The sequence below is a fragment of the Paenibacillus sp. Z3-2 genome (genome assembly GCF_054161325.1).
This window is the reverse complement of the sequence record NZ_CP096397.1, coordinates 2,709,512-2,767,182: the sequence shown is the minus strand read 5'-3', so window position 1 is coordinate 2,767,182 and position 57,671 is coordinate 2,709,512. Positions and strand designations below refer to the sequence as shown.

Annotated in this window: 41 protein-coding genes, 1 pseudogene, 1 riboswitch and 1 other annotated feature (2 of these 44 running past the window's edge); of the genes and pseudogenes, 7 read left to right on the top strand and 35 right to left on the bottom strand. The window is 45.5% G+C overall.

Annotation, left to right across the window (positions count from 1 at the left end):
- A protein-coding gene (locus M1D71_RS12495; protein ID WP_458126702.1) for an ABC transporter substrate-binding protein crosses the window boundary here: on the top strand, positions 1 to 366 show its 3' end. 1,401 nt of this gene lie to the left of the window's left edge; the window shows 366 of its 1,767 coding nt (coding positions 1,402-1,767); the start codon falls outside the window, past its left edge; its stop codon occupies positions 364 to 366.
- Positions 367 to 458: 92 nt separating this feature from the next.
- Here M1D71_RS12495 and M1D71_RS12490 read toward each other — a convergent pair whose 3' ends face one another.
- The 5 genes from M1D71_RS12490 to M1D71_RS12470 all read right to left on the bottom strand — a co-directional run bounded on the left by M1D71_RS12490 (position 459) and on the right by M1D71_RS12470 (position 8,625).
- Positions 459 to 3,086, bottom strand: a complete 2,628-nt coding sequence (locus M1D71_RS12490) for a PAS domain S-box protein (RefSeq protein WP_458126701.1) — start codon at positions 3,084 to 3,086, stop codon at positions 459 to 461.
- Between the two features lie 267 nt (positions 3,087 to 3,353).
- On the bottom strand, positions 3,354 to 5,735 hold the full coding sequence (locus M1D71_RS12485; RefSeq protein ID WP_458126700.1) for a polyprenyl synthetase family protein: 2,382 nt from the start codon (positions 5,733 to 5,735) through the stop codon (positions 3,354 to 3,356).
- A gap of 189 nt (positions 5,736 to 5,924) precedes the next feature.
- Positions 5,925 to 6,722: a sulfite exporter TauE/SafE family protein gene (locus M1D71_RS12480; protein WP_458126699.1), complete on the bottom strand. Its 798-nt coding sequence runs from the start codon at positions 6,720 to 6,722 to the stop codon at positions 5,925 to 5,927.
- A gap of 482 nt (positions 6,723 to 7,204) precedes the next feature.
- Complete coding sequence (locus tag M1D71_RS12475; protein WP_458126698.1) at positions 7,205 to 7,960, bottom strand: SDR family NAD(P)-dependent oxidoreductase; 756 nt, start codon at positions 7,958 to 7,960, stop codon at positions 7,205 to 7,207.
- A gap of 194 nt (positions 7,961 to 8,154) precedes the next feature.
- Positions 8,155 to 8,625 carry a DUF6376 family protein gene (locus M1D71_RS12470; protein ID WP_458126697.1) on the bottom strand — a complete coding sequence of 157 codons (471 nt, stop codon included), beginning with the start codon at positions 8,623 to 8,625 and terminating at the stop codon, positions 8,155 to 8,157.
- Between the two features lie 142 nt (positions 8,626 to 8,767).
- Between M1D71_RS12470 and M1D71_RS12465 the strand changes: the two genes are divergently transcribed.
- Positions 8,768 to 9,736 carry a bile acid:sodium symporter family protein gene (locus M1D71_RS12465; RefSeq protein ID WP_074094894.1) on the top strand — a complete coding sequence of 323 codons (969 nt, stop codon included), beginning with the start codon at positions 8,768 to 8,770 and terminating at the stop codon, positions 9,734 to 9,736.
- Between the two features lie 122 nt (positions 9,737 to 9,858).
- Here M1D71_RS12465 and M1D71_RS12460 read toward each other — a convergent pair whose 3' ends face one another.
- On the bottom strand, positions 9,859 to 10,710 hold the full coding sequence (locus M1D71_RS12460) for an aldo/keto reductase (protein ID WP_458126696.1): 852 nt from the start codon (positions 10,708 to 10,710) through the stop codon (positions 9,859 to 9,861).
- A gap of 171 nt (positions 10,711 to 10,881) precedes the next feature.
- Between M1D71_RS12460 and M1D71_RS12455 the strand changes: the two genes are divergently transcribed.
- The gene (locus tag M1D71_RS12455; protein WP_458126695.1) at positions 10,882 to 11,391 is read left to right on the top strand and encodes a MerR family transcriptional regulator; all 510 of its coding nucleotides are present in this window, start codon (positions 10,882 to 10,884) and stop codon (positions 11,389 to 11,391) included.
- 280 nt (positions 11,392 to 11,671) lie between these two features.
- Here the strand turns inward: M1D71_RS12455 and asd are convergent, their stop codons facing one another.
- The 4 genes and pseudogenes from asd to M1D71_RS12435 all read right to left on the bottom strand — a co-directional run bounded on the left by asd (position 11,672) and on the right by M1D71_RS12435 (position 15,428).
- The gene (asd, locus tag M1D71_RS12450; RefSeq protein ID WP_458126694.1) at positions 11,672 to 12,757 is read right to left on the bottom strand and encodes an aspartate-semialdehyde dehydrogenase; all 1,086 of its coding nucleotides are present in this window, start codon (positions 12,755 to 12,757) and stop codon (positions 11,672 to 11,674) included.
- 170 nt (positions 12,758 to 12,927) lie between these two features.
- Positions 12,928 to 13,204, bottom strand: a binding site (T-box leader).
- A 295-nt stretch (positions 13,205 to 13,499) separates the two neighbouring features.
- The gene (locus M1D71_RS12445; RefSeq protein WP_458126693.1) at positions 13,500 to 14,243 is read right to left on the bottom strand and encodes a class I SAM-dependent methyltransferase; all 744 of its coding nucleotides are present in this window, start codon (positions 14,241 to 14,243) and stop codon (positions 13,500 to 13,502) included.
- A gap of 231 nt (positions 14,244 to 14,474) precedes the next feature.
- Positions 14,475 to 14,588: pseudogene (locus M1D71_RS12440) on the bottom strand (UTP--glucose-1-phosphate uridylyltransferase); the annotation flags it as partial.
- 129 nt (positions 14,589 to 14,717) lie between these two features.
- Complete coding sequence (locus tag M1D71_RS12435; RefSeq protein WP_458126692.1) at positions 14,718 to 15,428, bottom strand: SDR family NAD(P)-dependent oxidoreductase; 711 nt, start codon at positions 15,426 to 15,428, stop codon at positions 14,718 to 14,720.
- Positions 15,429 to 15,531: 103 nt separating this feature from the next.
- Here M1D71_RS12435 and M1D71_RS12430 point away from each other — a divergent pair, with 103 nt between their 5' ends.
- Entirely contained in the window at positions 15,532 to 15,891 is a 360-nt protein-coding gene (locus M1D71_RS12430) for a MerR family transcriptional regulator (protein WP_076249478.1), read from the top strand.
- 128 nt (positions 15,892 to 16,019) lie between these two features.
- On the opposite strand, the gene M1D71_RS12425 is transcribed toward M1D71_RS12430, so the two are convergent.
- The 6 genes from M1D71_RS12425 to M1D71_RS12400 all read right to left on the bottom strand — a co-directional run bounded on the left by M1D71_RS12425 (position 16,020) and on the right by M1D71_RS12400 (position 21,994).
- Positions 16,020 to 16,589 (bottom strand): GNAT family N-acetyltransferase, encoded by a 570-nt coding sequence (locus tag M1D71_RS12425; protein WP_458126691.1) that lies wholly within the window; start codon positions 16,587 to 16,589, stop codon positions 16,020 to 16,022.
- Positions 16,590 to 16,624: 35 nt separating this feature from the next.
- The gene (locus tag M1D71_RS12420; RefSeq protein ID WP_458126690.1) at positions 16,625 to 18,082 is read right to left on the bottom strand and encodes a S8 family serine peptidase; all 1,458 of its coding nucleotides are present in this window, start codon (positions 18,080 to 18,082) and stop codon (positions 16,625 to 16,627) included.
- 121 nt (positions 18,083 to 18,203) lie between these two features.
- Positions 18,204 to 18,779 carry a GNAT family N-acetyltransferase gene (locus M1D71_RS12415; RefSeq protein WP_458126689.1) on the bottom strand — a complete coding sequence of 192 codons (576 nt, stop codon included), beginning with the start codon at positions 18,777 to 18,779 and terminating at the stop codon, positions 18,204 to 18,206.
- A 166-nt stretch (positions 18,780 to 18,945) separates the two neighbouring features.
- Positions 18,946 to 19,245, bottom strand: coding sequence for a hypothetical protein (locus tag M1D71_RS12410; RefSeq protein ID WP_458126688.1), 300 nt, complete (start codon positions 19,243 to 19,245; stop codon positions 18,946 to 18,948).
- Between the two features lie 140 nt (positions 19,246 to 19,385).
- Positions 19,386 to 21,155 carry an ATP-binding cassette domain-containing protein gene (locus M1D71_RS12405; protein WP_458126687.1) on the bottom strand — a complete coding sequence of 590 codons (1,770 nt, stop codon included), beginning with the start codon at positions 21,153 to 21,155 and terminating at the stop codon, positions 19,386 to 19,388.
- Positions 21,140 to 21,994: an ATP-binding cassette domain-containing protein gene (locus tag M1D71_RS12400; RefSeq protein ID WP_458126686.1), complete on the bottom strand. Its 855-nt coding sequence runs from the start codon at positions 21,992 to 21,994 to the stop codon at positions 21,140 to 21,142. Before M1D71_RS12400 ends, M1D71_RS12405 begins: the two co-directional genes overlap by 16 nt.
- A gap of 112 nt (positions 21,995 to 22,106) precedes the next feature.
- Between M1D71_RS12400 and M1D71_RS12395 the strand changes: the two genes are divergently transcribed.
- Positions 22,107 to 22,697, top strand: coding sequence for a biotin transporter BioY (locus M1D71_RS12395; RefSeq protein WP_458126685.1), 591 nt, complete (start codon positions 22,107 to 22,109; stop codon positions 22,695 to 22,697).
- Positions 22,698 to 22,799: 102 nt separating this feature from the next.
- On the opposite strand, the gene M1D71_RS12390 is transcribed toward M1D71_RS12395, so the two are convergent.
- From M1D71_RS12390 to M1D71_RS12375, 4 genes are all read right to left on the bottom strand, one after another.
- Positions 22,800 to 24,269, bottom strand: a complete 1,470-nt coding sequence (locus M1D71_RS12390) for an Msr family ABC-F type ribosomal protection protein (protein ID WP_458126684.1) — start codon at positions 24,267 to 24,269, stop codon at positions 22,800 to 22,802.
- Positions 24,270 to 24,642: 373 nt separating this feature from the next.
- Positions 24,643 to 26,532 carry a beta-glucoside-specific PTS transporter subunit IIABC gene (locus tag M1D71_RS12385; RefSeq protein WP_458126683.1) on the bottom strand — a complete coding sequence of 630 codons (1,890 nt, stop codon included), beginning with the start codon at positions 26,530 to 26,532 and terminating at the stop codon, positions 24,643 to 24,645.
- 211 nt (positions 26,533 to 26,743) lie between these two features.
- A complete protein-coding gene (gene licT, locus M1D71_RS12380) occupies positions 26,744 to 27,574 on the bottom strand; it encodes a BglG family transcription antiterminator LicT (RefSeq protein ID WP_458126682.1) in 831 nt (276 codons plus the stop codon).
- Between the two features lie 291 nt (positions 27,575 to 27,865).
- Positions 27,866 to 29,308: a 6-phospho-beta-glucosidase gene (locus tag M1D71_RS12375; protein ID WP_458126681.1), complete on the bottom strand. Its 1,443-nt coding sequence runs from the start codon at positions 29,306 to 29,308 to the stop codon at positions 27,866 to 27,868.
- Between the two features lie 982 nt (positions 29,309 to 30,290).
- On the opposite strand from M1D71_RS12375, the gene M1D71_RS12370 reads away from it, so the two are divergent.
- On the top strand, positions 30,291 to 32,021 hold the full coding sequence (locus M1D71_RS12370; protein ID WP_458126680.1) for a cellulase family glycosylhydrolase: 1,731 nt from the start codon (positions 30,291 to 30,293) through the stop codon (positions 32,019 to 32,021).
- 125 nt (positions 32,022 to 32,146) lie between these two features.
- On the top strand, positions 32,147 to 33,046 hold the full coding sequence (locus M1D71_RS12365) for a manganese catalase family protein (protein ID WP_458126679.1): 900 nt from the start codon (positions 32,147 to 32,149) through the stop codon (positions 33,044 to 33,046).
- Positions 33,047 to 33,173: 127 nt separating this feature from the next.
- On the opposite strand, the gene M1D71_RS12360 is transcribed toward M1D71_RS12365, so the two are convergent.
- The 15 genes from M1D71_RS12360 to M1D71_RS12290 form a co-directional block, all read right to left on the bottom strand.
- Complete coding sequence (locus tag M1D71_RS12360; RefSeq protein ID WP_458126678.1) at positions 33,174 to 35,156, bottom strand: sucrose-specific PTS transporter subunit IIBC; 1,983 nt, start codon at positions 35,154 to 35,156, stop codon at positions 33,174 to 33,176.
- A gap of 26 nt (positions 35,157 to 35,182) precedes the next feature.
- Entirely contained in the window at positions 35,183 to 36,658 is a 1,476-nt protein-coding gene (locus tag M1D71_RS12355) for a glycoside hydrolase family 32 protein (protein ID WP_458126677.1), read from the bottom strand.
- Between the two features lie 148 nt (positions 36,659 to 36,806).
- Positions 36,807 to 37,790, bottom strand: coding sequence for a LacI family DNA-binding transcriptional regulator (locus M1D71_RS12350; RefSeq protein WP_458126676.1), 984 nt, complete (start codon positions 37,788 to 37,790; stop codon positions 36,807 to 36,809).
- A gap of 184 nt (positions 37,791 to 37,974) precedes the next feature.
- Positions 37,975 to 39,675: a ribonuclease J gene (locus M1D71_RS12345; RefSeq protein ID WP_458126675.1), complete on the bottom strand. Its 1,701-nt coding sequence runs from the start codon at positions 39,673 to 39,675 to the stop codon at positions 37,975 to 37,977.
- A gap of 124 nt (positions 39,676 to 39,799) precedes the next feature.
- Positions 39,800 to 41,071: an L-rhamnose isomerase gene (gene rhaA / locus M1D71_RS12340; RefSeq protein WP_458126674.1), complete on the bottom strand. Its 1,272-nt coding sequence runs from the start codon at positions 41,069 to 41,071 to the stop codon at positions 39,800 to 39,802.
- A 17-nt stretch (positions 41,072 to 41,088) separates the two neighbouring features.
- Positions 41,089 to 43,158: a bifunctional aldolase/short-chain dehydrogenase gene (locus M1D71_RS12335; RefSeq protein ID WP_458126673.1), complete on the bottom strand. Its 2,070-nt coding sequence runs from the start codon at positions 43,156 to 43,158 to the stop codon at positions 41,089 to 41,091.
- A gap of 179 nt (positions 43,159 to 43,337) precedes the next feature.
- On the bottom strand, positions 43,338 to 44,270 hold the full coding sequence (locus M1D71_RS12330; RefSeq protein ID WP_458127227.1) for a glycoside hydrolase family 5 protein: 933 nt from the start codon (positions 44,268 to 44,270) through the stop codon (positions 43,338 to 43,340).
- Positions 44,271 to 44,657: 387 nt separating this feature from the next.
- Positions 44,658 to 46,979: a beta-galactosidase gene (locus M1D71_RS12325; RefSeq protein WP_458126672.1), complete on the bottom strand. Its 2,322-nt coding sequence runs from the start codon at positions 46,977 to 46,979 to the stop codon at positions 44,658 to 44,660.
- Positions 46,980 to 47,021: 42 nt separating this feature from the next.
- Entirely contained in the window at positions 47,022 to 50,360 is a 3,339-nt protein-coding gene (locus M1D71_RS12320) for a DUF5107 domain-containing protein (protein ID WP_458126671.1), read from the bottom strand.
- 173 nt (positions 50,361 to 50,533) lie between these two features.
- Positions 50,534 to 51,244 (bottom strand): trehalose operon repressor, encoded by a 711-nt coding sequence (treR, locus tag M1D71_RS12315; protein ID WP_413409215.1) that lies wholly within the window; start codon positions 51,242 to 51,244, stop codon positions 50,534 to 50,536.
- 171 nt (positions 51,245 to 51,415) lie between these two features.
- A complete protein-coding gene (locus tag M1D71_RS12310; protein WP_458126670.1) occupies positions 51,416 to 52,438 on the bottom strand; it encodes an SDR family oxidoreductase in 1,023 nt (340 codons plus the stop codon).
- 96 nt (positions 52,439 to 52,534) lie between these two features.
- Positions 52,535 to 52,960, bottom strand: coding sequence for a cupredoxin domain-containing protein (locus M1D71_RS12305; RefSeq protein WP_458126669.1), 426 nt, complete (start codon positions 52,958 to 52,960; stop codon positions 52,535 to 52,537).
- Between the two features lie 205 nt (positions 52,961 to 53,165).
- Entirely contained in the window at positions 53,166 to 54,119 is a 954-nt protein-coding gene (locus tag M1D71_RS12300; RefSeq protein ID WP_458126668.1) for an EamA family transporter, read from the bottom strand.
- 107 nt (positions 54,120 to 54,226) lie between these two features.
- A riboswitch (purine riboswitch) is annotated at positions 54,227 to 54,337 on the bottom strand.
- A gap of 73 nt (positions 54,338 to 54,410) precedes the next feature.
- Positions 54,411 to 56,633, bottom strand: a complete 2,223-nt coding sequence (locus M1D71_RS12295) for a DEAD/DEAH box helicase (RefSeq protein ID WP_458126667.1) — start codon at positions 56,631 to 56,633, stop codon at positions 54,411 to 54,413.
- Positions 56,630 to 57,671 carry the 3' portion of an ATP-binding protein gene (locus M1D71_RS12290; protein ID WP_458126666.1) on the bottom strand. It continues 299 nt past the right edge of the window, so the window shows 1,042 of its 1,341 coding nt (coding positions 300-1,341); the start codon falls outside the window, past its right edge — the gene reads right to left on this strand; the stop codon is at positions 56,630 to 56,632. The genes M1D71_RS12295 and M1D71_RS12290 overlap by 4 nt, the downstream gene beginning before the upstream one ends.

Sequence of the window (57,671 nt, the reverse complement as noted above, 5' to 3'; positions counted from 1 at the left end):
GTGGATTATTTCAACTCAGAGGAAACTACCAACGCGCAATTGATCCTGACTGAAGAGATCCTGGAGGAAGACTGGCAGTACGGCATGATTCATTTTTTCAAAAACCTGTCCAATCATTTTCATATGTGCATGTCTCCTGCTTTCCAATCCCTGTTGGATGACAAACTGGATCATTTCGCCCAGCTCCATCGGGCAGACCGCACAGAACTCTTGGATGAAGCGGAAGCTTTACTGCGTGATCACTGTTGGATCTTGCATGGCTGTCACATGAACAAGCAAGCTGAGCTGGATCAGAGCATCTTCGGCATGCAGACAGCGGAATTCGGATATATGGACATCTCCAAACTGTGGATCAAAAATCCATAGGCATCCTTTTCATGAGTGAAGTCAAAAACAAAAAGCCGCTAACTTATCAATGATAAGCTAGCGGATCTCTTAACGATCAAGTGTTAGTCCATTCAGAGATTACACTTCATGTAATAGGTCTCCAATGCTTGCATAATGGATTCGATCTTAATCGGTTTGCTTACATACGCATCCATGCCTGCCTTCATGCATTTATCCATGTCTCCTCTTACGGCATTTGCAGTCACCGCAATAATATATGGACAATCCTCAGAGGACTTCAATTCTTTAATCATTTTTGTCGCTTCGAATCCATCCAGCCTTGGCATATGCACATCCATGAAGATAATATCGTATGCATTGTGTTTGACCGCCTCGACCGCTTCAACACCGTCCACGACATGATCCACAACATGTCCTTTTTTCTCGATTATCCTGCTAAGGACGAGCTGGTTCACTTCATTGTCTTCTGCAATTAAAATTCGCAAGGCGGATGTTCTGCTCTTCTTCTGTTGTTGATCTAATCTGTTGCCCTCTTCACCGTTGGTTAATTTAAAGCGAGCAGTAAATACAAATATTGTACCCGGTTCATCCGATTCCTCGATCCAGATATCTCCCTGCATGAGCTCCACCAATTTTTTGCTAATGGCAAGGCCTAGACCCGTGCCCTGAGGTTTGCGGGTCATGAAATTCTCCAGTTGGTAGAATGGTTCAAATAATTGTTGTTTTCTCTCACCCGGAATCCCAATACCCGAATCCTTCACCTTAAAATAAAGCAGTACGGTATTGCCACACTGCTCCTTGATCCCAACGTCAATTTCAACGCCGCCCTCTGAAGTGAATTTAACCGCGTTGCCAATGATATTGGTAAGTACCTGTTTAAGTCGGTAAGCATCACCATACACCGGAGTCGGGATGGCGTCATCTACGCACATACGAACATCCAACTTCTTTTCGCGAGCCAGTGGTTTTACGATTTTCACGGTCTCTGTCACGATTTCTGCGAGATCAAAAGGATCGTCTACCAGATCCGTTTTGCCTGACTCAATTTTGGAAAAATCAAGAATATCATTAATGATGGCCAGTAAGGAATCTCCGCTCTTCTGGATGATTTCGATATATTCCTTCTGCTCCCCGCTAAGACCAGGGGTATCCAGAAGCAGATCCGTCATCCCAATTACACCGTTCATCGGTGTACGAATTTCATGGCTCATCATCGCAAGAAACTCACTTTTGGCCTTATTCATTCTCTCGGCTGTCTCTTTGGCGACAAGCAGTTTTTTCTGCTCCGTAATATCCTTCGCAATCAAGTAGAACCCGACATTGGAGTTATTAATAATGATCGGAGCAAGCGTAGCCAAGACTTCTGTCTCGGTTCCATCTGTATGACGAACAGCATTGATTTCCTTTTCAGCCATCTCATAATTACTCCGCAGGATCAGACCCAGATTACTCGCCCCGATGAATCTGCTTATGCTTGTGCCCATCATTTCGACCACGGGACAGCCCGTCATTTTCACCGCTACTGGATTGGCATTCATAATATTACCATTCATGTTAAACGAGATAATGGCATCATGATTATATTTCTTAAGTGAGGTGTATCGCTCCACAGATTCTTGCAATTTGAATTCAATGCGTTTGCGCTCCGTGATATCCTGTAATGTTCCGTTCAGCTGAACTGGCTGCTGATATTCATCGAGCGTGATCAGCCCGCGTAAGTGAAGATACTTCTCACTTCCATCAGAGCTACTGTGCTTGTATTCAAAATCAAGCGGTTTTCCTTGTTTTACCCATTCCAATTGTTCTTGTAAAGAGGCTATGTCCGCAGCATTCATAACTTTAAAAACATCATTTGCACAATATGATTTGCGGGTGCGTTCAAGTTCAAAAATCTCAAAAATCTGATCTGAAAGTGCGATCTGATCTTTGACCATATCCCACTCCCAACTACCAATTAAGGCGATGCGTTCAGCCTCTGCACTGATGTCCTTATGTTTTTTTCGTTCGGACACATCTCGTCCAATCGAAAGAATCTGCTGTCCATGCTCAGCATCACCAAAGACCTTGTACGTGGTTTCAAACCACAGATAATGCCCATCTTTATGGCGGACCCTAATATTCAACAGATTGCCTTTAGTCAAGTCCATCTGTGAGATCCGTTCCAGATCTTGTGGGTGAAAATTTTCATTATTATTTTGACCAATCAATTCTTCTGGCGAATAACCCAGTAAACGTTGGACTGAGGGAGAGCAGAATCGACAAACGCCCTCCTGATCCGCAATATAGATGATCTCCTGAGCATGATCTGTAATAAGTTTGAACATCTCTTCACTATGCAGAAGCTTTTGTTCGGACATTTTGCGGTCAGTAATATCAACTATATGGCAAATGAAGTAAAGAGGTTCATCCGTAATTTCACTACGAACTAATGAAACATGCAATGAAGTCCATAAGATGTCACCTTTTTTATTGATATAACGCTTTTCATATTTATACTCTTTAGATTTACTTTCGAATAGCTCGCAGTTATAGATCACATCTTGTGGAGAATCATCCGGATGCGTAATATCCTGGTAACTGAGATCCATTAACTCCTCACTAGTAAAACCCAGCATACAGCAAAAAGCAGGGTTCACTTTCATCCATTGTCCTGTCGGAGCAACGAGTGCAATTCCAATAGGTGCTTGGTTATAGATCTGCTCGAACAATTCGTGATGGTCGACCTTTTGAACCTGCATTGTAAACTCTCCTTTTGGCATATAAACTCAAGTAATATATTGTCGAAATTTAAACTTTGCTGGATATAAGTTGCTCCAGAAAGGATGGGTCCGTTTTAAAACCATAATATCTGCTTAATAACCAAAACTTCAGCCTTTGAAGCATATCTTCCCAAAAGATTTGTGTCTATGAAACCAAACAAGGCCTGGAATCCATCAATATGGAATCCCGACCTTTGTCATTATATATCATTATAAGTCATATGCAACACGTAATGTGAGAATGGGTTAGCGCTCGCGACCAATAAGATAATCCAAGAGATGTCTCAAAAACGGAATAGGTTTCGGCATCTCGTTCAATGCATCTGTCGCAAGACAATAATGCTCCCACATCTCTTTCTTTGCACCTTCATCACCAAGAATGGACACAAAGGTTGAATTATTGTTCCGCTCATCCTGACCTGCCGGTTTACCAAGGATAAGGTGATCACCCTCGTAATCCAGCAAATCGTCCTTGATCTGAAAGGCGATTCCCGCATGATACGCGAACTTCTTCAGGGTTGCAATCTCCGGTTCCTTTACTTGAGCCAGAATGGCTGGCATGACGAGGGCAGCCTCAAAGGCAATGCCTGTTTTGTAAAAACAGATCATGTTTAGCTGTTCCAGCGTCAAAGCCTTGCCTTTGGAGTTCAGATCCATCGCCTGCCCCATGCACATATCTTCTGCTTTTTCAGCTGAATATTGAATCAGTGTGAGCACAGTCGCCGCATCGAAGTGATCCAATGATGACTGCTCACCAATCGCCTTCTGAATGAGAAACAGACCCGTAAGCTCTGCTGTGGCGCTATTGTGTACCTGATGCAGCGTGGAGCGACCACGCCTTGTCGAAGCATTATCCTGGGTGGGCAGATCATCGAAGATCAGGGAAGCAGTATGCATGTACTCCAGCGACCTAAGCAGCGGAACGATGGAGGATTCAGGTAAGCCATACTCGCGCACACCCATAACCCACGTCAATATGGGGCGAAGCCTTTTTCCATCTCCCTGCAAGCTGTAATTGGCCGCATCGATCAGCGTTTCTTTCATTTCGGGAAGTCCACCGGGCTTGTTGATCTGTAACTCCACATTAATCTGTTCGCGAACCGTTCGAACGGTCTGGCGGAACTCCTCTTTTTCCTGCTTGTCATTCTTTAATTGAAGCACGACCTGATCCCGTAACAATTTATCGAGGAAATCGACATCATCTGCTTTGCGTACCATCTGTTGAACCAATCGATTGAATTCGGGCTGTCCGGAAGCAAAAATCATCATTACTTCATCATATTTCGTCTGACCCAGGCGCTCTTTACAACGCTTCAGACCGTTAATGGCACGATCGAGTATGACCTCGCGGGTCTTGGCGTCCGAGTTATATACATCATGGATCAGATGTGAGATGACTGCCCAGTACAATTCATAGGGATTAATCAAGTCGGGACGCAGGTCTCGATATTTCAAATAGTACGTATACGGGGTCACTGCCCCTTCTTCCATATCGTCAAACATATCGGCAAAATCATCTGCAAGCTGATTGTATATTCCGTAATAGAACGTCCGCAGATCAAATCCTTCATCCTCTTGAGCACTGAGAACAGATCGAACGATTAATCGGGAGGAAGATGATTTGATAATAATCGGAATGTACAGTTCTTCATTCGTATAATTCGCATTGGATAATTTCTTGTTACGATCGATCTCCTGAGACTGAAAGAACACATAGGATTGCTCGAGGAACGTGCGCTGAGTCTCCGGGCGCTGGTAGTTCTTAATATACTCAAATGCTTCCCGAAGCTCGGAATGAACATATCTAATCACTTCCAGATTACTGCCTTTCCACTCTCCCAAATCGGGTACAACTCCGGTAAGAAGTGCATCGCGTATCATCAGGGAATATTGTTCTTTTTCCTGAATAGTTAAAGCCTGAGAATCCAGAAGGTCATCTACAAATGGATAGGTCAAACCGTACGAATAACCGAGTCGGATTGCCGCATCAAATCTCCGCGCCCGTTCCTCAGGGGGTGTCTGCTCGTTCATCTCATCGTCCACATGAAGGACCACGCCAAGAATGATCTTGATGAGCTTCCGCTGCGCCTGCTCTGCATCCAGCTCTTTCGGGATGTTGGATGCTACATTCTTTAATTTGTTCATCACCCAGATGACAGCCGCTTCAATGTGCTCCTTCTGTCCCCACCGGTACAACGCAGCCAGACTGATATAATCAGGCTGTTCTTTGCGTTCGGCAGCTGAGCGCATAAAGTATTTTTTGGTATTCCGGACAACGTGTTGAATTCGGACCTGCGTATCTGCAGAATCAAGGGCTTGCCCCAGATCCCGCATATAAATATATGAGATGCTCCGATCCAGGTAATCCTCCAGCTTTCCTGTCGCATTCAGCCAATGGATATATCTATGAACATCCCGGGGATCCGGTTTTCTTTTGCTTGGTGATAAAAGAGAAAGCCAGGAAAAACGATGAATATGTTTTTTTTTCCATACATGAATATCTTGAGTGAGTGCAGTCGTATACGAATTATTCATAAGTTGCTGTTGAAGTGTAGTAAAATACTGAGATGCTTTCTGCTCAGCTAGCCGATATCCTGCATCAGCCTGATCTATAAGTACGTTATTCATAGGGTGGATACCTCAACTTCTATTAATGTTAAACATGTATCCATGAAAGGAGTGTGAGGTGCTCCATGGACGAAAACTGAACTCATTCGGGTGGTGTATCCAACGCGTCAGCTCATGTTCATAACCTTTATACGGCGATCGAACCGTTTGGTTACGAAATCGCCATTGTTCATGCCAACGTGTATGATTTTACAAAATGGAGGACCAGACTTTGAGCGCTGTAATGGCAATAAGTACAATTAATGCATACCGAAGTACCCTCACATTGATCATCGAACTAACCCGTGAACCAAGGGATGCCCCTAACAGACTTCCGATTACCGTATAAAAGATGGGTTCCAGCGGAATGTCTCCACCCGTAATCTTCCCTATAACGCCGCCAATTGCGGAGATAAATACAATTGCCAGTGATGAAGCAATCGTCGTCCGTACTGGAATGTTGAGAATCGTCAGCATGATGGGAATGAGAATAAAGGCACCGCCCGCACCAACAATTCCAGAGACAATGCCTACTGTAAAAGCAGTACCTGCCGCTATCCATCGGTTATACACCAGCGGATCTGATGTCTCAAGCTTTCCTTTCCCGGGAATCAGCATGAGAACAATCGCGATGATAGCCAGAATGCCATAGATCAGATTAATAACCCTTCCGTCCAGATAACCGGATATGAAGCCCCCAATCAGACTGCCAGCAAGAATGCTGGAGCCCATGTATAACACCAATCCGCGGTGAACGATAGCCCCACCACTTCTACCCGTTTTTATTTTACTACGGAATGCAACCACACCAGCAAGTGAAGCAAAGAATACTTGAAACATACTGATCGATGATACCTGATGTGCTGAGAACGGCTCCAATCCCATGAGGGATGGAACATATAACAGTAGCGGATAATTGATAATGGCACCACCGATACCCAACAAACCGGAGAAGAACGAACCGATCAGACCCAGTATAAACATGATGACAAAAAGCAGAAGATCCATCGGTTATGCCCTTCCTTTCTTGCTATATAGATCTCATTTCAATTCAGCTTAAAAGTGGTATACACAGCGAATATTATCCGTTATAATAAAAACCAAGTAAATTAATCCGAAATGAGTGATTAAGCATGTTTAACGTGTTGAAGACTCTTTTTGAAAATAAATGTCCACTATGCAATGAAAAATTACAAGTTCACAACGATGCGTTATGCTCGACGAAAACTTGTTCTCAATGTCATTACAAAGAAGAGAGCTATGGCTCTCTGGGTGTTCGAATTGTGTATGACACACCACAAAATGATAAAAAGATTCAGCCTTGCTAATTGTATCACGATCTCTGAATTTTCGGGATAATTCGACAAACTAATTTATAACATATGCCAAGTTTACTCCTATAATAAAAATACAAAAACGGTGCAAAACGAATAAATCGTTCTGCACCGTTTTTATTGTTTTTATCAAATGAGTTTCCTTATAAGCCTTGCTTATTTGGTTTTGAAGCTGAGGAACCCATCATCCACTGCGATAGTTGTACCGTTCACTGCACTTGCTGCTTCACTGAACAGGAATGTAACCACACTGGCTACTTTTTCCGGTTGAATGAGCTCTCCACGCATATGTTGGGTAGCAAGCGCATCCTTCATGGCTTGGTCATCACCCAGAATCGGTGTTTCGATAAAGCCAGGTGCTACACCAACCACGCGAATTCCATGCTCAGCCAGTTCCAGTGCACCGGACTTGGACATCATGACAACAGCAGCCTTGGCTGCATTGTAGTTGAAGCTGCCCACTGCTGCAACACTTCCATAGATCGAAGCCGTATTAACAATGGTACCTTGTACATTCAATTCCACCAACTTTTTCGCACCATAATACATGCCGTAGTACACACTATGCTGGTCTACATCAATGACTCTGTGATAGGATTCCGGGTCCATCTCCAGAAATGGCTTCACAAGCCCAATCCCTGCGTTATTGAAAATACCGCTTAGCGTACCATATTGCTCTACTGTCCAGTCGATCAGGGCTTTTATCTCGTCCCCTTTGGATACATCCACTTTGTACGCGCCTGCTGTTCCGCCTGCTGCTTCAATCTCTGCGGCAAGCTTCTTCGCACCATCCTCATTATAGTCAGCGACAACAATAGTCGCGCCTTGGCCCGAAAGTTGAAGTGCTGTCTCTTTACCAATACCACTCGCTCCACCTGTAATAATGATTACTTTTCCATTGTGATCAGTCATGACGTAGTTCTCCTTTGTTAAAATCTTCGTATCAATATGAGATAAATGTCATATGTATCTCATAATTACATGATATAGTCTAGCTCCTGTAATATTAAATATACATTCGTTTTCGGATAATAAAAAAAAGCGAACATATCGATAATTTAATCATTCCGATATCCCGCCCTTTTAAAATATACGATTTTTTAAACCTATTCACCCTGAAGTCCGCTTAGCGGATCTCTCAAGTTATTGATGTTGGTGATCAGTTCAGGAATCCCTGTCTTCTCCCAATTTTCTGCCGTAAAGCCTTGTTCCGCTATCGTATTCTCGAAATTGCCTACGACTTCGGTTAATTGCGTATTATAGCTGACCAGATTCTCATGAATGTTTTCTCCAATTGCGGGTGCCGTCAATTGGGAAAATTCGCTTGCTTCTGCTTGGATCAGATCGATTTTCTCCTGAATCTGATTGGTTATCTCCGGATTATTCACCGCACTCGATGCGAGCTCTTGCAAATCAGCACCGGCGTTCGATACCTGTTCTATATAATCAGTAGCCCCACTCACATAATTTAGACTTTGATTGGCTTGCTCCACGACAGAGCAGGCCGAAATCAACAGAATACTTGATGCAATAAGGCCTGTCATCATCAATGTGTGTTTTCTTTTTCGCTTGAACATGATCATCTCCCCCTTCTCCTCATCAAAATCCTTGTTCCTAATCCATGATACCTGTTCAGGCAGCTTCATTGCAAATGGATCTGCAGCTAACGTTATTAACATGTATAATAGTATAATCACACGGTAAAGGGATGTCATGATTATGCTTCAAGCCTTAAACCAACGCTTGAACCGCATCATGCCACTGATTACCCCAATCAGCATTATTATTGGCGTGTTATGCGGGAGTTTTCTTTCTTCTTATACCTTTTTATCCCCTTGGCTCTTTGCGTTCATGACGTTCGCTGGAAGCATCAGTCTGGGGATACGGGATTTTGTGAACGTGCTGAAGAAGCCGTTCCCCCTGTTTGTATGTCTGTTCATATTGCATTTGGCAATGCCACTTATTGCTCTGGGTATGGGTCATCTGGTCTTTCCTACAGATGCGTACACCATTACGGGCCTCGTTCTGGCAGCCGTGATTCCGACAGGAATAAGCAGTTTCATCTGGGTTAGCATCTATCGGGGCAATATCGCACTTACGCTCTCCATCATCCTGATTGATACGATGCTTGCTCCTTTCGTTGTCCCCGGGGTGTTATCCCTGCTAATTGGGACCAGTGTCACACTGGATACGGCAGCCATGATGAGCAGTCTGTTCTGGATGATTGTTGTGCCATCCCTGCTCGGTATGCTGCTGAATGAGTGGACCAAAGGCGCCATTGTCCCGGTCTGGGGACCGAGATTGAATCCGTTGTCCAAATTGTTCATGGCATCTGTCGTCGCGATTAACGGATCTGTCGTTGCGCCCTACTTGGCTGATTTCAACTGGAAGTTAGCTGGTCTTGCGGTCATCATTATTTTCTTGGCATCATTTGGTTATGCGCTGAGTTATTTCATTGCCCGATTGTTGGGCTGGAATGAGGCCGATCAGGTCGCTCTGGTGTTCAATGGAGGCATGCGTAATATTAGCGCAGGCGCAGTACTCGCTGTTTCCTATTTTCCGCCACCTGTTGCTGTCCCGGTCGTGCTTGGCATGGTATTCCAGCAGATGCTCGCTTCACTGACAGGTTATCTGCTCGGTCGTCGCTCGCAGCTTCTGCAAAAGTCGGATAAGACATCCGCTGCCTAACAACATACGGGAATGTTTAAAAAACGCCGACATCATTGTCGGCGTTTTGCATTGAGTTGCTGTTATTACTATTATTGCTACGATACTGCTACGTTTCGTAAACTTAGTAATTCGTTTCTGGGTTACAAATCCACTTTCATATTGCCCAGCATCTTGGCAACTCCAGGATCGTCTATCTTCATGAATAGACTTTCCTTGGTATCGAGTGTGGAAATGGTTGCAATCTCTTCCGGGCTCAGTACAAAATCAAAAATATCGAAGTTCTCGATGAGCCGCTCTCTGCGTACCGATTTGGGAATAACAACGACGTCCCGCTGCACAAGCCAGCGCAGTACAACCTGGGCGACGGTTTTGTTATGTTTCTCGGCAATGGAGGCCAGCACTTCGTTGCTGAACAAATTGTTGCGACCTTCGGCAAACGGTGACCAGGACTGGTGCTGTATCCCCTGTTCTTTCATGAAAGCAACGCTGTCGACCTGCTGTTGAAACGGATGCGTTTCGATCTGATTGATGACAGGCACAATTTCGTTATGAACGATGAGGTCCATCAGACGGTCTGGAAGGAAGTTGCTGACACCGATTGCCTTGATCTTGCCTTCGCGGTACAGTTCTTCCATCGCACGCCACGCGCCGTAATAGTCACCAAACGGCATGTGAATAAGATACATATCCAGATAATCAAGCTGAAGCTTACTCAACGATTTGGCAAACGCCAGCTTGGCACTTTCGTATCCGGCATCCTGAATCCAAAGCTTGGTCGTGTTAAACAGTTCTTCCCTCGGTATGCCGCTGCGTTTAATTGCGCGTCCAACCGCTTCTTCGTTCAAATAACCGGCAGCGGTATCAATCAGGCGGTAACCGGCCTTCAGTGCCTCATATACCGTGTTCTCGCATTCATCAGCATCGGGAACCTGGTAGACACCAAAGCCAATGATCGGCATTTTCACTCCATTGTTCAAGGTTACAGTTTGCATACTCAATTCCTCCTATGATTCAATTGTGAATCGCAAGTGGTCACGTATTCCTGGAATCCTGCAACTAAGCGGGATTCCACTTCCGTCCGACTTGCGTTACAATAACCCTAGCTCCTTCGTCTTACACGAAGTCAAGCGGTCTCCAATATTTTTTTAGAAGGAGGATTCCATATGTATACTGTCCAAGATGCTGCCCAGCTTACGGGACTCACAGAGCACGCAGTTCGCTTTTATACGGATAAGGGCTTGGTTCCAAGCATTCAACGCAATAAAAATAATATTCGGGTGTTTGATGAAGAATCAATCAATTGGCTGCATGGCGTCAAATGCCTCAAGCAGACAGGTTTACCGATTGAAAATATTAAGACATACGTCGATCTCTGCCTCGAAGGTGATTCAACCGTTCCGCAGCGGTTCGCACTTATGATGGAATACAAGGAAGCGGCGCTGATTCAGCTTGAAGAAGCCAAGAGCCGCGTTGCCCATTTGGAAGAGAAAGCACGTCAATATCAGGCCATTTTGGAGCAACGCATCCCGGATATGACCAACCCTGCCAATTGGGAGACCAAGCGTGACGAAGAAGGAAGTTGTCCTGCATCCCGATTAAAGAGCCGCGGTCTTCCTGAAGCCGAAGCTTCGGGTCAATGCCCGGTAGCTGCTATGAAGCAGCAACTAGCATAGTATCTTAAACTTAAAGTCGCGATAAATAACGTTTGTTCTAACAATAAAGGTTTCTTCTTACTTTATGTATATTTAAAAAAAGGGGGCTTCCCTTTCATCAAGTATAAAACGTCGACAATCACGTCGGCGTTTTTCGCCGTATTAATCCCTATACACATTTGCTCCGTGTATCAACTACTCACCATTTCGGTCCCCACAATACAAAAAACCATCAACGAGTGATGGTTTTCAAATAATCATTCTGTTCAGAATTCTGTTACTGCTCATGATGCCTTTATGCTTATTTCGGCTGAATATATCCTTCAGCTTTGAGCAGTTCCGCGATCAGAACCGCACCGCCTGCTGCTCCACGCAACGTGTTGTGGGACAATCCAACGAATTTATAATCATAGAGTGAATCTTCGCGCAGTCGGCCTGTGGATACACCCATTCCGCGTTCGATGTCACGATCCAGTTTCGTCTGCGGTCTGTTCTCTTCTTCAAAATACGTAATGAATTGTTTCGGTGCGCTTGGCAGAGCCAGTTCCTGCGGACGACCTTTGAACTGCAACCAACGCTCCAGAATTTCGTCTTTACTTGGTTTTTTCTCGAAGTTTACAAACACTGTAGCCAGATGTCCATCCGTTACAGGTACACGAATACATTGTGTTGTAATTAATGGAGCAGATGCTTTGACGATCTGATTATTTTCGATGCTGCCCCAGATCCGCAGTGGTTCCTGCTCACTCTTCTCTTCTTCGCCACCGATGTATGGAATCACATTATCGAGCATATCAGGCCAGTCGGTAAAGTTTTTACCTGCTCCGGAGATTGCTTGATACGTGGAAGCGACCACCTGAGTCGGGTTGAACTCACGCAAGGCGTGCAGTGCTGGCACATAGCTCTGAATCGAGCAGTTTGGTTTCACTGCAATGAATCCGGTTTTGGTACCCAGACGTTTTCTCTGTGCTTCAATGACATCCAGATGTCCCGGGTTAATCTCAGGGATCACCATAGGTACATCAGCCGTCCAGCGGTGAGCTGAGTTGTTGGACACAACAGGGGTTCCTGTTCTGGCATAAGCCTCTTCGAGCGCTTGAATTTCATTCTTTTTCATATCAACCGCGCAGAAAATAAAATCAACCTGGTTTGCAAAAGCCTCTACCTGAGAAGCATCTTGGACAACGATTTTCTTCACAGCTTCCGGAATAGGAACTGCGAGTTTCCATCTGCCTTGTACGGATTCTTCATATGTTTTACCTGCCGAATTGGCGCTTGCAGAAATAGCTGTTACTTCAAACCATGGATGTTGATCGAGCAGGTCCACAAAACGCTGACCTACCATTCCCGTTCCTCCGACGATACCGACTTTCAATTTTGCTGACATTCAATCATCATTTCCTTTCGGTTTGAGTGATTCTTCTCTTTGAATCAATTTCATAAACTCACTTAAGACGTATTATGAAATTGGCTCTCAATTAACACTATTCAGGCAATTCCAAAGCGTGTAGTCACAGCCCCGGAAAAACCAAAAAATCCCATCCCCAAGACAATAGTCTCAGGGACGAGATTGAACTCTCGTGGTACCACCCAGATTCGCCGATATGTCACCATATCCGCCTCTTCAAGTAAAGGAATACAACCATGTTGCTAGCTGTAGACCGTTCATACTCTAGCTCTGTAACAGGAGCTCCTGTCACACCATCCCTTAATGCTAAGTTCCGATGTGCTGCTCTGAGTCTTTATTCAATAAAAGATTCTTTACTCCTTTTCAGCTACCGGAGCTCTCTTTGAAAGAATTAATTTTATCTACTCGTCTCTTCGTCGCATTTGATATTGCGATTATAATATCAAAATTACCGTGATGAAGTAAACACATTTTTTTAGATAATGGAATTTATATGTTTCCAGCGGAGCTGAACCAATCAATTATCGCAAGAAAAACTTCAGCTAAATGCGGTCTGTCTTCTGTGAAAAGTACGTGATAGACGTTTTTATTATAGCATACTGCAAATAGCTATTTCCTTACTGTTTTTTGGCAACCATCGCATACGTTCCTAGTGGACTCCCAGGCCGCCCCGAGACATGATGTGTCTTAAGTAATTTCAGTTCGGAAAGAAGAAGTGTTTTCACTTTGTCCGGGATCGGAAGCATCTGCAGTTCCACAGGCGTTCTGCCAGTGTCATTTCGGTTTCCCAGCGACCGTCCTGCAGTTCGGGAGAATGGATCGAAGTCTCTTCCTTCATCGTCCAGCCTGCCGCAGAGACAAGCTCTTGGATGTCCTCTGGTGTAAAGAGCGTGCGCACATTGGAGAAGCTGTTCTCCTTGTAACATTCGACCTGGGACTGAATCAGAACGGATAACCAGTGCGAGAGCTGGCTCACATCTGTAACTCGTGCATCCCATTCAGCAAAACATAGCTGATGTCCCCACGTCCTAACCTTGCTAAGAATCTGCGCGAGTTCGTCAAACGATTTCATGTACCAAGAACAATGGGATAGCACAATCACATCAAACTCATTCTCAGCGAATTGGGCTTGATCACTTAGAATGTCGAAATCATAATCCATTCGAATTCGGTCACCCAGCGGAGATCTCCGCAGCTTGGCTGCCGCTTCGCCTACGGTCAGCGGTGCACCATAATCCTCTGGTGCAATATCTACACCATGAACGTGCCCATGCTCCCCCACCAGATGTGCAAGCACGGCAGTTGTATCTCCCTGACCACATCCGATTTCCAGAACGCGGCTGCCTTCCTGTATCCCCCAAAAGAGTCCCAGTTTCATCCGATGCTCGGTCTGAATGTACTGGGTGGCGGCGTTGTCCTCCACGTCCATATACTGAATAAGGTCCCTGATGATAGACTCATTCATGATTCCTCACTCCTCAAAGAGCAACTTGAACTTCTTGTTGATTGTAGCGTTACAGGAAGCATTGTACAATGCTGGAAAAACCTCTGCTACATATCAATCCCTATGCCCACTGGGTTGCAAGCTTCTGAAGATATGGTGTCAGCATGGGCTGTAATTCCTTGCGCATCAGTCCGATCTCCAAGATCGCCTGAATATATCCGAATTGATCGCCAATATCGTAGCGTCGAGATGGACCATCTGTGCAAGTACTGGCGGATCAGACACCATAATGTCATCTCCGAGCAGTACAGCGAAGGCATCATCCCCTACAAATTGCCGTGCACACCCAATCGCATGCCCTAGTCCATTTAGCAGCATCCGATTGGTGGGTGGCTAGCCCAATGGGTTTCAAGCTAACGAATCTGTGACGTTTTATTGAAGCGCATTATGCTCTAAATTCATCTCGATCTATCGGTTGCTTTTGGCAACGTTGGATTACCAAGGGTACAGGCCATTCTCATCCAGGAACTCCCCGTTATGACGTTTGCCATCTGTCGCATAGCCCACGATAATCGCAGCGCCCGCTTCTTTTGATTTACCGCCTTCGGCATTGCCGTTAAGATCTGTTGATGTGAATCCAGGTGTTACCGCAAAGACTTGAGCCCTGCTGTTTTTCACTTCATAAGCCATCGAAAGTGTCATGGCACTATTGGCCGTTTTGGATGAGTTATAGTCGAAGGCGTTCAAAGTAAATTCCGCATTTTGCATATGGTCCAGAGAAGCCATGTCAGTCGATACATTAATGATTGTGCCTTCATTATCTTTGATTAACGGGAATAACCTCTGATTCAACCGGAAGGTGCCGAAAAAGTTGACTTCAAAGGCGTTCCGCAGATCTTCCTCCTGGGTATCCGTAAATGAATGAGAGAAAGCACCCGGCATACCAGCGTTATTGATCAATAACTTTATTGCGGGATAAGCATTGTTAATCGTATCGGCTGCCTGCTGGATGCTCTTCAAGTCAGTCATGTCAATTTGTAAAAATTCTACGTCTAGCCCTCTGGAAGTTAACTCCGAAACAGCGGCTTCACCCCGTTCAACACTGCGTGCGCCAAGGATAACTTTCCATCCTGCTTCACCTAACTGCTTAACGATTTCATATCCAATACCTTTATTTGCACCGGTTACCAAGACAGTCTTTTTCATGCAAACCCTTCTTTCCGTAATTTGATTTATATTTAACAATGTTTAAGTTACTATGCTACACTTAGTGTAGGTCAAATTATTTATATAAAAAGGGATGGTTAACATGTTAACGATTGGAGAAGTAGCGAAAAAAGTTGAAATCTCAATTGGAGCGATCCGCTTTTATGAAAGAAAGGGACTGTTGAAACCTGCTGCACGAAATGAGCAGAATAACCGTCTTTATTTGGAGGATGATCTGAACTGGCTGGTTTTTATCAAATGCCTTCGCGAAACCGGGATGAGTGTGGAAGACATCAAAAAGTATTATGATCAGGTCAATGAAGGAACCTCCACTTTGAAGGAAAGAACCAAGCTGATTGAGGATCAAAAGCAAAAGTTGCTGAATGATATCGAGGAGAAAAAAGCGCAGCTTGTTCATTTGGATAACAAACTGGAGCGCTATTATCGCGGAGAAAATTATTAACAAAAACTTGTCCTATAGATTAAATGACAGAAAAAGATCAGGCAGCCAGCATTCACTGTCTAACCTGATCCGAAAGGTTGAACTTATAGCGATTTTCAATAAGGTTAAAAGTTCAAACAAAAATGACCTTAACGCTTACACAATTGGTAATGGTTATAGGGTTCATTCTCAATTTTTATTCTATTTAAAAGTTCAAAATTACATTTCTGTATGACCTTATTGGATGCTTGATTGGTAGTCAAAGCGATGGCATTTAACACTTCCACGTTTGTATGTTCAAACAAATACTCCGTCATTCCGTTTACTGCCTGCGTTGTATAGCCACGGTTCCTGAAGTGTTTCGATATACCGTACATAATCTCCCGATTGGGTGCTGGCAGCTCGTCCTTGATCCCTGAGCAGCACCATCCTATGAACTCATCATTTTCTTTGAGTACGATAGCCATACGTAAATATAACTCTCCGATATCCCCTCCCGCCATCACAGCTTGTTTAAAACGCTGATTCTCAGGGATTTCATATTCGGCGAGCCACAGGGCTCTCTCTTCAATCGTAGCGTTCCATCCCGGTAGGAATTCATACACATCAGGTTGCCACGTAATTTCTTGCAGTTTCTCCAAATCTTCAATTCGATACTCGCGCAAATAAATATCCTTGCAGTCGATGATTAATTCATCACTTGAATTGGTTTGTTTCATAAGGTTGCCTCCACATACTGATTTACGTTACATCATTATAGAGCCGTGTACCATTGCCTTAAAGGCAATGCCTTGATTTGTATAGCGTCAGGATCTTGGGTTTTTTCAAGTTGGGGAAAACACTCTGGATATTGAGCCAAGTATTCGCTAACACACCATCGAACCGACCAGTTAATATCTGTTGACCAATTTATCCAATGGTGTATTTCCTCCTTTGGAGCATTTTGCAATAATCCATGCATATACCATCCACGCACCCCTCCTTCTGTTTCATGCATTAAGTACACCCAATACAACTGTCGCTCTTGTTCGTTCATCGGTTCACCGAGGGTCGATACTGCAATTTTACGAACAATAGCGGATGAATCCTTAGTGAAGCTCCATAACTCTTCACGTGATAATTCATCCCTCTCAACTAAAGTAGTTAAAGAAAGGGCTCTTTCAATCTCATCCATTGAATGAATTGCGCTGTAGGGATTTTGATTTTTCATACTTATCATGGGTAAAGTTTTTGTTATGTACCTTGGCTTATCTGCCCTGTTCATATAACGAATTGTATTCTCAACGTTAATTCGAGGAGCCAAGTTATCATCACCTTCAAGTGGTTCACCATGCTCGACTAATAAGTTTCTCAGCATCTCGGAACTTAAACTCGGAAATTGGGAGAACAAATGGGCCGCAACACCAGCCACAAGCGCAGCCGCTCCAGAGGTCCCCCCATAAAAAGATACGCGCTGACCAGAATCTTCAGATTCATAAGAGGGGATTGTAAGGTGTAGTCTGGGCGCTAATATGTCCGGCCTAAAGTGACTATCTCCATTTCTGCCATAAGGTTCATCAGGGAAAGGAACGTGTAATGAACGATCGGCCTTTCCACGATCAATGTAGCCTCCTACTGCTAGATACTGTATTGGAGGCATGATGTTATTTAAACGTGTATTTCCATTCGAACAAATAACCAATATGCCCTGTTGCACAGCTGTCGCCAATGCTTTAACCGTTGAATTTTCACTCGTATTTTTAAGATGAACTTCATTATCTAATGCCTGCCAACCAGTGCTTAAAATAATTTTTATATTCCATTCGACCCCATGTTCAAGAATCCATTCCATTCCTTTTTTCAGACGTTCTCCTTCTCCAGTTGTAAATGCCCCATGATCTAGAACGATAAATGTTGCTGCTGGTGCTATCCCGACATGAATCTGTTCCTCTAATAGAATAGGTTCATGGGCCAAAGCCAGTACACTCATAAGGCCATGCTCACCTTTCCTGTTATCCTCCTCCCTGTTCATAGATGAAATGTCGCTCATAGTGACAGTCATATTTTCATGTACGGCGATACATTTGATATGTGTATTTAAGTGATTTACGAGATGATGTGGTTTAATTGAATCGATAATTACAATCCCCACACCCAGACCAGAAGTTTGAAAATCAGGCCGTTCAGCAAAACCTAACCTTTTCCATGTCGGATCGGGTATTGCTCTATCCACACGATCACCTCAGATTTTGATATCATTAGAATACTCTCGCCTTCTGCTTAATGTACATTACCATGTATCCAACTAACATTGGCAGACCTCAAGCACCCTAGCGATCTTATTTATGATGGACTCAAACAAGGCCCTCTTTTTCCATAAACTCGTCTTTGGTTAATCCAAAGAGGATCAGATCCTGGTATTTTCCATCCGTATAGATCACCTGGCGACGCACACCTTCCTGGACACATCCAAGCTTTCTCATCATGGCTGCGGAAGGTTCATTTCCATGGAGTACATAATCATTAAATTTGTTGAGTCTGCGCTCGAAGAAAGCATAGTTCAGCAAGATTCGAACAGCTCTGGTTCCGTACCCTTTTCCTCGATGATCTCTGTCAATTTGAATGCCAATGCTAAAGGTACCGTTCCTTTCATCAATACTATTCAGATTCACACCTCCGACATTCTCACCATTCATATTCTCAATTGTAAACATGATCCGTCCTTTGGCTAAAGAAAAATCAGAAAAGCTTTCGGTGAAATTCTTCACCTCGGCATGGGTTGGCGGCAACTCTACTGCACACTCCAATAACCGACGGGCAGGTGTATCAAAGCGGTTATAATAATGATCTTCCCAATCTTCCTCACGCAAAGCACGTAATCTGACCTTATCATCCTGCCAGAAATATTGACTATAATCGATTTCTCTCATTCCGAACCCTCCGCATAACCAACCAATTTTTTACTGTGAGCTACAAATATAATAACCCGTAATGTGGTATTAGAGGAATTTTGTTTTCAAACTATCTCAACGAAAATAGCCCCCGAACAGGACAATCCTGTCGGAGGCTATACTCTATTTTATATCCATATGTCATTTACGACTCTTCCGTATATTGAGGCTTGGTCACGTTATCCGGAACCGTTTCATCGAATACATCCTGACCCGGATAATCCCGCACTTCTCCCTCGTGAAGCTCATGATTCTCATAATCAAACCGGTGTGCAGATCGTTGATCCACCCGCCATGGAGAACTCTTCCCAAGAGACTCGGATAGAAGAGATGAACCGTAAGGACCCTCCGGGAATTCCTCCAGTGTGATGTCGTTTCGTTGCGATTCCACCGTAGACACATCAGTATATTCTCGCCGTTCTTCACGCAAAAACTTATCTTTCATCGTTCGTCCCTCCTAGTCCATTCCAGATGATCAACGCACACTTATTGTGAGCGAGCACTTACGAAATTATGCATGATTATTGGAAAACACTGCGTTTAAGCTTCTGATCCATCACCTGATCAGCACGTTAATCATCGCCATCATAGTTGGCGAATCCATACTAATAGTACAAAACCAATGAGACCAGCCATGCTAATCCAGGTATCTCGTTTGGACCATATCAATAACGAAGAGCGTGCTCCAAGCAAGGAGTTCTCTCTAACTTTACGCATTTCCATCGCAATGGTCATATCCTCTGCACGTTGGAACAGTGCCATTAACAAGGGGATAACCATCGGACCCAGGTCACGAATCCGCACAGTGTTTGGTCTTAAAGCCGCCTTCCCACGTGCCCGTACGATCAGCGAGAATCGCTGCCACTCACTCCAGATCATCGGGATAAAACGAAAGATTAACGATACAGCAAGTGCAAACGAAGCTACGGGCAGCCTGATTTTTTTACCGATACCGAGTACCCAGTTCAACCCTTCTACCATTCGCCCATAAGGCGTCGTCAGTGAAAACCACAGACTTGCCAACGTGACGATAAACAAACGATACACATTCAGCAAAGTGCCCTCCGCTTGTACCAGGGAAAAGCCAAAGTGCAGTCCTCCTCCCTCAGTTGAAAGGGTTGTTCCAGATAACGCCGTCGATATGAGGAAAAAGATTAACAGTGGTTTCATTAACTTAAGGCATCCAGCCAAAGTCTGACGCGGGAGAACGGCAAGTGCAGCCACTACCGGCACCAATGTTAACGTCAATCCCAGCCAGCGCTGTTGAAGCATCGCGGCGGTAACCAGTAAAATATACAAAATCCACTTCAGACGCGGGTCCATCACGCCATATAATCCACCCGAATGAATCAAGGTGTTCGGAAGAATCTTCGGATCATCTTCCGTTTTAATGGACGACAGCATCGGTGCTCCTTTTTCATACTTCATTGCATCGCTCTTGACTTCCATCGTTATCGTCCTTGATGCTTCTTTCGATTCGTTTTGAATCTGTACCTCAACTGACTTGGACTGAACAATGCTTGCTGCCATCTCCTCTGGCGTCATCGCGGTAAAAGGTAAATCAATACCTGCAGTTCTGAACTGCTGTGCCAGTCGCATGGAAGGTGGCAATCCGATCCCTGTCTGCTCCAGCAGTTCAGGACTTTCGTGAAGTTGTCTCGGCGTGAGATCAGCGATTAGACGACCTTCCTGTAACAACAATACCCGATCAGCACAAGGCAAAAATGTATCCAGATCATGGGTTGCAACCACGCCCCCACCGCCTGCCAGACGATGATGCTTTATTGCATCCAGCAACAGTCCGACACTTTGCGCTTCCAACCCAGCGCTCGGCTCATCCAGCAGAAGCCAGTGTGGATTGGTCACACTTCCGAGTGCAAGTCCAAGCCTGCGCTTCTCTCCCCCACTTAGTGCAAATGGCGACCTGTCCAGCTGAAATCGCCGTTCCATCTCCGGGGATACCGGTGGATCCCATTGGTTAAGTGCTTTCGCAATCTGCTCTTGTTGCTGGCTCTCCGAAAGTCGATATGGACGCAAAGAATATGTGAATTCACGCTGAATGCTCCGGGCAAACAATTGTTGTTCCGGGAATTGAAATACCAGCCCCATCTGCAATAAAATCGACTGCGGCACTTTCCCTTCTCGCCAGAAAGGCGTGCCATCCAGTGTAATACTTCCTGCATCAGGAAGTTTCAAGCCAGCCAGCGTCTGTAATAATGTTGTTTTCCCCGAACCCGTACAGCCTATTAGTAAGGTGATCTCCCCGCTGTTCAACTGTACCGTAACATCTTTAAGCAATGCGCGTTTGTTCGGTTCGGATGCTTCTATACGTATATTGGTTAATTCGATCTCCATCGTGCGACCTCCTTAGCCAGTTGCTCGGGTCGCAGTGGCATAGCTTCTGGCAGCATGCCTTTTTGCTTGAGAAATAATGCAGTCTTTACAGTAAAAGGAGGGTCCAACCCTAACTGTTCACAGGGGGATAACTGTACATTTTCCCGGGTAATCTTCTCATTCGTCTCTTTTTCATAATAAAAGGACTCAGGCACCGCGTTGTAGACACAACGTCCCCTTTCAATAGCAATAATTCGATCACACAGCGTTGCTTCTTCCAGATGATGTGTAATCCAGATTACCGTCGTCCCCCGCTGGGTGATCTTCTGAACGATGGTCTCGATGCGTTCTCTTGCTTCCGGATCAAGCATCGCTGTCGGCTCATCCAGAATCAAGACATCCGGCTTGGCCGCGAGCGCTACGGCAATGTTAAGCAGCTGTTTCTGTCCGCCGGATAATTGTGAGATGGCCATCTCCGGGGGATATTGAAGTCCTACGGTATGTAATGCGTCCTGCCTGTTGTCCAATTGCTCTTCTACAGAATCCATCAATGGTGACAGCGCAAAATGAAACTCCTCTTCAATCGTATCCCCCAGTACCTGAGCATCCGGTTGCTGCAATACACCCCGAATGATAAGTTCATCCGAGATATTTCGTACCCCTCCCGATAGCGGCGTAAATCCGATTAGCAGTCCGGCAAGCGTACTTTTTCCACTCCCGTTCGCGCCTACAATACTTACCCACTCTCCTTGGTGCAACGTGAGTGAGACACCATCCAGTGCTTTTCTCACTTGACCAGCTTCGGAAGCATAGTGAACTCTAGCATCTTCTAATATAATTATTGGCAGGTTGCCTTGCATCGTAAATTAGTCCTTTCCCTTTCTATGGTTATGTGGTACGATCCTAATCGTTAACCATATATTTCGATTTGGTTAACAATCATATTATCAAAATCGAGAGGATTGTTCAAACATGAAATTATCTTTGCGAGGCATTGTATTCAGCGCACTTATGGCCGCAATTTTAGTGCTTTTTGGTTACATAAGCATTCCTATTGGCTTCTCCCCTGTACCGATAACATTACAAACTTTAGCTGTCATGCTGGCCGGAGGATTACTTGGTCCACTCTATGGTTTTCTAAGTGTCACGATGGTTGTTCTGCTCACCGCTCTTGGATTCCCCTTGCTGCACGGGACCGGAGGACTTGCGGTACTACTCGGACCTACCGGAGGATATGTGATGATGTGGCCGATCTCCGCATTATTAATTGGACTGCTACTTGCACGAATCAATATCAGAGGTGTCACAGGATTCATTCTCGCTTTTGTTGTATTTGAACTATTTGGTTCACTCCTCGTGTATGTATCTGGGGTCCCTTGGCTTGCCTATGCATACAAAATGGACCTTCCTGAGGCTATGATTCAAGGGTTCTATCCTTACATTATAGGTGATCTGATCAAAGCTGTATTTGCTGCGATCATCATTGCGCCAGTACGCATGGTTTTCCCGCCTCAACGCCTCACCGGTAACATTCATTCAACGGTTGTACAAGCGGAGTCTTAACAGAAGCTACATAAGGTATCCGATCTGCCTATATTGGAAAAACAGCAAAACCGCCAAAATGATTTTGGCGGTTTTCGTTACTTCTCTCTATCTATTCGTTCATTATCTAGTCACCTGAAGCAATCGACGATCTGAAATCTGAAATTGTTGATCTGCTGTATTTTCAATAAACGTCTGATCATGAGATACAAACAGAATTGTTCCCTCATACGCCTTGATAAAACGCTCCAACGCTTCCAGTGCATGCATATCAAGAAAATTGGTTGGTTCATCCAACAAAAGAATATTGTATTGGCCCAGAAACAAGTGACATAGTTGAAGACGAATCGCTTCTCCACCGCTTAATGTCCCAACATTCTTCAGCAGGTCGTTACCTGAGAATTGCATCGCGTGCAACGCACTTCTGAGCTCTGATTCCTCATATTCCGAACGATTCTTCAGGAATTGTAATACGGACTCTTTCGTCGTGAAACGATAGCTCATTTGCTGAAAATAACCAAGTTTTGCTTTTGGAGACATAGTGATCTGATCTCCGACATGGAAAACATGGTTAAGCAATGTGCTTTTCCCACTGCCATTGGCTCCGGTTATCGCTATTTTTTGCTTTAATGGAACCTGAAAACTTACATCCTCCAACAATACGTGGCCTTCTACCTCAAGTGTAAGACGATCTGCCATAATCGGAAAGCGATTGTGCAGCTCCAGTGTCTTTGGCTGACGGAAGATGATAGGCCGATCCTCTTGCACCGCTTTCACCTCGTGAAGTTGTTGCATACGCTGTTCAATCGCTTTGGCTGCGCGGTGCACTGCTTTTTGACTGGTGCCTTTGGATTTTGTTTCAACCATACGATTTGCTTTTGCCTTTGATTCTTTTTTGGACATGCTTCCGGCCTGCGTTATTTTTTCAGCTTTTTTCATCTTTTCCCTGGCGGCCAGTTCCAATCGTCTTTTCTCCTTGGAGAATTGTTCATGGGCCTGGTTCTGCTGTTCACGCTCAAGCCTCTTCTGTGCCTGATAGTCACTGTAATTGCCGGAATATACACGAACCTCTCCCTGATGAATTTCCCAGATCGTGGTTACCAGCTCATCCAGTACCGCACGATCATGACTAATCAGCACAATTGCCCCATAGTAATAGCGCAATTCATCCAGTAGGAATGCAATGCCCTCCTGATCCAGATGTGTTGTTGGTTCATCCAGCAACAATACTTCGTGATAATGAGTGAACATTTGAGCGAGTTTTAGACGGGTTTGTTCGCCGCCACTCCATTGCTGGTCGTGTTGAGGTATGGCTAATTTACTCAGTAAAGCCCCGTCAACTTCCAGATGTCCATTAGGCTGGGGTGGTTCAACTTGTTCCAGATAGCCGAACTCTGCGTAACGTTTTACCTTTCCAGCGGTTGGCTGAATCTGTCCCGCAATGAGTTTCAATAACGTACTTTTACCCTGACCATTCCCACCTACTACACCGATGCGATCCAGTTGATGAACAGCCAGTCGCTCAATATTCAGTACTGCTTTATCCATATAGGTCATCTCAACCTGTTTTAATTCAAAACACATCTTTTCCATATTCGCTACCTCCGAAATAAGATTTATTTCGTATCGATAGCGAAGCACGCTTCTATCGATACGAGCTTATCGTGCCAGCTCGTATCAATAGAACAGTAACGTCATCATAGCGGTACCTCCAGCAGTAGTCTGTATTGAACGCCTTTACCTAATTAAGATAGTCATAAGAAAAACAAAGAATCACAGGCCACGGCCTGTGATTCAACGTAAACGGGAAAACGAGTATAACACTTATTTTAAGGTCAGGATGATTGAAAATGACAGACTGATCCCGTTTACTCTGAACCAGCGGTCAGAGCCTAATTATAATTTTCCAATTCCACCATGTCAACGGAACGATGAAAATATGACAGCATCGGATTAGTACATCAATCTACTTTTGTTCCTGACCATTCCCACTACTTAATTTCAATAGAAGATCTTGGCTATTAACTTGCCCTTTAGCCTGCGGAATCACTTCTTCGTAGTTGGCTGAATTGGTAACAATAATAGGTGTCACCGTATGATAACCGGCGGCCTTAATCTGTGCAATATCGAATTCTAGCAACAGATCTCCCGCTTGAACCCGATCCCCTTCTTTGATATGGGAAACAAAATGTTGTCCGTCCAGCTTAACTGTATCTACACCAACGTGAACCAATATCTCAGCACCGGTGTCTGATACAACAGCCAAGGCATGTTTTTTCTTGAATGCAACGGTAACTGTACCGTCAAAAGGCGCTACGACTCTGCCCACAGCAGGCTCAATCGCAATCCCTTTACCCATTGCTCCCGATGCAAAGGCCGGATCTGGAACTTCCGACAATTCTACAATTGTTCCTTGAATTGGGCTAAATACATCTTCGTCTGAATCATTCATTGTACGGACAGGTTGCTGGGCGGATGACGTTGGCTCGGTTTTTGTTTCTTCCTCAACCGGATCTTTGAAGCCCATGATGTACGTCAGTACAGCCGAAACGACAAAGGATACTACGATACCCAGAATCAATCCAGGAAAGCCTTGTCCACCTGGCCCGTAGAAGATCGGCAAGGTCAGCAACCCCGGTGCGCCGGATGCGAATGCCAATGTGCCCGCTTGTCCAATGATAGCTCCACCAACTGCACCACCGATAACCCCTGCAATAAACGGACGTTTCAGTGGTAATGTTACCCCATAGATGGCAGGTTCAGTAATACCGAATAATGCGGTCAATGTGGATGATCCAGCCAATGTTTTCAGTTTTTTGTTCTTGGTTTTTAGCATAACCCCAAAAGCTGCACCCGTTTGGGCAAAGATCGAAGCCGTTGCAGCTGGTTTAACCCCGTCCTGTCCATACACAGCAACGTTGTTGATAAATACAGGAATTAGACCCCAGTGAACTCCGAAGATAACGAGCAACTGCCAGCTGGCACCCATCACTGCCCCTGCGAGCAATGGACTGAATCCAAAAGCAGCAACGAGACCGGCTGCAATTCCATTACCAACGTATACACCGAATGGTCCGAATACGAGCAGTGTCAAAGGTACCATGATCACTAGCAGGAACAACGGTGTAACAAAGTTTTTCACACTATCGTGAAGAGCCTTGTTGAAGATTTTTTCCAATTTACTCATTACGATTACAGCTAAAATGATCGGAATAACCGTAGACGAATAGTTCATCAGGATTACAGGAATACCGAAGAAGTCCGTGGGTGTTCCCTCTGCTTTTAGCGTAATGATGGAAGGATAGATTAAGGCACCCGCTATCGTCATCGCTACAAACATATTTCCCTGGAATTTGCGGGCTGTTGTAACCGCTAACAACAGCGGCAGGAAGTAAAAGAGACTATCCGCTGCTGCATACAGGATTTTATATGTTGTTTCGGTCGTTTCCAGCCATCCGATATTGCTTGCAATCAACAATAACCCTTTAAGAATACCGGCTCCTGCCATAACACCAAGGAGCGGTGCAAATATGCTGGATATGACATCAATAATGCCCCCAAATCCTTTGGCTGCTTTGCGAGGTTTTTCTTTCTCTGATGAATCGTCCAGAATGTTACTGATCTGCCCAATGGCACTATAGACCTCAGGCACCTTGTTACCAACAACAACCTGGAACTGTCCCCCATTTTCTTTGACTGCGATAACACCTTCTGTTTTCTCCAATTTGGCTTTATCTGCCTTCGCATCGTCCTTCAATACAAACCGTAACCGTGTCGCACAATGAACCAGCGATTCCACATTTTTCTCACCGCCAACCAGTTCTACAATCTCCTTGGCCAGTTTCTCTTGACTCATAATCTGCACCCCCACTTTTTGTCAAACAGGCTCTTTACCGATTTTTTTGCACGCAAAAAACCTAAGCCTTGAGTGAGGGGACACAACGGTCCTGACCTTCTCATGACTTAGGTTTTGCCTGCGTAACCAGTAACAATCCCAGTTAAATCGTATTCAATTCCTGTTAATCACATACTATTATAATTAAACCATTTTTGTCAACATTTAAATATTATCGATTGACTACTCGTTCGATATGAACGGTTAGATACAACTTTTCTTCATTAGTCAGCTCGTGGTTATATTCCTTTTTGACAAACAACTCTATTTTCTCCGTACACGCTGCGGCATCCGGATGTTTCTCCTTAATCATGTCATAGAAATGATCATAGTTGTTGTCATAGTGAGTTCCACTGAGCACTCGCTGGGAGAAAAACTTCAGATGTGTGATAAAGCGAAAATAACTGAGTGATTCCTCGTCAAATTCCATTTTAAAATGATACTTCGCTATATTAATAATCTGCTGGATAAACTTCGTAATATTCATCGTCGTAATGACTTCTTCGTTCATCTCTGCGTTGACAATATGCAGGGCAATATAAGCGGCTTCATCTGGTGGAAGCTCAATATTCATACGGGTGTTGATCTGTTCCAGCGTCTTCAGGCCCAGTGCGAATTCGGGCTTGTACAACTGCTTGATCTCCCACATTAATGCGTTCTTGATCTCCACACCTTCCCGATAGCGTTCAATCGCGAAGTTAATATGGTCCGTGAGAGAAACATAGATGTTCTCATTTAGTTTTCGTCCCAGGTTCTCACGTGCATACGTAATGATCTCTTCCACAATTTCAATCAGTTCCATCGGAACTTCGCGTAACAGCATTTTGAAATTATCGGATGTTTGTTTGTTCTTTAATGCAAATACTTTCTGGATGCGGGTCTCGTCTACTTTATCCCCCGGCTTTTTCTTAAAGGCAATCCCACGCCCCATCACCACAAGCTCTGCTCCATCCGCTTGATAGATGCTAATGACGTTATTGTTGATAACCTTTGCTATTTTCACTTCAATCCCCCCGTCACGTTCCACTCTCTTGGCAGTTATACATCGTCTTTTGGGCATACAAAAAAAACCTGAAGCATCACAAAATAAACAAGACATGGTGGTCTGTTTTTTTGGTGCTTAGGTTTTGCCTACGTCGTGTAGTAACAATCCCAGAAACGATATAATTGCGTCAAGTATAGCGCGAACCTGACTATATGTCAACGCTTTCAATGTGTGGACAATCGGAAGTGCCGTGAATTCACGGTTCTTCCGATTGCTCGAAATCAGAACTAATCCATTTTGCCCTGAAGACTACGCGTCGCCCAGGTTGGTTCCGTTAGATTCGATCACATTTTTGTACCACTTAAAACTCTTCTTCTTCAACCGTGTCAGTTCACCATGACCTTCATTATTACGATCCACATAAATGTAGCCATAGCGTTTTCTCATCTCACCAGAGGAAGCACTCACAATATCAATAGGTCCCCAGCTGGTGTAACCAATAATGTTCACCCCATCCTGAATGGCCTCACCCATTTCAGCTACATGCCGTTTCAAGTAATCAATTCGGTATGCATCATCCACTTCACCTTCCGGGGTAACCACGTCATTGGCACCAAATCCATTCTCAACGACAAACAGCGGCTTTTGATAACGGTCATGCAGTTGATTGGCGGTGATACGGAACCCTTTAGGATCAATCGTCCAACCCCATTCGGACTTCGCCAGATATGGATTCGCTACCGATCCAAATACATTACCGCTCGTCATATTTTTGATAACTTCCGGATCGGTACTGGTTGTACGACTTGAATAGTAGCTGAAACCGATATAATCTACCGTATGATTCTTCAAGATTTCTGCATCACCCGGCTGCATAACGATGTTCAATTCGTGGTCCTTGAAGAAACGTTTGGCGTAACCAGGATATTCCCCACGTGATTGCACATCGATGAAGAAATAGGACTCTCTATCTTTTTCCATGCCCTGGAACACATCTTCCGGATTACAGGTATACGGATAGAAGCTTCCTGCGGCGAGCATACACCCAATCATGGCACCAGGAATAATCTCATGACATGCCTTGACTGCAAGTGCACTTGCAACCAGTTGGTGGTGAGCAGCCTGATATTGAATCTCCTTGATGTTATCCCCTTCATTGAACGCCAGCCCCGCCCCAAGGAACGGAAGATGTAGCAGCATGTTGATTTCATTGAATGTCATCCAGTATTTCACCTTGTCTTTGTACCGAGTGAATACCGTTGTAGCGTACGTCTCGAATAGCGTTACCAGATCACGACTTCTCCAGCTGCCATACTTCTCGATCAGATGCACAGGCACATCAAAGTGAGCCAATGTAACCACAGGTTCAATACCGTTTTTCAACAATTCATCAAACAGGTTATCGTAAAATTGTAATCCTGCTTCATTCGGCTGTGCATCTTCTCCTGTCGGGAAAATCCGTGCCCAGGCAATCGAGACACGCAGTGCTTTGAATCCCATTTCTGCAAATAGAGCAATGTCTTCGGGGTAACGGTGATAGAAGTCAATCGCTTCATGTGAAGGATAGAACTCGGTAGCGAGCGGCGTAAAAGCCGGAACATTACCTTTCATAATACTTCTGCGGTTCTCTCCTGTCGGAAGCAAGTCAACGATACTCAGCCCTTTGCCATCTTCCAGATACGCGCCCTCCGCCTGATTGGCAGCAATAGCTCCACCCCACAGAAAATCTTTAGGAAATTTAAAATTCGTCATCATTATTCTCCTTCCAAATATGTAATTCAGCTATCCGCTCAAATCCTGAAAAATATTAAAAAGACAAAATATTTAAGTTGAACTACACAATTACACATAAACGGAGAGGACAGAAAAAATCTGGAGAAGCGGAGCGTTCGCATTTATCACCGGATTTCCCCTTTAAAAAGGGGATCAAAAAATCTGGGGATAACAGCGATTGGAAGATTGTTCTGGCCGCGCAGTCGTCTCGTGTAAAATCGTTTGTTCAACTTAAATAGAAAAAACCCGAACCAGCCTGGATACACGAAATTGTGTAAACAAGCCAGCTCAGGTTATGCCCATATCGGTAACATTCCCAGATCATGATTATGCGGATTGGATAAAACTTTAGCAAGAATCAGAACAGTTGTCAACTTCTTGAAACCGGTTTAGCTATGGATTGCCCACTACGATATTTGTTAGAACGCAGCGCATGTACCGCCAAGAATCATCTGTTGATCCGGACCCGAACATTAACCGTTCCGCATTAATAAAGGCTTCTATGGCGATATTCAGATAGGGTGTGAAATCCTTTGAAGTCCAATTTGCCCAGTCTGCTTCCGTCACTATCTCTGAAAGTTTACAGTACGCATTCGGTTCTGCGGCTAAGCAAGGAAATCCCCCGCTGAAAGTCTTCTCTTAATACATATTGAAGATCAGGTTCATCCTGTATGACATGTTAAAAAGCAACCATATAATTTTCATTTCCAATGAAATAAACGCTCACTACAAAATCTATTAATATGACGAAATCACTGATTTTCACATGACTTCTATTCCAATTATGCAGGTATTGTCCAATATTAAATCATGATATAGTAAATTACGAAAACGCTTTCAGTACATAAATCGGTGGTGATTCCAGTACTAAACAAGTAAATTTCGGTTTGCGTTGAGCTCTATTTTCACCCTGCTTAACCGCTATTCAAGTTCAACCATTTTATATTTGAAGGAGACTATATTGATGAAAAAAAACCGTAAATCAGTCCTTTCTCTTACGCTTGTGACTGCCATGATTCTATCTCTGTTCTCCTCAGCTATGGCTTCCGCTGCAACTGACAACAGCGAACAGGCCGATGCACCAGCTGCTCCAAGCAAAATGCAAGCCTACGTGAACGCCATGGAGCCTGGCTGGAATCTGGGTAACTCTCTGGACGCCGTTGGTGAAGATGAGACTGCCTGGGGCAACCCGCGCATTACGAAGGAACTGATTCAATCGATCGCAGATGAGGGCTACAACAGTATTCGTATCCCTGTGACCTGGGAAGCCCACATCGGTGACGCACCCGACTACACAATTGATTCCGCTTACATGAATCGGGTTCAGGAAGTTGTGGACTGGGCACTCGATGCGGATCTCTATGTCATGATCAATCTTCACCATGATTCCTGGCGCTGGATCAGTTACATGGAGAAAGACCATGACAACGTGCTTGCTCGTTATAACTCTGCTTGGACTCAAATCGCGGACAAGTTCAAGGATGCATCCGATAAGCTCATGTTCGAAAGTGTTAACGAACCCCGCTTCTCCGAGGGCGGCACAACGGATGCGGCTATTGGATACCGTATGCTGGACGAGTTGAATACTTCTTTTCACAAGATCGTAAGAACTTCGGGTGGAAACAACGAGACACGTCCACTTGTGCTTCCGACGATGCATACCTCTTCCGCTCAACCTGATTTGGATGAACTGAATGAGACCATTCAAAAATTGAATGACACCAATATTATTGCAACCGTTCACTACTACGGGTTCTGGCCATTCAGTGTGAACATTGCAGGTTACACCAAGTATAACGATGAAGTACAGAAGGACGTTACCGATACATTCGATCGGGTATACAATGCCTTCACAGCCAAGGGCATTCCGGTTATCGTCGGTGAGTATGGCTTACTTGGTTTTGACCAGCACACAGGTGTCATTGAACAAGGGGAAAAACTGAAATTCTTCGAATTTGTTGGACAATATCTGCGTCAAAAACAGATGACAACGATGTTATGGGACAACGGACAGCACTTCGGTCGCACAAGCTTTACTTGGTCTGATCAGGAACTATTTGATACCATGAAAGCCAGCTGGACAGGTCGCTCATCCACAGCCGAAACGGACCTCGTATATCTTAAACAAAATGAAGCCATTCAAGATAAGAAGGTAAAGCTCAATCTGAATGGAAACAAATTCAAATCTTTGAAAAATGGCACTACCCCTCTTGTAAGAGGTAAAGACTATACGATCAAAAAAGATGTACTTACGTTAAAATCCAATCTGTTAACCAAATTGACAGCCTCAGGTGATTTGGGTGTAAATGCTTCACTCACAGCTGGATTCAACCAAGGTGCTGACTGGAACTTCAATATCATTAAATATGACACGCCTAAGTTGAACGATGCAACGGGTACAACCAGTGCATTTACCATTCCGACTACGTTTAACGGCAACCAACTGGCAACGATGGAAGCGACATATGCAAACGGAGAGAACGCCGGTCCACAGAATTGGACTTCGTTCAAAGAGTTCTCCTACACATTCAGCCCAGATTACGATCGTAATGTGATTGAGCTGAAACCTAACTTCTTCAATGAAACCAATGATGGCGAAGTCACGCTTAAGTTCCATTTCTGGAACGGAGATGTGCTAACGTACAAAATCACGAAAAATGGAACCAGCGTTGTTGGTGTAGCTTCCAAATAACTCATCTAACGTTCTGCTCAGAGCTTAAAGCTCTGGCAGAACGTTTTGTTTCATACATTATCGAAGAATAACGTACAAGTGGCCCTTCATACCTTTACACTAACGAGGACTGAGGGGGAAATATCATGTTTAAACGTGTTGACCGTCTTGCCATCGAACTACCCATATCGAATAATCCGGATCCTAATGGAGCTAGTGCAGTTCAGGAGTTGCTCGGTGGAAAGTTCGGGGAAATGTCAACATTGAACAACTATATGTTTCAATCATTCAATTTCAGAGGCAGATCCAAGCTGCGTCCTTTTTATGACATTGTTGCAAGTATTACCGCTGAAGAATTCGGCCATGTTGAACTTGTCGCCAATACGATTAATCTCATGCTTGAAGGTGCTACATCGCCAGGTGCTCCAGACTCCACGCCACTGCGTGTTGGTAAGGATGCACGGATGACTTCACATTTTATTGAATCTGCTCAGACAGCACTCCCTTATGACTCCATGGGAAGACCCTGGAATGGTTCATATGTCGTGAGCAGTGGCAATCTGATCTTCGATCTGCTACATAATTTCTTTCTTGAATGCGGCGCAAGGACCCACAAAATGAGAGTCTACGAAATGACGGACAACAAAACAGCTCGAGAAATGACAGGTTATCTGCTTGTACGTGGCGGTGTGCACGTTCTTGCGTATGCCAAGGCACTGGAAATTGCAACGGGTGTTGATGTAACAAAAATGTTTCCTATTCCGCGACTGGATAACAAAGCTTTTGAAACGACACGTAAGTGGGAAGCGATGGGAGAACATCGCAGACTGTACACATTTAGTGACAAAGATTATCAGGGCATTGCTCAGATCTGGAAAGGAACACACCCAACCGATGGTGGTAAACTGGAGGCTTTTGCCGGCTTGCCGGGTTATGGAGGGCCGGTACCTGAGCTGCCTGATCTGCCGGAAGAATTTGCGCCAGGGATATCCGCAGAAGATCTAATGCAGATTGCAGAGCGACTGAAACGACACGCTGGCCTGTAGACTCAGATTGACGTTTGTTTTTCCATAGGGCGTCGATTGGATAACCGTTTCTTTGATTTCTTATGGCGTACACCAAAAAAGGGAAACGGGAGAGATACATCTCTACCGTTTCCCGCTTTACATGCCACTATTGTGGCTCAGTAAATTTCACTACCAGTACCGCTTCCCCATTGGCTTGAACACGACCTGTTGACGTTGCTGTAACAGTCGCAATTGCTTCATTTCCACTTGGGATCAACACGGGTGTAATCAAAGGCAAACCAGCTGCCTGAATAACATCCATGTCAAATTCAATCAACAATTGTCCTGCAGTTACACGATCTCCGCTATTCACATGCGTGGTAAAGCCGTTTCCTTTCAGTCCAACCGTATTAATTCCGATATGAACGAGCATCTGTACACCTGTTTCATGCTCCAGAATCACGGCATGTTTACTCTTGTTCATCACATGCGCAATGACACCATCAAACGGTGCATACACCTTGCCTTCTGATGGCTCAATGGCGATCCCCTCACCCATGTGTTTTTCCGAGAACGCCGGATCAGGAACCTGCTCCAGAGCAACAATAGTTCCGTTCATCGGCGAAGCTATTTCGAGCAGCTCTACCTTAGGACGATTGCTTTTAATGACGTTACTAGTTGAATCGACTTGTGAATTAGTATCCAGAGTGTCAACTTCATTTGAAGACATTCCACTACTGGCGTGGCTAACCGATTCATCTGCAACTGGTTTATCTTTGTACCCGAAGAACCAGGTAAGTGCAAATGCAATCGCCATGGCAACCACGTTGGACAAGATGTACAACGGCAGTTGGCTGTTCAGATAGAGCAATGTTCCCGGAATAACCGTTACAGCCATGCCTGTACCTTGCAGATGGAACAAGGAAGCGATGAAACCACCTATACCACCACCAACCAGTCCCATAATAAATGGTTTCATATAACGCAAGTTAACACCAAAGATAGCTGGCTCGGTAATTCCCAGAAATGCGGACAAGGACGAAGGCAATGCCAGTGCTTTGAGCTTCGTATTTTTGGTCTTCAGACCGACTGCGAGACAAGCCGCTCCTTGTGCTGCCATGGCACAGGTAATGATAGCGTTGAACGGATTGAATCCCGTCTTTTCCAGTAGTTGAATCTCCAGGAAATTGAAGATATGATGCACACCGGTAACCACAATAATCTGATGGAAGAAACCAATGATGATACCTGCGATTCCGAAGGGAAGATCCAATACGGCAGTTGTTCCATGCAGAACCCACTCTTCAAGAGAATGGAACACTGGGCCAATCGCGAAGAGTCCGAGCGTAATCATGACTGTTAACGTAATAAAAGGCGTCAGAATTAAATCCAGTGCCTCAGGCACTCGTCTTCTCAGAACCTTCTCGAACTTGGCTCCAATCAAACCAACGAAGAATGCAGGCAAAACAGATCCCTGATAACCCACGACAGGTATAAAGCCGAACATATGCAACGGCTCTGCTGATCCATCTGCCACCGCATAAGCATTGGGTAGTGCCGGATTGACCAGCATTAACCCTAATACGATACCCAAAACCGGACTTCCGCCGAATACGCGGAATGCCGACCACGCTACAAGCGCAGGCAGGAATGCAAATGCCGTATCCGTCAGGATCTGAGTGAATAACAGGAAGTTGGCCGAGATATCATCAGGTGTTGCACCAAACAACGCCAGAATTTCATTCTGGGTAAGTAATCCGCGCAATCCCATGAACAGGCCTGTAGCTACCAGTACGGGAATAATGGGTACGAATACATCACCAAACGTGCGGATAGCCCGTTGAAAAGCGTTCCCTTCTTTTTTCCCCTGACTCTTCACTTCATCCTTGGATGATCCTTCGATTCCCAGCTTCTCGACCTCTTCAAAGATTCGATTCACCGTTCCCGTACCGAAGATAATCTGATATTGACCTGAGTTGAAAAACGCACCTTTAACCTTCTCGATATTCTCGACTGTTTTCTGATCAATCTTCTCTTTATCTTTCACCATAATGCGAAGACGAGTTGCACAATGTGCAAAAGATGCGATATTCTCTTTGCCCCCGATGGCATGAATGACTTCTTGGGCAATGCGTTGATTCTCCGACACGTTATCTCATTCCTCTCACGTAATACTTAATAATCCCATTGGGTTGCTTCAAAATCAGCCTTGCCTCCGAGTGCAAAAAAACGAATGCTTATACTCTCCCGGCTTGGGAAAATCCGGCTGGTAAAGACCTCTTCCCCATCGTTTACAAAAATCTCAACCGAAGATGAATCCACGAACAGATGGAACTTAATCTTGTCTGTAGTAAGCGTGCATCGACGGATCATACCATTTTGTTCTGCCAGTTTGGCACCTGCCATGGTCCGATCCAAGACAACTTTTTGCTGAATTCGATCATACACAAGAACCGTTTTTTCAGCTCCATTTGCCCTGAATTCGATGCCGACAGTCTCTGCCTCTACATTGCTTATCTCGCATATCAGCTCATAGGCAATCCCCTCGAAACCAGCGAAGGATCGACTCTCATTATCAATCGTTGCGCGAATATGAGTTCCTCCCTCCTGCTGACGCAATTGCAGCATCTCTGCAACGGGTTGTTGGATTAACTTGCCGTCTATCAGTGACAATTGCCGAGGAATGGTCAGGCAATGAGCCCAACCGCTATCATCGGTCGGATACGCCAGATCGGGAAGTCCCATCCAACCAACCAGAATACGTCTTCCGTCCGGAGCCTGCATCGTCTGCGGAGCGTAGAAGTCGAATCCACGATCCAGCTCCTGAAATTCACCATGATTGAACTCTCTCGTCTGTAGATTCAGAGGTTCACCGATCAGATAACCGGACTGAAAAATATTCTGGTAATGATCTCCCGCAGCATCCAGACCTTGTGGGGAAAAGACAAGCACACCTTTCCCGTCCAGCTCCATATAATCTGGGCACTCCCACATATAGCCGAAGTTGGTTAACCCGGTGCGGATCTCACCACGAAACTCCCAGTTCTTCAGATCTGTTGAACAATATAACACCGTACATCCCGTCTCGTCTGTTCGCTGGGCACCGATTACGCAATAATACATCTCCCCCTGCTGCCACACTTTCGGATCTCTGAAATGTTCCGTGTATCCCAGTGGCACCGAAGAGATAACGGGGTGATTCAATTTGCTTACTGAACCGCTTTCATCCAGTACTGCCAAGCATTGATATGGATGTCGGACCCAGTCCTCATCTCTTGTATTGCCTGTATACAGTAAATGTAGCTTGCCGTCTTTTTCAATCGCACTACCGGAATACGCTCCGTGCGAGTCATATCTGTCACCCGGTTCGATTCCAATTCCGACATTTTCCCAGTTCACCAGATTCTTCGAGCGGGTATGGTACCAGTATTTCATGCCATGTTCTGTTCCAAGCGGGAACCACTGATAGAACAGATGATAATAGCCTTGATAATATGCAAAGCCGTTAGGATCATTAAGCAGACCCGTTATGGGCTGAATGTGGTAACTCTGTCTCCATGGACACTCGGATATCCGTGCTTCAAGCTTCGCAATCTCTCCAGGCTCAGCTTGTTCAATTCGTCTGTAGCGCTGCTCTCTAGTCATTTTCATAGCTGTTCTCCATTCAAAATGTAGGAACCGGTTCCATTAGACGCAAAAAAAATAATTCCATATGGCATAAATGCCTGACCAATTTCGCATATCCGAATTGGACATTCGCATTGGAACCGGTTCGATGGAATTATCATAAAGGATGCTTTTATATTTTGTCAACGCTTTCTCTAGGAATAAGTTCTACATCAAGTACTGTCCGTTCCTCCACCGACTCGCCTTTGACCAGACGAATAATGTGATTTGCCGCTACTTGACCTGCCTGCAAATAATGATATTTCACAGTCGTCAGCGTGGGATGAATCATCTCCGTAATATCATATCCGCCAAATCCGGTAATGGATAAGTCTTGCGGTATTCGGATTTTATTGGAGAATGCAATCTTCATTACCCCCAGTGCGATATTGTCCGTAGCCCCCACGATGATCGTTGGTATGATCTCTTTCAGTATGGCTTCAGCGGTAACGATGGCTTCCGACATCTTGAAGCTTGTCTCATAATACTTCACTTCACATTCTCCACATTCGGCAATTGCACGCTGGAACCCTTGTTTTCGATGAATGCCCACCGCCTGATCCCTCTCGCTTACTCCCATGTATACCATCTTGCGATGGCCCTGTTCCACGACATATCTGCCCATCTCATAACCCGCCTGATCATCATTGTGAACCAAACTGTGTAGTTGCTCATGTTGTTGCCCCACCAACAACACAGGGATACGTATGTCCTCCACTGCCTTCAGATGTGCTTCCGTCACTTCAGCGGCCAGTAGAATAATCCCCGACACCTTTTGTCTTGCAAAATCATATATGGCATCAATCTCACGTTGCATGTCCTGGCTCGTATTCGCAATCAGCATCTGATATTGATTACTTCTCAGTTCTTCATCAATTCCGATCAGCGTCTGAGATGTTGCAAAAGAATCCAGTCGCGGAACTACCGTACCGATAATACTGGTCTTCTTCGCCTTGAGACTCTGTGCAAATGTGTTGGGAACATAATTGTATTGTTTGATAATGCGCTCAATCTTCTGGCGTGTATCTTCACTAACCGATCCGCCATTCAGGAAGCGAGAAACCGTGCTCTTCGCGACACCTGCCATCTGAGCGATATCAGAAATCGTTTTATTCATAAAGACTCCTCTTAATTTCATTACTGGTTTACCTTTTATTATACTTCGAATCGCACGAACAGCAAAAGCCCGATGGTAATGTAGTAATCATACAGGTGTATGATCCCACATTCATCAGGCTGTTAATTTCCAAAACATATTTGTTCAGGCGATCAGGACAAGGATAATCCTTATACCTGCTGACTTACACTTCGATAATAATCGGCAAGATCATGGGTCTTCGCTTCGTTTGCGCGTAAATGTAGTGACCAATCTCGTCTTTCAGCTTTTTCTTGATCACATTCCACTGATTCACTCCAGCCCCGATTAACTCATCCATTCGGCTAAGAACTAACTCATGGATCTCATGCATGAATTCTTCCGAATCCTTCACGAACACGAATCCTCTGGAGATGATTTCGGGTGAGGCAACCATTTGTTTCTCCGTTTTGCTCAATGTGGTTACGATCACCAGCATACCATCGGATGACAGTTGCCTGCGATCACGAAGTACAATATTGCCTACATCACCCATGATCAGACCGTCCACGAGACTGTTTCCTGAAGCAATTTTGGGACCAAGAGAGGCCACGCCATCTTTGTACTGAACCATATCTCCGTTATTCACAATAAAGACATGATCACGCTCTATACCTACGGACTCGGCAAGCAGTCTGTGCTGATACAACATACGGAACTCACCGTGAATCGGAATCAGATAATCCGGCTTCATGAGGGTCAACATCAATTTGAGCTCTTCCTGACTGCCGTGTCCAGAGACATGCATTCCTGCGGCACCACTAGAACCATATATCACGCGCGCTCCGAGAACATACAGGTTATCAATCACATGAGCCAAATTGCGCTCATTGCCCGGAATAGCACCAGCTGCAAGGATAACTGTATCTCCGGCCTCTACCCTTACATGGGGATGTTTCCCTGTTGCCAAGCGGGACAAGGCAGCCATAGCTTCACCTTGGCTACCTGTACATAATACAACGACCTGCTCTGGTGGAAACTGATTGGAATCCATTGCATCAATTAATAATCCATCAGGAACTTGCAAATAGCCCAGGTCACTCGCAACAGACACCACATTCACCATACTTCTGCCCAGTAAGGCCAGTTTACGCCCTGTTTCGAATGTTGCATTAACAATCTGTTGAACTCTGCTGACATTCGATGCAAAGGTGGAGATAAACACTTTTTGTTTTGCACGGATAAAGGCATCCAGAATGTGGTCCCCTACGATACGCTCGGAAGGTGTAAATCCAGGCCTTTCCGCATTGGTACTTTCGGAGAGCAGTATATGGACACCTTGCTTGCCAATCTCGGCCATGCGGTGCAGATCAGGGAAAGGTCCATTAACGGGAGACATGTCAAATTTGAAATCCCCGGTATGTACGACATTGCCTGCGGGAGTCTGGAAGAAAACACCAAGACAATCTGGAATACTATGACTGGTCGCGAAAAAGGAAACATCGATCTCACCCAGCGTAATGCTGGACTTGGCATCAATTGTGTGCAGATCAGCCTTGCGTAGCAGCCCATGCTCTTTCAGTTTAAGTTCAATCAATCCGCGTGTAAGCCTGGAAGCATATACAGGAATATTCATTTGCTTTAGCAAATAGGGAATGCCACCAATATGATCTTCGTGTCCGTGGGTAACCACAAGAGCCCTCACTTTATCCAGGTTCTCCAGCAGATAGGTTACATCCGGGATAATCAGATCAATCCCCGGCAAGGTCTCATCCGGAAACTTCGAGCCACAGTCAATGACGATGATATCCTGGTTGTATTGGATGAAATACATGTTCTTCCCTATTTCATTCACACCGCCAAGTGCAGCGATATATAGTTTGTTGTGGGCTAGATTCAATTCTATTAGTCCTCCTCTGCGTAGCATACTTGTGCAATACGGATCCATATTCCTAGTATGGAAACAATCGCCTCACTTATGCATTTCAAAGTGATTATGTCAAAAAAACCACCACGGATTATTCATCCGTAGTGGTTTAGAAAGTGTAACATTACACCAATGATTTATCACGTTGCAGCAATACCTCTTGTTCATAGGTTTTGATATCCGTGATCCATTGCTCGCGAACAGGAACATCTTGCTGGGCACAATAATAGTCCCAGATTGCGCCAAACGGATAGGATTTGAACTCTTCCGTCAAGGCAAGGCGCAGCGTGTAATCCCCTTCCAGTTCGGCTTGTTTCAAGGCATCCACCGGTTCCAGCATTGCACGCAGAAGAGCTTTGATCGTATTACGTGTCCCTACAACCCATGCAGCAACACGATTGATGCTTGCATCAAAGAAATCCAGTCCAATATGTGTTGTCGTCAGCAGATCATGTCGAACCAGTTCACGGGCAATTTCGAGCAACTCATCATCCATAATGACAACGTGATCACTGTCCCAACGCATCGGGCGGCTTACGTGAAGCAGGATACCGCTGGTAAACAAAGCAAGGGATGACAGTTTGTTTGAAATGACCTCTGTTGGATGGAAATGGCCCGCATCAAGACAGATTAACGTATCGTTTTGCAAACCATACCCCATATAAAATTCATGTGAACCCACCACATAAGCTTCCGAACCGAGACCAAAAAGCTTGCTCTCTACCGCATCCAAATTGTGCTCTGGATTAAGCGGTTCGCCGAATACTTCATCCAGTGATTCCTTGAGACGTTTGCGTGGAGTCATGCGATCAACCGGATTATCTTTGAATCCGTCCGGTACCCATACGTTGGTTACACAAGTCTGACCGAGCTGTTCGCCGAAGTAAGCACCAATCCGGCGGGACGCCTTGCAGTGATCAATCCAGAACTTGCGAATCTCAGGGTCTGGATGACTGAGCGTGAAGCCATCACTTGATTTTTCATGGGAAAAGCATGTTGGGTTAAAGTCCAGACCGAGTCCTTGTTCTTTGGCCCACTTCACCCAGTTCTCATAATGCTTCGGTTCAATCTGATCCAGTTCAACCTGCTCATCTGTATCTGTGTAGATTGCGTGCAGATTGACCTTATGTTTGCCAGGAATCAGAGCAAAAGCTTGCTCCAGATCGTTACGAAGCTCCGCAGGTGTTGTCGCAGCTCCCGGATACTGACCAGTAACGGAAATCCCGCCTGTTAGCTCCCCATCCTTATTCAGAAATCCTTTGACATCATCGCCTTGCCAGCAATGTACGGATACTTTGATCTCCGCGAGTTTGTTCAGTACTTGGTCCGTATCGATTCCGTGCTTTGCATACAATGACTTAGCTGCTTCATAAGCTTGCTTGACTTGGTTATCCATCCGCAAGAATCCTCCTTTTAACGTGTAAATGCTGCTGGTACACCGCCATCAATGGTCATCATGCAACCGGTTGTTTTTTCGGATTTCGAAGAGGCAAAGAATGCGATTCCTTCCGCAATATCTCTTGGATAGATATTCACGAGCAATGTCGTCCGTTTGCGGTAATACTCTTCCAATTGATCGGGCTCGATCCCGTATGCCGCTGCTCGTTCATTTCTCCAGGAACCGTTCCAGATCGCTGAACCCTGTAGAATGGCATCTGGAAGAATCGTGTTGACACGAATGCCATACTCTCCGCCTTCTGCTGCAATACAACGTGCCAGATGTGCTTCCAGCGCTTTCGCTGAGCTGTAAGCCGAGGCACTTTTACCTGCATACACCGAGTTCTTTGACCCGATAAATACCATGCTTCCACCAATACCCTGCTGTTTCATCAGCTTGAATGCTTCGCGAGCAACAAGGAAATATCCCGTACCCAGTACATTCATGTTCAGGTTCCATTCTTTCAGGGAAGTCTCGTCAAATGGGCTGGATGTGGCTAATCCAGCATTATTTACGATGATATCCACTCCGCCATATTGCACTGAAACATCAGCATACGCAGATTGAACGGCTTCCTCATCGGTCACGTCCATTTTCAGCGCATAAGCACGATTCGCACCGTACTGATCATTGATTTCCTGTGCTACCTTCTGTGCGCCCTCCAGGTTGAGATCAGCGAGCACCACATGTGCGCCTTCAGACACCAGTCTACGTGCTGTTTCACTTCCGATCCCGCCTGCTCCACCTGTGATAAACGCCACTTTGCGCGAAAATTCCGTTTCGGCGGGAGCCAGAGACAATTTATAGAGTTCCAGCGGCCAGTACTCCACATTGTAAGATTCGTTTGCACTGAGTGATACGAATTGGCCCAAGCTTGTAGCCCCACGCATGACGGCGATCGCTCTGTGATACAACGCACCGCTTACTTGAGAGAGCGCCCAGCTCTTGCCTGTGTTGATCATGCCCACACCTGGAATGAGGATAACGCGTGGTGCCGCTTCGAACATGACATCACCTTCGTTTTTGTTGCTCTCAAAATACTGCTGATATTGCTCTTTGTAGGCGGCAACGCCTTCCACCAGCTTGGCTTGCAAGCCTTCAATATCATCCGCATCCGGCGTCCAGTCAATGAACAGAGGTACGACTTTGGTATGTACCAGATGATCCGGGCAAGCCGCACCTACCTGAGACAATTGCGGAGAATCCGCTCCGCCCACAAAAGTAAGTACATCCTCCTGATCATCAAAGGACAATATCATTTTTTTGCTATCCGATACCGCCCCACGAATCGTTGGCATTACACGTGATACGATCTGACGACGAACCTCTGCGGCAAGTGCCGGGTGTTTCACACCACCGAACAAGCTGCCTTCGTTCACCCGAGCTTCGATGAATGCTTCCGCTTCATTGATGATCTTGATTGTCTGAGCGTAACATTCCTCGGATGTTTCTCCCCAAGTCACAAGTCCGTGTTTTTCCATCAATACGAGTTCGGCATTTGGATTCGAGAATACGCTTTCAGCAATCATTTTGGATAACGTGAATCCTGGACGTACATAAGGTACCCATACAAAACGATCACCGTAGATCTCTCTCGCCAATTCCTTGCCGTTATGCGCACAGCACAAGCTGATAATAGCATCCGGGTGAGTATGATCCACATGCTTATATGGAAGGAACGCATGCAGCAGAGTCTCGATGGAGGCACGCGGGTGCTTGGCATCAATCATGCAATGACCCAAATATTCAACCATCTCTTCATCCGACATGGATTCACGTTCAATTAATGGTCGAATATCTTCAAGTCCAAGTCCCGTAAAATGCTTCGCTTCCATGGAACCGAGGTCAGAGCCGCTTCCCTTCACATACATTACTTCTACATCACGACCCCGAAAATCCTTTACTGTCGTTTTGGTAGACGTATTGCCACCGTAGATGTTACATACACTGCGATCGGATCCAATCAGATTGGATCGGTAGACCAATTGCTCCAGTCCTGTTGATTTCTCAGATGCCTGCGATGCATTCCATAAACTCTGTACCATTCGTTTCCCTCCGATAATGTTTGTTTTATTCCTAATCCGAGTTTATCATCTTTGTTTTGTTTTGAAAACAAAAGATTTTAAATATAAACGGAAAAATTCAAAAGTATTCATGGATTAAGCACTTTTATTAAAAAAACACCCTGACATAACCGTCAGAGTGTTCCTGTTTCATAGGCGGATTAGAAAATCCCCGCTTTTTGGGAAGTGTTTTTGATACCATAGGTGTCATTAACGACGGTGTTGCCAAAGCTGGTCAAGCTTCCGTTCGGACCTGTAGCCATGTCCAGATAGTTCAGATTGGAACTGTTTCCGTACCACGACCAGGCAAGCCATCCTACCCCTTTTTCCTGACCATATCTCATGATGGCATATTCGTCCACGTCACCATTGGTATGGTATCCCCCGAATTCACCAATGATCAGAGCCAAACCTTTGTTCAGCACATTCTCCATGTTGGCTTTGACCGTTGCTGCATCTTTACCTGCATACTCATACATGTGAATGGAGAAGACCGTATTTTTCTGCGAATCGGCTGCAAATACACTTTGTCCATAATCCACGATGGATTGTGGGAACTGTCCCCATCCTGCTGCATCCACAATCAGCGTATTTTTAATTCCCGCATTTCTAAGTTTCGGAATGGCCTTCTTATATCCATCAGCCCAGGCACTTCCGTTCCACGTTCCATACCATTCATTGGCAATGTTGACGATAACTCGATCTTCTTTGCCAATCAAGGCTTCCTTAATACTAATCCAGTAGTTCACTGCCGCGTCCAATGAATTATAGTCATCTTTCCCTGTGGCATCATGTACTTCAAGTACAGCTATCATTTTATTTTGGTTGACCACGTTAATAATATTTTTAACAGAGTTCAGATCATCTTTGGTGTACTGAGTACCATTCGAAAGAACAATACGTACCGTGTTGGCACCTGTTTTGGCGATTGCAGGAATAGCGGTATTCAAATCATTTTTGAACCAGGAATGTCCGTGATTAACTCCTCTCATGACAAAAGGCTTACCTGTGGAATCGTATAATTTGTTACCGCTTACATAAAAACCTGTAGCCGCAGACGCTTTGGGGGCTGCACTCCCTAATACCATGAACATGAGAGCAGCAATAACCGTGAAGATTGTACACTTTTTCAGATTGACCATTCGTTTGGAACCTCCTGTATTTTTTTATTATTTCAATTAACCCTGCTTAAGCAATAAGTTAACTAAAATCGTTGGTTACCGAAGTAAACGCACCCTAATTGAACCCGAAATAATAACCTTAATTAATTTATTTATTTTGAGTTATTAAACCTTATCGATAAGGTTATGAACTTATATTAAAATGAAAACGCTTACTAGTCAAGCTGTTTTTACCATGATTAGGAAGTGTTTTCCCCTCACAAAAAAGAAGGGTCTCTCCCCTCATTGCCGTTCGGAGAAAGAACCTTCTGTATAATAAAAAAACTAGTTAACTCTTCATGCTAATCTTTGTCTTCTTGTTCACGCCAACACCAACCTGACCCGGTAATGTGGTACTACCCGAATCTCGCTAAACGTTCCGATCTCCACACCATTAAATCGTTCAACATAAGCCTGATTCACATAGCTCTCTGTCGTTCCTCTCCGGATTGGTGTAATGGACAGACGCAGAGCGTGAACGGCCAGCAAGTGGCGGTATTGCTTCAGACCGATCTCCCAACTATGACCATACTGGATATGATCCGTTAACAGCTGATGATGGATGTGAGCTGCAGCAACATCTCCATTGTAATCAATCTCAATCCATACATCGTCTACCTGTTCCGGCCATTCTGTGTCCAATCTCAGTGTTGCTGCATACTCTTTCGGATAATCAACCTCCACAGGAGGCTTGTAGGGCGTAACTTGGAATGTGTACGTATCGAATACTCCTTGCTTAGATTGAGATGAGACGGCATATTCAGAAGCGGTAATCTGTTCTGGTGCCGGATAAAAGGATACCTCCATCTCCGGTTGCTCCACAGATGTGCATATGAGCATCTCATTCTGTAGATACAGATGACTGTTACTGATTATAAGTCTCTCTTGTCCACCCACACGGAAACGGTAGGCATGCAAGGCCTCTTCACGAGTCAACGTAATGATTCGTATTCCCACACCATCCGATGTTGTGATTCGCAGATGATGGTCTTTGCCGGCAATCGGGTGTACCACAACTTCATTTCCCTGCTCCGATACTGTGCCTTCGTGCATATCAACATTCGTAACAGTTGATGTATCAATAACATACTCAGGCGTCATGCCTTCGTGGGCATAAAAGACAGCCGTAAGTTCATTATCCACCATAAATCGGGTCAGTGGTTGAACGGTAGCACTGACGATCTTTAAGCCATCCAGATTCATATGGAAAGGTAGAATGGCCGCCGAGCCGGATTTCAGCTGCATCGTCCCTTCTCTTGGATAAGAAGCAACCCCTTTGCTTGTATGCAGTTCCAATTGAATACCACGATCAGGCAGCGTTACATGATCCTGATAATTATTCATGAACAGAAATCCTGAGCCTGATTGTTGCCGAACAGACCAGCGCAGATCCAACGTGTTCTCCGGGGTTATCGATTGCTGACCTTCCGGTACAACACACCCCATTGGCGCAAGCAACTCACCGTATGCTTCCAGGAACATGGACAAGGTCCGAATGCGGTCATACGATTCACCAATACGTCCAAATTCTCCGAGTGGGGCTTGGTAATCATACGTCATTTTCGGCAATGCCTGCTCATTCATATATGAATTTTTGCCTATTGGATTGGTCCCCCCGTGATACATATAATACCCAACCAGATTGCTGCCGTTCGCGAGCTTCACAATGGTCATCGCCTCGACACTGTCCGCATTGACAACCGGACGAGCGTGATAACTGACCTGCATGCCACCAGCAAGCTCGCAATACGCAGCAGGGTACTCCAGACTGTCATAATCCACTTCTTCCACAGGGTTCATATGCAGATCCCGGAACAAATACTCCCGGCTTGGAGGCTGATTGGGAATCCATGGTGTGTAAGCATACCCCGCTAGCATGGGCAACGTTCCTTCTTCAGGCACCGCAGCATTGCCCCAGGCCGTCGCAGTATAGAACATCGGTTTCATACCGACTTCTTCGGCAATATGGCGAAGAGCCATCAGATGTTCTCGTCCATCCCGGCCGGAGGATATGTATTTTTCGCGTGTATACCCCCAGGCATCCATGGGTGCGCCAGCGTGCATGTACTCATTTTCCAACTGTACCCCAATAACAGGTCCACCCTCCTGGTGGAAACTGCCGTTGAGCTGACGGGCAATCTCCCGATATAATCGCTTGGCGTAATACAGATACCCTTCATCGTTCGACCTGACTTCGAATGGATAGCTGAATAGCCAATCCGGCATCCCGCCATTACGCACTTCCCCATGACAGAATGGACCAATTCGTACGATCAGCGGCAGTTCATGTTTACCACACAGATCCACAAAGTGCCGCAAATTCAGGTTTCCTGACCAATTAAATTCCCCTTCTTGTTCCTCGTGAAAATTCCAGAAGACATAAGAAGCGACGATATTCACCCCGCCTGCCTTCATCTTCAGCAATTCTTCCTCCCACTGCAAGTAAGCGAATCTGGAGAAATGAAATTCACCAACCACAGGAATATAAGGTTTAGCATTACGGGTCATATAATAGTTAGTAAAGTCATAAGACTCCCCTCGCGGACTTTTGCCGCCACTGCCAGTCATGCGGCCCGCACGAATCTCTTTATCTTCCGCATCCAGTATGAAACGAATCTGGCTTCCTGCTATACTATTATTCATGGAATATAACTCCTTCGTTATATGAGGATATGGGTGGGTCGATTATCGATGGAGGATTGCCCCTTGATGATTCGGGTTCTTCTCCAGTACCCGCTCCAACTCAAGTTTGGCTTCACTCGTCCGACCCAGTCCCAGAAGACCCAATGCCCGCATATATCGGCAATGTTCTTCATTTCGCTGATCTAGATCGTCATCGAATATTAGAAAATCGGGCAGAGATACCGCAAAGTAATCCATTCGGATGTGATCTTGCATATGTCTTTCGGCATAATCAATCAGTTTGTTAAACCGTCGGTTTGCTTCCTTCGTATTGCCAAGCTTCTGCCAAGCCAGACCCTGATAATAGATCCATTCCGGCGGCTGATCATTATAGAACATCGCGCTTGCAGGTTCGTTCAGGCCAATCGATGCTCTCTGGAAACTTTCCTCGGCGTCCTGTATATTGTTCATCTGCTGATACGCACAGCCAAGGTAATAGTACAATGGATTGTCACCGGCTCCCTCCAGCTTGCCCTCACCCAGATTCTCCGGATACTCCAGAGCTTTCTGTAACAGTTCCAACGCCTGTTCAGGTTGTTGTTTCTCCAGGTTCTGCTTCGCCAGCTCCGTTAACGCCGTAACGTATTGTCCTGTGACCTTACCTTCTCCACCTTCCCAAGGATGAAACATCCTTGTCTGAAGGGCATTCCATGCTTCCCGATGACTACCCTGCATATTCAATAAAGTTACCCACTCAATATACAGATCGTCACGGTGATGAACCAGCTCCATGTGATCTTCCAGCTGTTTGATTCGATGCTCGCAGGAATACCCTATCTTCTTGCGCAGTTGATCCAACTCGTAGAAGATCCGTGCATCCTGCGAATCCAACCGGAAAGCTTCCTCCAATGATGCGAGTGCTAGGTCGGGCCGATTCAGCTTGTTATAATAAGCCAGCCCCAGATTCCGATGTACCGTTGAAAATGTAGCATCTGCCTCACGCGAAGTTTCCCAATGGGAGATTGCTTCTTCGTAACGTTTATGATCATATAACCAATTGCCCAGGTAATAATGAGCACGCGCATCGTTCTGATCAGCCGCCAATACATCCTGAAGCACCAATAACTCAAAAAGAGTATTAGGAAAACAATAATCGGTTGGAGCAGCCTCCCCCTGCTTCTGACATTCCCCGGCCTGCTCCGCATCACCCAACTGACGATACAAGTAGGCTTGAGCATAATCAATCATCGGGTACAGTTGTGAGACTTCGGTTTTAACATAGGAAAGAACCAATAGTGCTTCTTCCCACAACCCGCTCTCGGCATAATCCGCGGCTAAATTCAGATAATTATGAACGTTTCCTCGCATGAGACGATGGAAATAATCACGAGCTTGGTCAGTTTGTTCTTTATCTAACGGTGAAGTAGCTCTGTTATAGATCAGGACTAATTCATGTGCGGCTCCAAATTCAACCGGGTCCAATTCCAGTGTCTCACGTGCATATTGGATGGCAGGTAAGTCTTGGCCCATTCGGCGTAGAAGAGCCACTTTCAGATGACGAGCCTTATAATTCCTGGCGTTACGGATCAGCGAACGTTCAATGTGATCCAGCGCTTCCTTGTCCCTATGTTGCGCTGTATCTATCTGAGCGAGCATATAATAGCCTGTATCTTGATACTGGGCAGACCATACGGCTTTATAGAGAGCTGCATAGGATTCTTCCTGTTTCCCCTGTAGTTTCAGACACAGACCGAGCTGATAATAAGCTTCACTATCATATGGATTCGTATTTTTCCACGTAAGTGACCCTACCGCCTGTGTGAAATGTTTCTCTGCATCTTGAAACAACCCTTTCCGTAGCAGCAATGTGCCATACGCAATGTTCAGACGAATATCCGTTGCATCACGCTTTAATCCTTCCAGATAATAAGATTCCGGTTCATACGTGGCATGCCGATATTGCTCCAGATGCAGACCCGCCAGATATAGTTGTTCATTGGTCCGAATCTCGGACGGGAGCGGGAGTGGTTTGGCCGGATCAGGTACTTCCTGAATCTCAGACCGTTCAGGCTGATAGGCCACAAGCAGTCTTCCTTCCGCAGTTCGAACAGTTAACTTCACCTGATGCCATTCATCGTGCCCACTCCACAAGAATGAAGTTTGATATACTTGCGTGGGTGAGATATTACATCTGTCCTGGAGATACACCGCGGTCGAGCCTTTTACTTCAATGGTCACTTGATCATAAACCGATGTAGCGTACACCATCACGGTTACTGTTCCTGTCGTTTCGTCCATTTCCAGGTTAACCGCTGCATCGATCGTTGCATTTTTGACCATGCCAATTCCTTTATACGGCATAAAATATTGCGAAAATGATTTGGCTTCATAGGGCTGTAACCATGTAAAATCAGGCTGATTATCGGTATAGATACCTGTCATTAATTCAATATAAGGACCATCCTCGTCCGTCAACTGGCGATCCCAGGCTTGCCCGAATGCCCCATTCCCCCAGGTCCATTGTTTCTTGCCGGGTGAGATATGGTGATTAGCTACATGCAACAAACCAGCCTGAACTCCATGGTCATAGCCGCCTACGAAATTATAATTCGACTTATACGCCATGTAGGATGTTGGAACCGGTATATTTTTGTAACGTGAAATGTCCACACCTTCGGAATAATCCATCTTATAGTACGTGCCTGTTGCGATGGGAAACCGGGATACATCCCGTTTGCCATGATCCAGCACAGCCGTTACATCTGGTGGAAACACAGATTGGGTATGATCATTGACGGCCACAGCCGGATTGGCCCACCAGAGAAAAGTTTGAGGTGCGGTGGTCCGATTGTATACCTCGGCATGGATTTCAAGATAGGCTTTGCCCGGATGCAATGTGAAGCCCGCAGTCATTTTGGTACCGTACATTCGATCAATCTCACCTACCCATACGGTAGCGCTTCCATCTTCATTACTGGCAAATGTATAGTCCACCGGACCAAACGTATTCGGCCGATGATGCTGTGGCCAGTTGAATTCAATTCCCCCTGAGATCCATGGCCCTGCCAGACCCACAAGCGCAGGTTTAATCACCCGGTTATAATATACAAAATCGTAATCGTTAGTCCGGTCCAGCGCACGGTAGATTCGACCACCCAGTTGAGGCATCATCTCAATACGTATATATTCATTTTCGAGGATAATTAATCGATATGACTTCATTTTTGCTTCATCTTCAATGCTGTCGATCACAGGATGCGGGTACACCTTACCCGAACTCCCCTGATAAATTCGCTTTTCAAGAAACATCGGATTTTTGTCCGGTTTACCTGTACCATAGGTTGGAATATCTCTGGTTTCTTCCCATATGCGAACGTTCGATTTCGCTGTCACGTGATTCAATTCCCTCACTCCTTGGCCTCGTGTATATTATGATCATACGCTCGAGTATGGAGGAAGAACATTGACATTAAGCGGTTCTTGATGGACGATCTTCGGATTCCCCTACAATCAAAGAGAGTACCTATCCACCCAATAAAGCAGTGAAAGGTACTCTCTGATCGATTCTGTTTAACTCATCTGCGTCGTGCAAAATCCACAAATCTGAACTTGTCCGGTCGATGCCTCGACTCCGTATACTGAAACTGACTGGCATCCTCCAGGTACACCTGGCTCCTCACCACAACCACATTGTGGAACCCTTCGAGATCAAGTAATTCCCTGTCCTCCGCAGTGGGTTCTTCCACCAAAATTTCCTTCTTGGCAAATGAAATGGATAGACCCAACTCCTGTTCAATGTACTCATAGATGGAATCATTACAGATTTCTTTGCTGAGACCCGGAACAAGTCGCTGGCTGATGTAATCTTTGTCCAGAATGACGTGTTCTCCATCTACTTTGCGCACACGTCTGATCTCCCAGACCTGTTCATTCAGACCAAAGTTGATTTTTTTGTGCAGCGCCTGATCCACTTGTTGCTCCTCGAAAACCTTCACATACGTTTGAGCCCTATGCCCCATTTTTTTGGCTAATTCCTTGAAGCTAACCAGACCTGAGATGGGAAAATCGATCTTGCGAATATCGAGTACAATCGAGCCCTTGCCTTGAATCTTCTGAATATAACCTTCTTCGTACAACATTTTCAGCGCTTTGCGAATGGTCTCTCGGGATGTTTGATAACTTTCCGATAGATCCAGTTCCGATTGAAGCAGCGTACCTGCCTCAATCTCTCCAGTCCGAATACGATCTGCAATGTCTTCATATATCCGGATAAATTTATTATTCATTATTCATCACCATTGTTCATTACCCTTTTTTATCATATTGGCAACCTATTATAGCATTAAAAGCCAATCAAGCGGTAATGACTTGCATCAGCTTATTCAAACGGAAGATTAGCGCTGCGGCTTCGGATCTGCTTAAGTGCTGCATAGGGCGGAAGCTAGATCAGGAAGGTTTCACTTCTCATCCCTTATCTTCAATAACGCCTCGTCCAATGCGCCAACGACCTTGTCACACCATACATCAAATTCCGGATCTTCGGTCTGTAATTCAGGATGCTCCAGAATATGCTCAATCGTACGTCGAATGCCCTGATCGGCTCTTGTCGTTGCTACAAATTCTGGAACAAGCCGTTTCAGCTTACTGTTATCGAACACAACGGTATTGGCTTTGTCCCCTAGCAAACCGCCGCGAAGGTCCTGATCACTGCATGCTGCCAAGAACTCAGAAGGTACATGTACCGCATGAAGCTTAACACCCAACACGTTGGCAATAATCTCATGAATCTGATTCCACGTGACGGATTCATCTGAGGTAATATGTACCGATTCACCAATCGCATGGACATTTCCCATAAGCCCGATAAACCCTTTGGCAAAATCAGTATTGTGCGTAATGGTCCACAGTGATGTGCCATCTCCATGAATGATAACGGGTTTTCCTTCACGTATGCGCTTGAGAACCTGCCAACTGCCTTGAGCACCATGAACACCGAGAGGTACTGATTGGTCCCCATACGTATGGCTCGGACGCACAATAGTCACGGGGAATCCATGCTCACGATATTGTTTCATCAGATAGTCTTCACACGCAATCTTGTTACGAGAATACTCCCAGTATGGATTCGATAATGGCGTCCCTTCCGTGATCCGATAATCTGCCAAAGGGGTCTGATACGCTGATGCTGAACTGATAAAAATAAACTGCTTTGTTTTATCTTTGAACAAACGGTAATCTCGCTCCAATTGAGACGGCACAAAGGCGATAAAGTCTGCCACAACATCGAATTCCAGATCAGCAATCAGTTCCGCTACGCGGGCCTCGTCATTAATATCGGCTTGAAGTACCTTGACTTCGGCCGGTAACTCATCATTACGATTACCCCGATTAATCAAATAGAGTTCACAGCCTTGCTGTGCAAGCATCTCCGTAATGGCCGTACTGATGGTGCCTGTCCCTCCAATAAATAACGCTTTCATTTCGCCACCTCCTGATCGATTTTACCCACTTTCCCATGATATCACGCACCAAAAAAAGGAGCAAAGCTCGGTAACCCGAAACCATGCTCCTTCTGCTTATACGACCTTAATCGTTGCGTATATCATATACATGCCGCAGTGAATTTCGTATTCTCCCTTGGGCAGGTCTTTGTCGACAGTATAATAATTGGCTCCCTTTTGCATGTATAGATCCATGCCAAGCTTTTGTGATCCCACCGATTTGACATGTGTCACCGACCGGGTCAGAATAAAGTTGATTTTAGTCGGCACGCCAGCTTTCACCTCAATAACGTCGGGTCCAAAACCATCGTTGCTTACGTCCACATCAATGACTTCATATCCTTTCAGATCCTCCGCTGTCTCCGCTTGTGCAGTTACCGCACTTCCCGATCCCGGGGACAGGTCTTTACCCATAAAATAAAACAAAAAAGATCCAAGCAATACGACAACCGTCAGGCCCAGTGTTAACCAAGGCCATGTTTTTCCAAACCAGCTTTTCATCTAAACACTCCTCATTCGATGTCTCATCAATATTCAATCAACAGACGGATGTATTCTTTAAGCATACCTGATTCGCATGACAATGAAAATGACCCCTCTGGGCTATTGCGGTTGAGCCAAATTACTTCAATAAAAAAAGCCTGATTTCTCAGGCTTATCTACGGGTATTCCCGCTCATTCTCCGTAATATCCCTTTTGGTAAGAATCAGGAATAGATCGGTTTACTTCGACTTCGTCTCATTCGTAATTTATACAACTCTGGCAGGGCTACACCAATGAGCACAATGATAACCCCGAACCATTGCAATCCGCTGACATGCTCATGGAGCACGATAGAGGATAATAATACTGCAATTGGAAGCTCCACTGCACCCAGAATTCCGGCCATGTCGCCACCAATATGCGGAACACCAATGGCGAACAGTACTGGTGGAATGAAAGCCCCGAAGAATCCGAGCAGTAGTCCGAACACCAATAACTGACTCCAGATCAATCCGTTAAAGAGGAATGTCGGCGGGAACAAAATGCACAGCAGGATCAATCCGCCTGTAACCATCCACGCACTGCGGAAGGCCGGGTGTGCAGAAGGAACTGCTTTGCCGCTGAACAATACGAACAGGGAATAACTTACGGCTGCCATTAGTCCAAGAGCAATACCCAGACCGTTAAACTCACCCAGTCCCTGTTCCAGGAAACCGGCTGCCAGCAAGGTTCCGCCGAATAGAATGATCAACGTCAGGAACGTGACTTTATCCGGACGTTGACGTTTGCTTATCGCTTGAATCAATACGCTAATCCATGTGAACTGGAACAACAGGATAATGGCAAGTGATGCCGGGATATAACGTAAAGACTGATAATAGACGAGACCTGTAATTACCGTTGGTGTTCCGGCAGCCATCAATAGCAAACGTTGTTTCCACGTCAACCGTTTGAATACCTGTGCCACGGCTCCTGATGTTTTTCCAACTGTTTGGGACTTGCGTTTTGTTCTAAATCGTGTGTATAGCGCCAGCATCCAGGATAGGAGAAAACCCGTAATCAGTTGTGCTCCCACAACCTCTCCAAGTTTATATCCTTCACCGTAAGCCAGAACCACAATCGTGGATAATATGCCATAGCTCATCGCTCCCGCGAGAACGGACAGATAATATTTCATTTGTGAATAAACCTCCTGATGATTGAAAAATACGTCCGCATGTTTGGTTCATGCCAAGGTCACAGACACCATCGAAAATGCAAAAAATCCTAACTACGAGCAAGGAATAATCGATTCCTTGGCATCGTAGTTAGGAAGTATAGGCTTCCCGTAGAGACCCTCGCCCTGTGTACACTTTCGGCCTGCGAGGTTATACGAAATGATATATGCAATTTGATGTAATTCGTGTGTGACGACTTTTCATATATTACATGGGAGGTGAGGTGGTGTCAACCCTATTCGATGTAAAAGTTAAAATACCTGATTGGAGTTCGAGGAATCCCACTCCAATGTTTGCTGTAGACCTGCCTTCAATCCATCCAAATCCAGCCCATCCACGGCAAAAGCCTCACGGATCAGAGACGGCGCGACGAATTCATCATACTTGCCTAGATAAGGTGCTTCATCTTCAGCCAGTAACGCAGATGCGTCCTGAGCTGACCGACACTCACTCATGATTTCGGCTAACAAAGTTCGTTCATCGACCTTGCCGGACACTACAAAATAATAGGGCTCCATGGGTACAACAGAACGCAAAGCAAGTTTGCCGGACAGATTATGCTTCATCAAGCGCTCCAAGGTACGGAAAGATTTACTTCCCACCCATGGAAGAACATACATGGAATCTCCCCCTGCGGGAATAACGACTTGCTTCAGCAGACCACTCTCGCGAGCGAGGCGGCGTGCTCGTTCCAGTCGATTGACGGCTTGCGGTGACAGGTACGGATAGATGGTCGAGTCGGACAACACTTCACGCATTTTCTGTACTACCGTCGTATGAATATCTCCTCCCGCCCCAAGCCATAACGTATCCACTTTTCCTTTGGCAGACTTCACATACACAGCCTTGTGCTTATGGTCCACCTCTTCTACTTTCCACAGTTTGCCTGCGAGCGAGAAGCAATACCCCGGTGGGGGTACGGTTGTGATGGAACCAATCTCTTCGGAACCATTCAGCACTTTATGTTCCTCATCGTCCTTGAACACTGCGTAGAAGCGATAATTATTCACAATTTTCTCACCGGTAAGTCCAATAATTAAAGTTCGCTCTTCTGTCCATTGCAGGTGATCTGTATCGATGAGGTAATTCAGGAATACCTGATATTGATCGGGGCTCATCAACGAGAACGGTGCGAGCGAGAGGATTGCTTCCGCAAGGTCTCTCGGCTCCGCCTCCCCCATACTTTTCAGCATGCTCATCGTCTGATGGTAGAGTACACCTATGGGCATTTTGCGGGCTTCAAGCGGCTCGACCCATTTCGTTTTTACATATAGTTCAATAACAGAAATCGCACGCATCAACGTCCATGGCATCCGTGCTGGTAATTGCGCTTCTTCATCTTCTTCCTCCGGACATACAAAGAGCATTTCCGAAGCCATGTCTTCCCGTCTTCCCGAACGGCCCAGCCGTTGCACAAAACTAGACGCACTATAAGGTGCACCAAGCTGAACCACACGTTCCAGCTCGCCCAGATCGATGCCCAGTTCGAGCGTGACTGTTGCTGCAGCAACAGCAGGCCCTGATCCGGTGCGAAGGGCAGCTTCCGTCTCCTCCCTCAACATAGCCGAGATACTTCCATGATGCACATGGAACACATCACGTTCCTCTCTGCGAGCCGCAACGCGTCTCATCTCAAGAATGGTGACTTCGGCATCCGTGCGACTGTTGGTGAAGATCAGCGCTTTTTTGCGATGTGTGCTCTCATAGATGAAGTCATAGTAGGCTTTGCGGGCGTTATGAAGCTGTTCCGCCTGTTCTTCATCCTGTGCATCAGGGAAAGAGAAATGTTCCACTCGCAGTCGCAGCTTGCGCCCCCCCGGGGAAGAGACCACATCTACCCCCTGCTGCGTTCCGGCAGCAAGCCAGGCTGTAGCCGCATTATAGTCACTAAGTGTAGCGGACAAGCCAACTCTTCGCGGTGCACAGCCAGCCATTCGCTCTATTCTGGCAAGCTCGCTGAGTACCTGAATGCCCCGATCCGCTCCCATGAAGGCATGTACCTCATCGATGATGACATACCGCAGATCATGAAACAGTGCCGGAATCGCATTCGGGCGATTCATAAGCAGGCCTTCCAGAGATTCTGGGGTAATCTGGAGCACACCAGACGGGTTCTTCATCAGTTTTGTTTTCTCCGCCTGAGGTACGTCCCCGTGCCAATGCCAAACCGGAATATTTCCTTCCGATAACAGATCCTTAAGACGTTCAAATTGGTCATTAATCAGGGCTTTCAAAGGTCCAATGTACAAAATGCCAACCGATTTAGAAGGCCGTTCATACAGCTCGGTCAATGCAGGAAAAAAAGCCGCCTCCGTCTTGCCGGAGGCCGTTCCCGCCGCAATCAGCATATGGTGCGGGGTATGAAAGCAGATATTGCAGGCTTCAATCTGTGCAGGCCGAAGCGATTCCCATCTTTTTTTATAAATAAACTCCTGAACAAACGGCGCCAGCCGATAGAATGGATTATCACTCATAATTCGAACTCCGCCAGAAAATCGTCCAGATCATCCGGATTCGCGGATGCATCCCCTTTTCCCGTTTCCTGAGGTTTGGCAGCCCGGTCACCAAGTAATTGAGTATAAGTCACTTCGGGATTCTGGTGGAGCGTATGCAGTACATCCATAAAGTCCCTTACCACTTCACGCGTCGTCAGCAATTCATCCGCACCCAGTCGGTTCACTGCCGTTTGCATAAAATCAACCAATTGTTCATCCGTGAGACTTGCGCTGTATCCAAAATGCAGGGCATGAATCTGTCGCAGCTTCTGGAGCAGAATCAGAATCTCTTCATGCGATAACATCGCCAGTTTCAGGATCGGGCCTGTATAATTCGCATACGCTTTGGCTGCATAGCGACCATCAATAAGCCTGGAGCGAAGCGCTTCATAGCTGTATAGTCCGCGCCGTTCATCCTCTACAAATTGTGGTGTACCACCTACAAATATGCCCAAGTGCTCCGCCTTGCCCTGCATCGTATCATTAAACATGGTCAGCAATTTCTCATAGTTGCTTTGTCTGGAGACGCTGTTTGTAATTTTGTACAGATTCACCGCTTCATCAATGAATAATAGCAATCCCTTGTAACCAATTCGCGCTGTAAATTCAGACCATAATTTAAAGTAGTCATACCAGTTGTCATCGTCAATGATGACCCCGACAGAGAGTTCTTTTTTCGCTTCTGTTTTGGTTGCAAATTCTCCTCGAAGCCAGCGAAGCGCCGCCTGTTTGCGATCATCATCAGCCAACTTGTACCCGTTCCAGTAAGACGCCAGTACTTTGGCAAAATCAAAGCCGTGAACCAGATTCTGCATCTCACCCGTCACCGCATAGATCTGCTTCTCTACTTCCAGCGGCAGAGCGGGGTCATCCGGGCGCAGGTTCTGACTCTGCATCGTGGATTGTTGCAGCCCTGCGATCCATTTTTGCAAAATCGGCTCCAAGGCTCCTCCATCAGGTCGCGTGCGTGTAGACAGACGAGTCATCAGCTCACGATATGTAGCAAGTCCCTGACCC

What these genes read in the sequence shown, in the direction of transcription:
- M1D71_RS12490 (WP_458126701.1), bottom strand. Translation starts at nt 3,086, where the DNA reads ATGCAGGTTCAAAAGGTCGACCATCACGAATTGTTCGAGCAGATCTAT.
- M1D71_RS12485 (WP_458126700.1), bottom strand. Translation starts at nt 5,735, where the DNA reads ATGAATAACGTACTTATAGATCAGGCTGATGCAGGATATCGGCTAGCT.
- M1D71_RS12480 (WP_458126699.1), bottom strand. Translation starts at nt 6,722, where the DNA reads ATGGATCTTCTGCTTTTTGTCATCATGTTTATACTGGGTCTGATCGGT.
- M1D71_RS12475 (WP_458126698.1), bottom strand. Translation starts at nt 7,960, where the DNA reads ATGACTGATCACAATGGAAAAGTAATCATTATTACAGGTGGAGCGAGT.
- M1D71_RS12470 (WP_458126697.1), bottom strand. Translation starts at nt 8,625, where the DNA reads ATGTTCAAGCGAAAAAGAAAACACACATTGATGATGACAGGCCTTATT.
- M1D71_RS12465 (WP_074094894.1), top strand. Translation starts at nt 8,768, where the DNA reads ATGCTTCAAGCCTTAAACCAACGCTTGAACCGCATCATGCCACTGATT.
- M1D71_RS12460 (WP_458126696.1), bottom strand. Translation starts at nt 10,710, where the DNA reads ATGCAAACTGTAACCTTGAACAATGGAGTGAAAATGCCGATCATTGGC.
- M1D71_RS12455 (WP_458126695.1), top strand. Translation starts at nt 10,882, where the DNA reads ATGTATACTGTCCAAGATGCTGCCCAGCTTACGGGACTCACAGAGCAC.
- asd (WP_458126694.1), bottom strand. Translation starts at nt 12,757, where the DNA reads ATGTCAGCAAAATTGAAAGTCGGTATCGTCGGAGGAACGGGAATGGTA.
- M1D71_RS12445 (WP_458126693.1), bottom strand. Translation starts at nt 14,243, where the DNA reads ATGAATGAGTCTATCATCAGGGACCTTATTCAGTATATGGACGTGGAG.
- M1D71_RS12435 (WP_458126692.1), bottom strand. Translation starts at nt 15,428, where the DNA reads ATGAAAAAGACTGTCTTGGTAACCGGTGCAAATAAAGGTATTGGATAT.
- M1D71_RS12430 (WP_076249478.1), top strand. Translation starts at nt 15,532, where the DNA reads ATGTTAACGATTGGAGAAGTAGCGAAAAAAGTTGAAATCTCAATTGGA.
- M1D71_RS12425 (WP_458126691.1), bottom strand. Translation starts at nt 16,589, where the DNA reads ATGAAACAAACCAATTCAAGTGATGAATTAATCATCGACTGCAAGGAT.
- M1D71_RS12415 (WP_458126689.1), bottom strand. Translation starts at nt 18,779, where the DNA reads ATGAGAGAAATCGATTATAGTCAATATTTCTGGCAGGATGATAAGGTC.
- M1D71_RS12410 (WP_458126688.1), bottom strand. Translation starts at nt 19,245, where the DNA reads ATGAAAGATAAGTTTTTGCGTGAAGAACGGCGAGAATATACTGATGTG.
- M1D71_RS12405 (WP_458126687.1), bottom strand. Translation starts at nt 21,155, where the DNA reads ATGGAGATCGAATTAACCAATATACGTATAGAAGCATCCGAACCGAAC.
- M1D71_RS12400 (WP_458126686.1), bottom strand. Translation starts at nt 21,994, where the DNA reads ATGCAAGGCAACCTGCCAATAATTATATTAGAAGATGCTAGAGTTCAC.
- M1D71_RS12395 (WP_458126685.1), top strand. Translation starts at nt 22,107, where the DNA reads ATGAAATTATCTTTGCGAGGCATTGTATTCAGCGCACTTATGGCCGCA.
- M1D71_RS12390 (WP_458126684.1), bottom strand. Translation starts at nt 24,269, where the DNA reads ATGGAAAAGATGTGTTTTGAATTAAAACAGGTTGAGATGACCTATATG.
- M1D71_RS12385 (WP_458126683.1), bottom strand. Translation starts at nt 26,532, where the DNA reads ATGAGTCAAGAGAAACTGGCCAAGGAGATTGTAGAACTGGTTGGCGGT.
- M1D71_RS12375 (WP_458126681.1), bottom strand. Translation starts at nt 29,308, where the DNA reads ATGACGAATTTTAAATTTCCTAAAGATTTTCTGTGGGGTGGAGCTATT.
- M1D71_RS12365 (WP_458126679.1), top strand. Translation starts at nt 32,147, where the DNA reads ATGTTTAAACGTGTTGACCGTCTTGCCATCGAACTACCCATATCGAAT.
- M1D71_RS12355 (WP_458126677.1), bottom strand. Translation starts at nt 36,658, where the DNA reads ATGAAAATGACTAGAGAGCAGCGCTACAGACGAATTGAACAAGCTGAG.
- M1D71_RS12350 (WP_458126676.1), bottom strand. Translation starts at nt 37,790, where the DNA reads ATGAATAAAACGATTTCTGATATCGCTCAGATGGCAGGTGTCGCGAAG.
- M1D71_RS12345 (WP_458126675.1), bottom strand. Translation starts at nt 39,675, where the DNA reads ATGCTACGCAGAGGAGGACTAATAGAATTGAATCTAGCCCACAACAAA.
- rhaA (WP_458126674.1), bottom strand. Translation starts at nt 41,071, where the DNA reads ATGGATAACCAAGTCAAGCAAGCTTATGAAGCAGCTAAGTCATTGTAT.
- M1D71_RS12335 (WP_458126673.1), bottom strand. Translation starts at nt 43,158, where the DNA reads ATGGTACAGAGTTTATGGAATGCATCGCAGGCATCTGAGAAATCAACA.
- M1D71_RS12330 (WP_458127227.1), bottom strand. Translation starts at nt 44,270, where the DNA reads ATGTTCATGGTATTAGGGAGTGCAGCCCCCAAAGCGTCTGCGGCTACA.
- M1D71_RS12325 (WP_458126672.1), bottom strand. Translation starts at nt 46,979, where the DNA reads ATGAATAATAGTATAGCAGGAAGCCAGATTCGTTTCATACTGGATGCG.
- treR (WP_413409215.1), bottom strand. Translation starts at nt 51,244, where the DNA reads ATGAATAATAAATTTATCCGGATATATGAAGACATTGCAGATCGTATT.
- M1D71_RS12310 (WP_458126670.1), bottom strand. Translation starts at nt 52,438, where the DNA reads ATGAAAGCGTTATTTATTGGAGGGACAGGCACCATCAGTACGGCCATT.
- M1D71_RS12305 (WP_458126669.1), bottom strand. Translation starts at nt 52,960, where the DNA reads ATGAAAAGCTGGTTTGGAAAAACATGGCCTTGGTTAACACTGGGCCTG.
- M1D71_RS12300 (WP_458126668.1), bottom strand. Translation starts at nt 54,119, where the DNA reads ATGAAATATTATCTGTCCGTTCTCGCGGGAGCGATGAGCTATGGCATA.
- M1D71_RS12295 (WP_458126667.1), bottom strand. Translation starts at nt 56,633, where the DNA reads ATGAGTGATAATCCATTCTATCGGCTGGCGCCGTTTGTTCAGGAGTTT.